The 57,514-nt window shown below is 69.5% G+C and carries 49 protein-coding genes and 1 tRNA gene (1 of these 50 cut by a window edge); 35 read left to right on the top strand and 15 right to left on the bottom strand.

Annotated elements, in window-relative coordinates; all coding sequences use genetic code 11:
* Positions 1-1,088, bottom strand: partial view of a pyruvate dehydrogenase (acetyl-transferring), homodimeric type gene (aceE, locus tag ACIRON_RS29570; protein ID WP_402998597.1) — the 5' portion only. Its footprint begins 1,753 nt before the window's first position; the window shows 1,088 of its 2,841 coding nt (coding positions 1-1,088); its start codon is at positions 1,086-1,088; its stop codon lies beyond the left edge, outside the window.
* An 85-nt stretch (positions 1,089-1,173) separates the two neighbouring features.
* Here aceE and ACIRON_RS29565 point away from each other — a divergent pair, with 85 nt between their 5' ends.
* Positions 1,174-2,067, top strand: coding sequence for a carbohydrate kinase (locus ACIRON_RS29565; RefSeq protein ID WP_402998594.1), 894 nt, complete (start codon positions 1,174-1,176; stop codon positions 2,065-2,067).
* Here the strand turns inward: ACIRON_RS29565 and ACIRON_RS29560 are convergent.
* Positions 2,064-3,023 (bottom strand): NAD(P)/FAD-dependent oxidoreductase, encoded by a 960-nt coding sequence (locus ACIRON_RS29560; protein WP_402998591.1) that lies wholly within the window; start codon positions 3,021-3,023, stop codon positions 2,064-2,066. The genes ACIRON_RS29565 and ACIRON_RS29560 overlap by 4 nt on opposite strands.
* Positions 3,020-4,132, bottom strand: coding sequence for a glutamate-cysteine ligase family protein (locus ACIRON_RS29555; RefSeq protein ID WP_402998589.1), 1,113 nt, complete (start codon positions 4,130-4,132; stop codon positions 3,020-3,022). The genes ACIRON_RS29560 and ACIRON_RS29555 overlap by 4 nt, the downstream gene beginning before the upstream one ends.
* A gap of 67 nt (positions 4,133-4,199) precedes the next feature.
* Between ACIRON_RS29555 and ACIRON_RS29550 the strand changes: the two genes are divergently transcribed.
* Positions 4,200-4,976, top strand: coding sequence for a siderophore-interacting protein (locus tag ACIRON_RS29550; protein ID WP_402998586.1), 777 nt, complete (start codon positions 4,200-4,202; stop codon positions 4,974-4,976).
* Between the two features lie 3 nt (positions 4,977-4,979).
* Here ACIRON_RS29550 and ACIRON_RS29545 read toward each other — a convergent pair whose 3' ends face one another.
* Positions 4,980-6,161 (bottom strand): glycosyl hydrolase, encoded by a 1,182-nt coding sequence (locus ACIRON_RS29545; protein WP_402998584.1) that lies wholly within the window; start codon positions 6,159-6,161, stop codon positions 4,980-4,982.
* A gap of 55 nt (positions 6,162-6,216) precedes the next feature.
* On the opposite strand from ACIRON_RS29545, the gene ACIRON_RS29540 reads away from it, so the two are divergent.
* From ACIRON_RS29540 to ACIRON_RS29500, 9 genes are all read left to right on the top strand, one after another.
* Complete coding sequence (locus tag ACIRON_RS29540) at positions 6,217-9,177, top strand: alpha-mannosidase (RefSeq protein WP_402998582.1); 2,961 nt, start codon at positions 6,217-6,219, stop codon at positions 9,175-9,177.
* A gap of 118 nt (positions 9,178-9,295) precedes the next feature.
* The gene (locus ACIRON_RS29535) at positions 9,296-10,855 is read left to right on the top strand and encodes a TIGR03767 family metallophosphoesterase (RefSeq protein ID WP_402998579.1); all 1,560 of its coding nucleotides are present in this window, start codon (positions 9,296-9,298) and stop codon (positions 10,853-10,855) included.
* Between the two features lie 146 nt (positions 10,856-11,001).
* Positions 11,002-11,418, top strand: coding sequence for a DUF3052 domain-containing protein (locus ACIRON_RS29530; RefSeq protein WP_402998576.1), 417 nt, complete (start codon positions 11,002-11,004; stop codon positions 11,416-11,418).
* Between the two features lie 69 nt (positions 11,419-11,487).
* Entirely contained in the window at positions 11,488-13,152 is a 1,665-nt protein-coding gene (locus ACIRON_RS29525; RefSeq protein ID WP_402998573.1) for an AMP-binding protein, read from the top strand.
* Positions 13,149-13,613 (top strand): peroxiredoxin, encoded by a 465-nt coding sequence (locus tag ACIRON_RS29520; RefSeq protein ID WP_091051975.1) that lies wholly within the window; start codon positions 13,149-13,151, stop codon positions 13,611-13,613. The genes ACIRON_RS29525 and ACIRON_RS29520 overlap by 4 nt, the downstream gene beginning before the upstream one ends.
* 198 nt (positions 13,614-13,811) lie before the next feature.
* Positions 13,812-13,887, top strand: a tRNA-Val gene (locus ACIRON_RS29515).
* Positions 13,888-14,075: 188 nt separating this feature from the next.
* Positions 14,076-14,855 carry an SDR family oxidoreductase gene (locus tag ACIRON_RS29510; protein WP_402998570.1) on the top strand — a complete coding sequence of 260 codons (780 nt, stop codon included), beginning with the start codon at positions 14,076-14,078 and terminating at the stop codon, positions 14,853-14,855.
* A 10-nt stretch (positions 14,856-14,865) separates the two neighbouring features.
* Complete coding sequence (locus ACIRON_RS29505) at positions 14,866-16,359, top strand: flavin-containing monooxygenase (protein WP_402998567.1); 1,494 nt, start codon at positions 14,866-14,868, stop codon at positions 16,357-16,359.
* Positions 16,360-16,442: 83 nt separating this feature from the next.
* On the top strand, positions 16,443-17,402 hold the full coding sequence (locus tag ACIRON_RS29500) for an AraC family transcriptional regulator (RefSeq protein WP_402998564.1): 960 nt from the start codon (positions 16,443-16,445) through the stop codon (positions 17,400-17,402).
* A gap of 43 nt (positions 17,403-17,445) precedes the next feature.
* On the opposite strand, the gene ACIRON_RS29495 is transcribed toward ACIRON_RS29500, so the two are convergent.
* The 4 genes from ACIRON_RS29495 to ACIRON_RS29480 form a co-directional block, all read right to left on the bottom strand.
* Complete coding sequence (locus ACIRON_RS29495) at positions 17,446-18,900, bottom strand: purine-cytosine permease family protein (protein WP_402998562.1); 1,455 nt, start codon at positions 18,898-18,900, stop codon at positions 17,446-17,448.
* A gap of 102 nt (positions 18,901-19,002) precedes the next feature.
* Positions 19,003-21,099, bottom strand: a complete 2,097-nt coding sequence (locus ACIRON_RS29490; protein ID WP_402998561.1) for a hydantoinase/oxoprolinase family protein — start codon at positions 21,097-21,099, stop codon at positions 19,003-19,005.
* A 20-nt stretch (positions 21,100-21,119) separates the two neighbouring features.
* Positions 21,120-22,898 (bottom strand): hydantoinase B/oxoprolinase family protein, encoded by a 1,779-nt coding sequence (locus tag ACIRON_RS29485; protein ID WP_402998559.1) that lies wholly within the window; start codon positions 22,896-22,898, stop codon positions 21,120-21,122.
* Positions 22,888-24,072: a M24 family metallopeptidase gene (locus ACIRON_RS29480; protein WP_402998558.1), complete on the bottom strand. Its 1,185-nt coding sequence runs from the start codon at positions 24,070-24,072 to the stop codon at positions 22,888-22,890. The genes ACIRON_RS29485 and ACIRON_RS29480 overlap by 11 nt, the downstream gene beginning before the upstream one ends.
* A 91-nt stretch (positions 24,073-24,163) precedes the next feature.
* Between ACIRON_RS29480 and ACIRON_RS29475 the strand changes: the two genes are divergently transcribed.
* The 8 genes from ACIRON_RS29475 to ACIRON_RS29440 all read left to right on the top strand — a co-directional run bounded on the left by ACIRON_RS29475 (position 24,164) and on the right by ACIRON_RS29440 (position 31,067).
* Positions 24,164-24,928: an IclR family transcriptional regulator gene (locus ACIRON_RS29475; protein ID WP_402998555.1), complete on the top strand. Its 765-nt coding sequence runs from the start codon at positions 24,164-24,166 to the stop codon at positions 24,926-24,928.
* Positions 24,929-25,163: 235 nt separating this feature from the next.
* Positions 25,164-26,408, top strand: a complete 1,245-nt coding sequence (locus ACIRON_RS29470; protein ID WP_402998553.1) for a Rieske 2Fe-2S domain-containing protein — start codon at positions 25,164-25,166, stop codon at positions 26,406-26,408.
* Entirely contained in the window at positions 26,405-27,004 is a 600-nt protein-coding gene (locus ACIRON_RS29465) for an aromatic-ring-hydroxylating dioxygenase subunit beta (RefSeq protein ID WP_402998550.1), read from the top strand. The genes ACIRON_RS29470 and ACIRON_RS29465 overlap by 4 nt, the downstream gene beginning before the upstream one ends.
* Before the next feature lies 1 nt (position 27,005).
* Positions 27,006-27,278, top strand: a complete 273-nt coding sequence (locus tag ACIRON_RS29460) for a hypothetical protein (protein ID WP_402998547.1) — start codon at positions 27,006-27,008, stop codon at positions 27,276-27,278.
* Positions 27,275-27,943 (top strand): type 1 glutamine amidotransferase, encoded by a 669-nt coding sequence (locus tag ACIRON_RS29455; protein ID WP_402998545.1) that lies wholly within the window; start codon positions 27,275-27,277, stop codon positions 27,941-27,943. The genes ACIRON_RS29460 and ACIRON_RS29455 overlap by 4 nt, the downstream gene beginning before the upstream one ends.
* A 67-nt stretch (positions 27,944-28,010) precedes the next feature.
* Entirely contained in the window at positions 28,011-29,495 is a 1,485-nt protein-coding gene (locus ACIRON_RS29450; RefSeq protein ID WP_402998543.1) for a glutamine synthetase family protein, read from the top strand.
* Positions 29,496-29,520: 25 nt separating this feature from the next.
* The gene (locus tag ACIRON_RS29445) at positions 29,521-29,844 is read left to right on the top strand and encodes a 2Fe-2S iron-sulfur cluster-binding protein (RefSeq protein ID WP_402998541.1); all 324 of its coding nucleotides are present in this window, start codon (positions 29,521-29,523) and stop codon (positions 29,842-29,844) included.
* Entirely contained in the window at positions 29,841-31,067 is a 1,227-nt protein-coding gene (locus ACIRON_RS29440) for an NAD(P)/FAD-dependent oxidoreductase (RefSeq protein ID WP_402998538.1), read from the top strand. The genes ACIRON_RS29445 and ACIRON_RS29440 overlap by 4 nt, the downstream gene beginning before the upstream one ends.
* On the opposite strand, the gene ACIRON_RS29435 is transcribed toward ACIRON_RS29440, so the two are convergent.
* Positions 31,060-32,307 (bottom strand): MFS transporter, encoded by a 1,248-nt coding sequence (locus tag ACIRON_RS29435; protein WP_402998535.1) that lies wholly within the window; start codon positions 32,305-32,307, stop codon positions 31,060-31,062. The two genes, ACIRON_RS29440 and ACIRON_RS29435, sit on opposite strands and share 8 nt — an antisense overlap.
* A gap of 75 nt (positions 32,308-32,382) precedes the next feature.
* Between ACIRON_RS29435 and ACIRON_RS29430 the strand changes: the two genes are divergently transcribed.
* The 3 genes from ACIRON_RS29430 to ACIRON_RS29420 all read left to right on the top strand — a co-directional run bounded on the left by ACIRON_RS29430 (position 32,383) and on the right by ACIRON_RS29420 (position 34,560).
* Entirely contained in the window at positions 32,383-33,315 is a 933-nt protein-coding gene (locus tag ACIRON_RS29430; protein ID WP_402998532.1) for a LysR family transcriptional regulator, read from the top strand.
* Between the two features lie 57 nt (positions 33,316-33,372).
* Positions 33,373-33,618 carry a hypothetical protein gene (locus ACIRON_RS29425; protein WP_402998529.1) on the top strand — a complete coding sequence of 82 codons (246 nt, stop codon included), beginning with the start codon at positions 33,373-33,375 and terminating at the stop codon, positions 33,616-33,618.
* 111 nt (positions 33,619-33,729) lie between these two features.
* Positions 33,730-34,560 carry an endonuclease/exonuclease/phosphatase family protein gene (locus ACIRON_RS29420; protein ID WP_402998527.1) on the top strand — a complete coding sequence of 277 codons (831 nt, stop codon included), beginning with the start codon at positions 33,730-33,732 and terminating at the stop codon, positions 34,558-34,560.
* Between the two features lie 34 nt (positions 34,561-34,594).
* Here ACIRON_RS29420 and ACIRON_RS29415 read toward each other — a convergent pair whose 3' ends face one another.
* Entirely contained in the window at positions 34,595-36,004 is a 1,410-nt protein-coding gene (locus ACIRON_RS29415; protein ID WP_402998525.1) for a GntP family permease, read from the bottom strand.
* Between the two features lie 177 nt (positions 36,005-36,181).
* On the opposite strand from ACIRON_RS29415, the gene ACIRON_RS29410 reads away from it, so the two are divergent.
* The 6 genes from ACIRON_RS29410 (at position 36,182) to ACIRON_RS29385 (ending at position 43,309) form a co-directional block, all read left to right on the top strand.
* Complete coding sequence (locus tag ACIRON_RS29410) at positions 36,182-37,060, top strand: LysR family transcriptional regulator (RefSeq protein WP_402998522.1); 879 nt, start codon at positions 36,182-36,184, stop codon at positions 37,058-37,060.
* A gap of 70 nt (positions 37,061-37,130) precedes the next feature.
* The gene (locus ACIRON_RS29405) at positions 37,131-38,195 is read left to right on the top strand and encodes a tartrate dehydrogenase (RefSeq protein WP_402998520.1); all 1,065 of its coding nucleotides are present in this window, start codon (positions 37,131-37,133) and stop codon (positions 38,193-38,195) included.
* The gene (locus ACIRON_RS29400) at positions 38,195-39,310 is read left to right on the top strand and encodes a glycerate kinase (protein WP_402998517.1); all 1,116 of its coding nucleotides are present in this window, start codon (positions 38,195-38,197) and stop codon (positions 39,308-39,310) included. The genes ACIRON_RS29405 and ACIRON_RS29400 overlap by 1 nt, the downstream gene beginning before the upstream one ends.
* Before the next feature lie 140 nt (positions 39,311-39,450).
* Positions 39,451-41,451, top strand: a complete 2,001-nt coding sequence (locus tag ACIRON_RS29395) for an MMPL family transporter (RefSeq protein ID WP_402998515.1) — start codon at positions 39,451-39,453, stop codon at positions 41,449-41,451.
* A complete protein-coding gene (locus ACIRON_RS29390; RefSeq protein WP_402998514.1) occupies positions 41,448-42,695 on the top strand; it encodes a sensor histidine kinase in 1,248 nt (415 codons plus the stop codon). Before ACIRON_RS29395 ends, ACIRON_RS29390 begins: the two co-directional genes overlap by 4 nt.
* Positions 42,692-43,309 carry a response regulator gene (locus ACIRON_RS29385; protein ID WP_402998512.1) on the top strand — a complete coding sequence of 206 codons (618 nt, stop codon included), beginning with the start codon at positions 42,692-42,694 and terminating at the stop codon, positions 43,307-43,309. The genes ACIRON_RS29390 and ACIRON_RS29385 overlap by 4 nt, the downstream gene beginning before the upstream one ends.
* Before the next feature lies 1 nt (position 43,310).
* Here the strand turns inward: ACIRON_RS29385 and ACIRON_RS29380 are convergent, their stop codons facing one another.
* Both ACIRON_RS29380 and ACIRON_RS29375 read right to left on the bottom strand, forming a co-directional pair.
* Positions 43,311-43,970, bottom strand: coding sequence for a response regulator (locus tag ACIRON_RS29380; protein ID WP_402998510.1), 660 nt, complete (start codon positions 43,968-43,970; stop codon positions 43,311-43,313).
* Complete coding sequence (locus ACIRON_RS29375; protein WP_402998507.1) at positions 43,967-45,193, bottom strand: sensor histidine kinase; 1,227 nt, start codon at positions 45,191-45,193, stop codon at positions 43,967-43,969. Before ACIRON_RS29375 ends, ACIRON_RS29380 begins: the two co-directional genes overlap by 4 nt.
* 144 nt (positions 45,194-45,337) lie before the next feature.
* On the opposite strand from ACIRON_RS29375, the gene ACIRON_RS29370 reads away from it, so the two are divergent.
* Together ACIRON_RS29370 and ACIRON_RS29365 are read left to right on the top strand one after the other, a co-directional pair.
* The gene (locus ACIRON_RS29370; RefSeq protein ID WP_402998504.1) at positions 45,338-46,255 is read left to right on the top strand and encodes a type II CAAX prenyl endopeptidase Rce1 family protein; all 918 of its coding nucleotides are present in this window, start codon (positions 45,338-45,340) and stop codon (positions 46,253-46,255) included.
* Positions 46,256-46,280: 25 nt separating this feature from the next.
* On the top strand, positions 46,281-46,862 hold the full coding sequence (locus ACIRON_RS29365) for a DUF4232 domain-containing protein (RefSeq protein ID WP_402998502.1): 582 nt from the start codon (positions 46,281-46,283) through the stop codon (positions 46,860-46,862).
* A gap of 27 nt (positions 46,863-46,889) precedes the next feature.
* Here ACIRON_RS29365 and ACIRON_RS29360 read toward each other — a convergent pair whose 3' ends face one another.
* Positions 46,890-48,152 (bottom strand): MFS transporter, encoded by a 1,263-nt coding sequence (locus tag ACIRON_RS29360; protein WP_402998499.1) that lies wholly within the window; start codon positions 48,150-48,152, stop codon positions 46,890-46,892.
* 105 nt (positions 48,153-48,257) lie between these two features.
* On the opposite strand from ACIRON_RS29360, the gene ACIRON_RS29355 reads away from it, so the two are divergent.
* Genes ACIRON_RS29355 through ACIRON_RS29335 form a run of 5 tightly spaced genes read left to right on the top strand, consistent with a single transcriptional unit; the run spans position 48,258 to position 55,927 of the window.
* Positions 48,258-49,697, top strand: a complete 1,440-nt coding sequence (locus ACIRON_RS29355) for a pyridoxal phosphate-dependent decarboxylase family protein (protein WP_402998496.1) — start codon at positions 48,258-48,260, stop codon at positions 49,695-49,697.
* Entirely contained in the window at positions 49,694-51,046 is a 1,353-nt protein-coding gene (locus tag ACIRON_RS29350; RefSeq protein ID WP_402998495.1) for a lysine N(6)-hydroxylase/L-ornithine N(5)-oxygenase family protein, read from the top strand. Before ACIRON_RS29355 ends, ACIRON_RS29350 begins: the two co-directional genes overlap by 4 nt.
* Positions 51,043-53,331, top strand: a complete 2,289-nt coding sequence (locus tag ACIRON_RS29345) for a GNAT family N-acetyltransferase (RefSeq protein WP_402998492.1) — start codon at positions 51,043-51,045, stop codon at positions 53,329-53,331. The genes ACIRON_RS29350 and ACIRON_RS29345 overlap by 4 nt, the downstream gene beginning before the upstream one ends.
* Positions 53,328-55,424, top strand: coding sequence for a penicillin acylase family protein (locus tag ACIRON_RS29340; RefSeq protein ID WP_402998490.1), 2,097 nt, complete (start codon positions 53,328-53,330; stop codon positions 55,422-55,424). Before ACIRON_RS29345 ends, ACIRON_RS29340 begins: the two co-directional genes overlap by 4 nt.
* Entirely contained in the window at positions 55,415-55,927 is a 513-nt protein-coding gene (locus tag ACIRON_RS29335) for a GNAT family N-acetyltransferase (RefSeq protein WP_402998487.1), read from the top strand. The genes ACIRON_RS29340 and ACIRON_RS29335 overlap by 10 nt, the downstream gene beginning before the upstream one ends.
* A gap of 1 nt (position 55,928) precedes the next feature.
* On the opposite strand, the gene ACIRON_RS29330 is transcribed toward ACIRON_RS29335, so the two are convergent.
* Together ACIRON_RS29330 and ACIRON_RS29325 are read right to left on the bottom strand one after the other, a co-directional pair.
* Positions 55,929-56,264, bottom strand: a complete 336-nt coding sequence (locus ACIRON_RS29330) for a DUF1048 domain-containing protein (RefSeq protein WP_402998484.1) — start codon at positions 56,262-56,264, stop codon at positions 55,929-55,931.
* A gap of 122 nt (positions 56,265-56,386) precedes the next feature.
* The coding region (locus tag ACIRON_RS29325; protein ID WP_402998482.1) for a DUF222 domain-containing protein at positions 56,387-57,514 on the bottom strand (1,128 nt) is incomplete at its 5' end.

Below are 57,514 nucleotides of genomic sequence, written 5' to 3'. Positions count from 1 at the left end.
AACTGGCCGTCGGGGGTGGAGTTCATCTTGTTGACCAGGGCGCCGTCGACGTCCTTGGCGAGCAGCTGGTCCCACTCGCGGCCCCAGATGACCTTGATGACGTTCCAGCCGGCGCCGCGGAAGTTGGACTCCAGCTCCTGGATGACCTTGCCGTTGCCGGTCACCGGGCCGTCGAGCTGCTGCAGGTTGCAGTTGATCACCCAGACCAGGTTGTCGAGCTCCTCGCGGGCGGCCACGCGGATGGCGCCGAGCGACTCGGGCTCACCCATCTCGCCGTCGCCGAGGAAGGCCCACACCCGCTGGTCGGAGGTGTCCTTGATGCCGCGGTTCTGCAGGTAGCGGTTGAACCGCGCCTGGTAGATCGAGTTGATCCCGGTCAGGCCCATCGAGACCGTCGGGAACTCCCAGAAGTCGGGCATGAGGCGCGGGTGCGGGTAGGAGGAGATGCCCTTGCCGACGCCGTGCTGCACCTCCTGGCGGAAGCGGAAGAGCTGCTCCTCGTTGAGCCGGCCCTCGAGGAAGGCACGCGCGTAGATGCCGGGGGAGGCGTGGCCCTGGATGAAGACCTGGTCGCCGCCGCCCGGGTGGTCCTTGCCGCGGAAGAAGTGGTTGAAGCCGACCTCGTAGAGGCTCGCGGAGGACTGGTAGGTGGCGATGTGGCCGCCCACCTCCAGGCCCTTGCGGTTGGCGGAGGAGACCATGACGGCGGCGTTCCAGCGGATGAAGGCCCGGATGCGTCGCTCGATGTCCTCATCGCCCGGGAACCACGGCTCGCGGTCGGAGGGGATGGTGTTGATGTAGTCCGTGCTGCGCAGCGCGGGGACCCCGACGGACTTCTCTCGGGCTCGTTCCAGCAGACGCAGCATCATGTAGCGGGCTCGCTCGCGTCCGCTCGACTCGAGCATCGCGTCGAACGAGCCGAGCCACTCACTGGTCTCTTCGGGATCGATGTCCGGAAGCTGGGTCGGTAGACCCTCGTGGATTACGGTCGGCTGGGCGGGGGTCGGGCCCTGCGGACCACCAGTCGTCTCGGTGGATTCTTCGGTCACATCCTCAATGGTCGCACGCGGTCCAGGGCGGTCACCCATCCGCGGTGGGTTACTGGGCAGTAGGCGATTTCTGCTGGTCAACCCCTGAAATTCATTGGGTACGCCGAGTTGCTAATCTGCCGCCGTGACCGGTCTGGATCGTGACAATGCCGCTGCTGACGTCTTGGTGGTAGGTGAGGCGCTGGTCGACGTGGTCACGACGCCCGACGGCGTGACCCGGGACCACCCCGGCGGAAGCGGGGCCAACGTCGCCGTGGCGCTCGGCCGGCTCGGTCGACCAGTGCGGTACGCGGCTTCATTCGCTGATGATGCTCGCGGGCGCTCCTTGGCTGCTCACCTGGCTGATTCGGGTGTCGTGATGGCGTGCGACCCGCACGTGCTCGACCGCACCTCGACCGCGCAGGCCACCATCACGGCCGACGGGTCGGCGACGTACGTCTTCGACCTGGAGTGGAGGCTCGGCGAGATCGCGGTGGGGACGCCTCGGTTCGTCCACCTCGGCTCGCTCGCGCCGGTGCTCTCCCCGGGCGCCGAGACGGTCTTCGCGCTGCTCGACGGGCTTTCCGACTCCGTCCGTGTCCTCTACGACATCAACATGCGGCCCACGCTGACCGGAACCGGCCAGGAGGTCGTCTCACGGATCGAGCGGGCGGCGGCGTACGCCGATGTGGTCAAGGCGAGCGACGAGGACCTGGAGACGCTCTACCCCGGCTTCGGGCTCGACAAGGCGGCCGCACGGCTGCTCGAGCTCGGTGCCGGTGCGGTCGCGGTGACCCGCGGCGGCGACGGCGCCAGCTGGTTCACCGCGTCCGAGCGGATCGACGTGGCGGCTCAGCAGGTGACGGTCGTGGACACCATCGGTGCCGGCGACACCTTCTCCGCGGGCCTCGTCGACGCGCTCTGGGACGACTTCGGGCGCGACCGGCGCGAGGTGCTCGCCCACGGCGTCCGGGCGGCGGCGGTCACCGTCTCGCGTGCCGGTGCCAACCCGCCGACCCGGGCCGAGCTCGAGGGCTAAGCCGCGAGGCGCTCGGCGAGCGTACGTCCCAGCCAGGCCGAGGAGCGGACCGAGCTGCCGCATCCGGCCAGGAGCAGGCCGGGCGCGGGCTCGTCGAGGACCAGCTTCTTCTCGGCGATGTCGACGCCCCACAGGATCTGCTCGACCTTGGCGTCGCGAAGCCAGGGGAGTGCGGTCGCGAGGCCACTCTCGAGGAGGGCCTCCCAGTGGTCGACGGGACCGCTGAGGTCGTCGTCCTCGACGATGTCCTCCTGGCCGACCAGCACGCGCAGGTGCCCCTCGACCGACTTCACGAAGGCATAGCCGAAGCCCTCGCCGACCGGCACGATCGTGTGCGGCATCCGCTCCCGCTCGGGAGGGACGGGGAGGTCGAGCACGAAGAGCTGGCGCTTCTCGAGCTCGGCCTCGCTCTGCGGGAAGAGGCGGGCGTTGGCGGCGCCCAGCGCGAACAGGACCCGCTCGGCGCGGATGGTGCCGCGGGTGGTCTCGATCAGGTGGCCCGAGCCGTCAGGACGTACGCCTTCGACGACCGCGCCCGCGATGACCTGTGCCCCGGCGTCGGCGGCTCGCTCGAGCAGGTGGGAGACGAGCCGGGTCGCGGAGATGTTGAGCGCCGGGATGTGCTCGCCGGTGTGGAGCAGGTGGTAGGTGTTCTCGATCGCGGCCAGGTCGACGCCCTCGGCGATCAGGCCCTGCACGAACTCGGCGGTCTCGGTGGTCATCTCCCGCTTGACCGGGTCGGCCCAGGTCCAACGGATGCTGCCGCCCGAGTAGCGGTAGGTGGAGACATGGCCGGGGTCGTCGTCCGGGTCGTCGCTGAGCACCACGATCCGCAGCTCCGGTGACATCCGCGCCAGGAAATAGGCTGTCGCGGCGCCGATCGGGCCGGCTCCGCAGATCGCCACGTCGGCCTCTACGAGAAGTTCAGCGGTCAGGTCGGCGGGGAGATCAGTCAACGAAGTCCTTCCGGGAGGTACATCAGGCCTGTGCGCGAATATGCGTCCAGGAGGCTATCGGCTGGGGTGCGACCCGCGCTCAGCAACCGGTCCAGACAGTCGAGGTGGCCGGCCTCCGGCATGCCGGCCAGCGCCCGGCGAGCGGCCGTGAGCACGTCACCCGCGCCGGCTGAGATCTCGGGGTCGGAGAACGCGTCGGTCGCGGAGCGTTGGTGCAGGTCGCGGCTGGGTCTGTCGGCAAGACCCGGCAGGTCGTCGGCGAGGCAGACGCCCAGTGTCAGTGCCGCCCCGGCGAGCAGCAGGTCGCGGGAGAGGAAGGCGTCGAAGGCCTTGAACTCGATGCGTCCCTCCTCGCGCGGGATCCGTGGCGGGTGGACCATGGTGAGCTCGGCACCCGCGGGCGGCTCGACGAAGCAGCGCGCCGCCACCCGTCGCCAGGTGCGCTCGTAGGTGCGCTTGCTGGGTCCGCGCCACGCCCGGCCGGCGTGGAAGGGCGAGCTGAAGCTGAACGGCACCATGAAGGGGCTGTAGTAGGTGAGCCGGCGGGTCACCTCGACGACCTGTTCCGCGGTCAGCCCGGGGAAGGAGAGGTTGATGTCGGGCCCGTAGCTCAGGTTGGAGACCTCGGCGTGGTCGTACTCACGATGCTCGGCCCGCATCTTCTGCTCCCACTCGTTGAGCGGCGGTTCGAGGACGTACGCCTCACGGACCGGGTTGAAGCCGACGATGCCCAGGCTCAGGCCGAGGGGGGCAAGGCGCTTGGAGAGGTCGTCCTGCAGATCGGTCAGCCGGTCGGCGGCCTCGGTGGTGCTCGAGCAGATCGGGGTGCGGATCTCCACGCCCTTGACCAGCATCGTGGTGAAGGTGCCGTCGGTGCTGAACCGCTCGTCTCCCTCGAGGTACCAGTAGCCGCTCTTGATCCCCAGGTCACCGCGGACGAGTTCCTCGTCGGTGGTGCCGGAGCCGTCGGCAAGGGCGCGTTGGAGGGTGTCGAAGTCGAGGTCCCCGAAGTCATGGAAGATGCCCGTGTCGCGAAACGTGCCCGCGCCTACGTCGGGTGACTCCGTCACCAGGGCATACTCGAACTCGAACCCGGCGGAGTAGAGCACGGCGCAACTCTAGGGCAGCCCGCGGGCCGTCATCCGCATTTCTCGGAAATTAGGTTAGGCTCCCCTCATGTTTCGCGCGGTGAAGCCGGAGTCAAAGCCGGAGACGCGGGTCGTGGTCACCTCGACCCGGCGTCTCAGCGCCGGGATGACCCGCGTCCATCTCCGCGCCGAGGACCTCTCCGCGTTCGAGGGCAGCGTGTGCACCGACCGGTTCGTACGCCTGGAGATCCCGGTCGGCGACGGCACAACCGTGTGTCGCACCTACACGGCGCTGGACCCCTCGGTCGCCGAGGGGACTCTCGCCGTCGACTTCGTGCACCACGGCGACGAGGGCGTCGCCGGCCGGTGGGCTGCCACGGCTGGCCCGGGTGACGTGCTCACCCTGCGCGGGCCGGGCGGGACGTACGCTCCGGACCCGGCCGCCGACTGGCACCTGCTCGTCGGCGACGAGTCCGGCCTGCCCGCGATCAGGGCGGCGCTCGCTGCGCTGCCGGCCGACGCGGTGGGCTACGCGGTGATCGAGGTGCCCTCCGCGGAGCATCTCCAGCAGGTCGAGGCGCCGGCCGGGGTCGAGGTGCGCTGGCTGGAGGCCACCGTCGACCCGCCGTTGGAGTCCGTCGTACGCGAGCTGCCCTGGCTGCTCGGCCGGGTGCACGCCTTCGTGCACGGCGAGGCCGAGGTCACGATGCAGCGGATCCGTCCCTACCTGCTACGTGATCGTGGGGTGCCGCGCGGCGACCTGTCGATCTCCGGCTACTGGCGCCGCGGGAACAACGAGGACAGCTTCCGTACGTGGAAGCGCGGACAGGCTGCCGACCGCCGAGCTGCCTACGCGACCCACTGAGGCTCAGGCCCGTCGCGGGACGATCTCGGTCGGCCCGTCGACGCGGGCGCTGACCCAGGCACGGTGGAAGTCGCTGCCGGGGGCGATCTCGGCGCGGCGCTCGGGCTCGTGGAGCAGGTCGACGGGGCACTCGATCCGCTGACGGGCGACGGGCTCGGCGCGGGGACCGGTGTGCGCCTCGATGGCCTCGGCCAGCGCTGCCGCGACCGGCTTGCGCCGGTGGTCGACGGTGAACAGCCCGAGGTCGTACTCCCGCTCGGGGAAGTCGACCAGCGACCGGTCCAGGTCGTGCGAGCACCACCAGGTGATGCCGAACAGTGCCGGGTTCTGGGCGACGTGGTCGATCGTGCCGGTGACGAACTCGCGCACGCCGTCGGGCCCGATCTCCGGCAGGGGAGCGCCGATCTCCTGGAGCCAGACCGGACGCCCCGGCTCCGTGGCGTACGCAGCGGCCAGCTCGACCAGGTAGTCGGCGTGCGTGAGCGTGGCCGGGCCCAGGGGCGCGTCGATGGCGCCGACGCCGTTGAAGACCCAGGAGTGGACGGTGGACAGGTCGCCGAGCGTGGTGACGTCGGCGGGGCCGAAGGGGTGGTCGGGCGCGTAGAAGGCGTCGTCGAAGAGCGAGTGGAGGCAGAGCAGTCCGGGAGCGGCCCTGCGGGCGGCCTCGAGCAGCTCCTGGGCCCAGGAGCGGGACTCGGCGATGGTGGTCGGGTTGGACGGCCACAGGTTGTTGACCTCGTTGCCGAGGGTCAGCGCGAAGACGTTGTCCCGGGAGGCGACGGCGCCGGCGAGGGTGTCGACGTACGTCCGCAGACCCGCGCGCACCTCCGGGTGACTGAACAGCGAGCGCTGGTGGTGGGTGAGGACCCACGAGGGCAGGAAGTCGAAGCTCGACAGATGACCTTGGACCAGGTCGACGCAGACGTCGAGACCGCGGGCGGCCGCCAGGTCGATGGTGGTCAGCACGTCGTCGACCGCCGAGGACCGGATCAGCGAGCGGTTGGGCTGGATCCACGGCCAGACCGGGAAGATGCGTACGTGGTCGAGACCGAGGCCGGCGAGGTCGTCGAAGTCGCGAGCGATCTGGTCGCCGTCGAAGTCGAGCCAGGAGTAGAACCAGCCGGATGAGGGCACGTGGTTGGCGCCGAAGCGCAACGGGGCGGTCGACGTCGGGGTTTTCGGCACCCGGGCAATATAAGTGACGCCCGAAGCGGACGAGCCAGAAGCGAGGACAGCACTGATGCACGACGACATTCACCTCACCGAAGGCCGGGTGAGCCGGGTCCTCAAGGAGCGCCTGTGGCCGGCGGTCCACACCACCGCGGCGCCCGTGAACCTCGAGTGGCACGAGCTGCCAGGGGAGCCGGTCGCCGTCGCGGACGGGCTGGCACTGACGTACGAGCCCGTCGAGGTCGGCACCGAGTGGGGTCCGGCCTGGGGGACGACCTGGTTCCGGATCACCGGGACCGTGCCCGCGGCATGGTCGGGAAAGCGGGTCGAGCTGGTCTGCGACCTCGGCTTCGACGTCAGCCGGACCGGGTTCCAGTGCGAGGCGCTGGCCTACACGGCCGCCGGAGAGCCGATCAAGAGCCTCAACCCGCGCAACCAGTGGGTGCTGGTGGCGCCGGAGGCCGTCGGGGGTGAGGAGATCGAGCTCTTCCTGGAGGCCGCGGCCAACCCGCTTCTCCTCGAGCACCACCCGTTCCTGCCGACGCAGGAGGGTGACATCCAGACCTCGTCGAAGCGGAAGCTCTACACGACACGTCGCATCGAGCTCGCCGTCTTCGAGCAGGAGGTCTTCGAGCTCTGCCTCGATCTGGAGACGCTCCACGAGCTGCAGGTCGAGCTGCCGGCAGGGCCGCGGAAGTCGCGGATCCTGCAGGCGATGGACGACGCTCTGGACCGGGTCGACCTGCAGCGGGTCGCGGAGACGGCGGCTGCCGCCCGCTCGGTGTTGAGCGGGGTGCTGGAGCCGGTCGCCCACGAGTCCGCGCATCAGATCGCCGCGATCGGCCATGCCCACATCGACTCCGCCTGGCTGTGGCCGGTGCGCGAGACGATCCGCAAGGTCGCCCGCACCGCCTCCTCGATGACCGAGCTGATCGAGGAGGACTCCGACTTCCGCTACGGGATGTCCTCGGCCCAGCAGTACGCCTGGCTCAAGGAGCACCGGCCCGAGGTCTACGCGCGCGTGCAGGCCGCCGTCGCCGAGGGTCGCTTCATCCCGCTGGGCGGCATGTGGGTCGAGTCCGACACCACGATGCCGTCAGGGGAGTCGCTGGTGCGGCAGTTCCTCTACGGACAGCGGTTCTTCGAGGCCGAGTTCGGGATGCGTTGCCGCGGGGTGTGGCTGCCGGACTCGTTCGGCTACTCGCCGGCGCTGCCGCAGCTGATGAAGCGGGCGGGTTTCGAATGGTTCTTCACCCAGAAGATCTCCTGGAACCAGGTCAACAAGTTCCCGCACCACACTTTCGAGTGGGAAGGGATCGACGGATCCCGCATCCTGAGCCACTTCCCACCGATGGACACCTACAGCTCCCAGCTCTCCGGCGCGGAGGTCGCCAAGGCCTCGCGGCAGTTCCAGGAGAACCGGGTCGCCACCAGCTCGATCGCGCCCGTCGGCTGGGGCGACGGTGGCGGCGGCACCACCCGCGAGATGGCGGGCAAGGCCCGCCGTCTGGCTTCTCTCGAAGGCTCGGCCCAGGTCTCCTGGCGCCACCCGGACGACTTCTTCGCCGAGGCCCGCGCCGAGCTTCGCAACCCGCCGGTCTGGGTCGGTGAGCTCTACCTCGAGCTCCATCGCGCCACCCTCACCTCGCAGCACCTCACCAAGCAGGGCAACCGGCGCTGCGAGCACCTGCTGGTCGAGGCCGAGCTGTGGTCCGCGACCGCCGCGGTCCGTGGACTTCTCGACTACCCCTACGACGAGCTGGACGCCTTGTGGCAGCAGGTGCTGCTGCAGCAGTTCCACGACATCCTGCCCGGTACGTCGATCGCGTGGGTCCACCGCGAGGCGGTCGCCCACTATGCGCGGGTCGCCGCGGCAGCCGAGGACCTCATCGAGCGAGCGCTCACGGCTCTCGCCGGCGAAGGCACGCTCGCGCTGAGCGCCGACGGGCGCTCGGGTGCGGTGGTGGCGGCACCGCCCATCGGGGGCGTCTCCGTGGTCGAGGAGGGTGGGACGTACGTCTTGGGCAACGAGCTCGTCCGGGTCACGGTCTCGGCCGAGGGACTGATCACCTCGGCGCTCGACCTGGCGACCGGTCGCGACGCGATCCCGGCCGGGGCGGAGGCCAACCTGCTGCAGCTCCACCAGGACTTCCCGAACATGTGGGACGCCTGGGACGTCGACCGGTTCTACCGCAACCGCGCCACCGACCTGCGTGAGGTCTCCTCGATCTCGGTGACGCCCGACGGGCTGGTCATCGAGCGACCGATCTCCGCCGACTCCTCGACCGTGCAGACCCTGTCGCTGGCTCCGGGGTCGAGGGTGCTGGAGATCGCCCAGCGCACCGAGTGGAACGAGACCGAGAAGTTCCTCAAGGTCACCTTCCCGCTCGACGTACGCGCCGAACAGACGCTCGCCGAGACCCAGTTCGGCTACCACCGCCGACCGACCCACACCAACACCTCCTGGGAGGCGGCGAAGTTCGAGACCTCGATGCACCGCTGGGTGCTGGCCGAGGAGCCCGGGTTCGGGGTCGCGCTGGTCAACGACTCGACGTACGGCTTCGACGTCACCCGGCCGACGGCCCTCACGACCGAGGTGCGGCTCTCGCTCCTGCGCGCGCCGCGGTTCCCCGATCCGGAGACCGACCAGGGCGTGCAGACCCACCGCTACGGCCTGGTCTTCGGCGCTTCGGTCACGTCCGCGACCGAAGCGGGGGCCGCGCTCAACACGCCTCCTCGTGAGGTCGTGGGCGCCCAGGCTGTCGAGCCGCTGGTGACCGTCTCCGGGGAGGGGCTCGTGGTCTCCAGCGTGAAGCTCGCCGCCGACCGCTCCGGCGACCTGGTCGTGCGGGTCTATGAGTCCACCGGCGCGCGTAGGCAGGGGGAGCTGCGCGTCGAAGGACGGTACGGACGGGTCAGTGAGGTCTCGCTGCTCGAGGATCCTCTTGCCGAGGTGAGCGCCGAGGGAGGGGCGGTCGCGCTCGGTCTCGGCGCGTTCGAGGTTCGTACGCTGCGGTTCCATCGCAGCTGACGTACGACGCGCTTCTGATCGGGATCGATCAGCACCAGGGCCACCGCGATGTGCTGCTGGGGAGTATCGTTCGCGCACGGACCGCGGCGGCCGGTCCTGAGGAGAAGAGGCGGCGTAGATGGGTGTCACGAGCGAGAGCGGGCGGATCGTCGCAGGTGGCCGGAAGGGCACCTACGTACGTCTGGCCGAGGGCCCGCAGGAGCGCCACATCTCGCGCACCGAGCTGGCTCGCAAGCCCGAGGAGCTGGGCGAGCCGGTGCTGACCGTCGCGCACCTGTCCGACATGCACATCTGCGACCACCAGTCGCCGGCGCGGGTCGAGGTCCTGGACCGGCTCATGGACCCCGACAGCACGACCCGTGAGCTGATCGACGAGATCGGGACGTACCGGGCCCAGGAGCTGCTGACCGCGCAGGTCGGCGCGGCGATGGTCGAGGCGGTCAACGAGATCACCGAGGGTCCGATCGGCGGTGGTCCGCTCGACCTGGCGATCGCGACCGGCGACAACACCGACAACGGGCAGTACAACGAGCTCGACTGGTATCTGACGCTGCTCGACGGCGGTCGCCTGACCCCCGACTCCGGCGACATGCTGCACTACGAAGGCGTCGCCACGCTGCCGGACAAGCGCTTCTGGCACCCCCAGGGCGAGACGCACGACATGCGCCGGGGCGACCACGGCTTCCCGCTCGTCCCGGGGCTGCTGAAGGCCGTGCGCCGCGCGATCGACTCACCCGGGCTGGAGGTGCCCTGGCTGGCCGTCAACGGCAACCACGACGGGCTGCTGCAGGGCACCGTGCCGGGCACCTCGGCCATCGGCGAGATCGCGGTCGGCGATCTGAAGGCGATCGCCATGCCCGAGCACTGGACCGACGAGGCCAAGGCGAAGCTCATCGCCGGGCTGATCTCGGGTGACCCGGTGGCGCTCGGGATGCTGGCCGAGCTGGAGCCGTACGAGGTGACGCCCGACCGGCGTCGCCGGCAGACCACGCTGCAGGAGTTCGTCGACTCCCACGTGCACGACGAGGCGCAGCCGCCGGGCCACGGCTTCAAGGCGGGCGGGAAGCCCTACTACCGTTACGACGTCAACGACGAGGTCACCTTCGTCGTCCTCGACACGGTCAACCCGGCCGGCGGCTTCCAGGGCTCGATCGACGCCGAGCAGCTCGAATGGCTCGACGCCGTGCTCGCCTCCACCGACTACGACGAACGGCTCGCGGTGATCGCCAGCCACCACGACGTCGCCTCGCTGGTCAACGACATGAGCGGCGTCGGCGGCACGCGGCGGGTGCTCAGCGACGAGGTCGAGCAGACCGTCTCACGCCATGAGAGCGCCGTGCTCTGGCTCAACGGACACACGCATCGTACGTCGGTGAAGCCTCGCGGCTCGTGGTGGGAGGTCACCGCTCCGTCCCTGGTCGACTGGCCGCAGCAGGGCCGGATCGTCGAGCTCATCTCCGACGGGGACGTGCTCACCATCGCCACCACGATGCTCGACCACGCCGGTCCCGCCCGCTGGAGCGGCTCGATCGAGGAGGTGGGCCACCTCGCCTCGCTCTCCCGTGAGCTGTCCGCCAACGACTGGCAGGGACCGCAGGTGCGCCTCGCCGAACACCCGGCGGCAGGAACGGCGCAGGATCGCAACGTACTGCTCCATCTGCTCGATCCGAGGGCCTGAAAAGCCTCCTGAAAGGCCTCCGACACGCCGGTATCTAGCGAATGACAGGCGGTTGGGGTTGCGTGGACCAGCGTTCTCCGCTGGACTACCACCAATCGAAGTCCACGCAAGCGGCGTGGATACCAAGCACCTTGGAGGAAAGACACGTGAGCTCGACCGCAGCCACAGGGCCTGCGGACCGGCTGGGCCTCAAGTCCGGCATGGTCATCCAGGAACTGGGCTGGGACAACGACACTGATGACGAGCTTCGGGTCGCCATCGAAGACTCCCTCGACGCGGACCTGGTCGACGGTGACTACGGCAACGTCGTCGACGCCGTGCTGCTGTGGTGGCGCGACGACGACGACGGCGACCTCGTCGACAGCCTCGTCGACGCGCTGACCGACCTCGTCGGCGGCGGCGTCATCTGGCTGCTGACGCCGAAGGTGGGCCGCCCTGGTGCGGTCGACCCGGCCGACATCGCCGAGGCCGCGCCGATCGCCGGACTGTCCCAGACCACCACCGCATCTGTGAGCAAGGACTGGGCCGCGACGCGTCTGCTGGCGCCGAAGACGCCTGTCTGATGTCAGCGATTCTCGGGGTCCCTGGACACCCGCAGGAGTCCTCGCGTGAGGCTGGCTAGACTCCCAACGGTGTTCTCGACTACGGCTGCCAAGGCGCGCACCGCTGGATCCGCGGCGATGATCCTGGCCGGTTCCGGCATCATCCGGCCGGTCAATCCGCTCGGGCTCGCGCGGACCGGAGTGACCCTGGCGCGCTGGGGCACCGGGCCGGCCGGAGGGTTCATCGGCCTCGCCCACCGCTACCCGCGGCGCACCGCGGTCATCGACGAGCTCGGGTCGTTGACGTACGCCGAGCTCGACCGCCGCTCCAACGCGATCGCCCGGGCCCTGGCGGCTCGGGGGGTCGGTGAGGGTGACGGGGTCGCGATCATGTGCCGCAACCACCGCGGGTTCGTCGACGCGACCCTGGCGGTCGCGAAGCTGGGCGCCGATGCGCTCTACCTCAACACCGCCTTCGCCGGTCCGCAGCTCGTCGGGGTGCTGGAGCGGGACCAGCCTGCCCTGATCATCCATGACGAGGAGTTCACCGGGCTGCTGTCCGGGGCGACCTCTGCGCCACGGCTGGTTGCCTGGGTGGACTCGGCGGACTCGGGGGAGACCCTGGAGTCGCTGGTCTCCGGTGACGCCCGGCCGGTGGTGCCGCCGAAGCGGCACGGTCGGATCGTGATCCTGACCTCGGGCACGACGGGGGCGCCGAAGTCGGCGCCGCGCCCCGAGGCCGGGTTCGACGCCGCGGTCGCGCTGATGTCGCGGATGCCGATGAAGGACGGCTGGCGCTGCTTCGTCGCCGCCCCGCTCTTCCACACCTGGGGGCTCGCCCACCTGCTCTTCGCCGAGCTGCTCGGCACCACCATGATCCTGCGTCGCCGGTTCGACCCTGAGGACGCCGTGGCGACCCTCGCGGAGACCGAGGCCGACTCGTTCGTGGTCATCCCGGTCATGATGCAGCGGATCCTGTCACTGCCGGAGGAGACGCTGGCTGCGTACGACCTGGAGGGGATCGCCTCCCGGCTCAAGGCCGTCGCGTCCTCCGGCTCGGCGCTTCCCGGCGATCTCGCGCTGGAGTGGATGAACCGGTTCGGCGACAGCCTCTACAACGTCTACGGCTCGACCGAGGTCTCCTACGCCTCGATCGCCGACCCCGTCGACCTGCGGGAGGCACCCACCTCCGCGGGCAAGGTGCCGTGGGGGACCCGGATGCGGATCCTCGACGGCGACGGCGTACCGCTGCCTGATGGTGAGGCCGGCCGGATCTTCGTCGGCAACGGGCTCCTTTTCGAGGGCTACACCAGCGGCGGCGGCAAGGAGGTCGTCGACGGTCTGATGGCGACCGGTGATGTCGGGCGGTTCGGGCCCGACGGGCGGCTCTACGTCGAGGGTCGCGACGACGACATGATCGTCTCCGGTGGCGAGAACGTCTTCCCGCAGGAGGTCGAGGACTGCCTCATCCGCCACCCGCTCGTCGCCGACGCTGCCTGCGTCGGGGTCGACGACGCCGACTTCGGCAAGCGGCTGCGCGGGTTCGTGGTGCTGGTTCCTGGCGCCGAGGCCGACGTCGATGCGGCGTTGAAGGACTGGGTCAAGGAGAATCTGGCTCGGTTCAAGGTGCCGCGCGAGATCGTCGTGACCGATGCTCTGCCGCGCAACGCGACCGGCAAGGTGCTCCGGCGCGAGCTGGCCACCTGGGACATCGAGGCGGCAGGATCGAACGGCGAGAGGGTGGCAGAGCAGTGAGTGGACTTGAGATCGGTGGTCCGGCTCCGGACTTCACGCTGCGCGACCAGTTCGGTGCCGACGTCACCCTCTCGGACTTCCACGGCAAGAAGGCGGTGGCGATCTTCTTCTTCCCGTTCGCCTTCTCCGGCGTGTGCACCGGTGAGATGAGCGGTCTGCGCGACCGGCTCGACGAGTTCGTCACCTTCGACACCGAGGTCCTGGCGATCTCGTGCGACCCGGTGTACGCCATGCGGCAGTTCGCCGACACCGACCGGCTCAACTTCTCGGTGCTCTCCGACTTCTGGCCGCACGGCGAGGTCGCTCAGGCCTACGACGTCTTCAACGACCGCACCGGCGCCCCGCGACGGTCCTCCTACATCATCGACAAGTCGGGCGTGGTGCGGTGGGCCGTGCACAACGACAACGCCGACGGCCGCGACCTCGACGAGCACCTCCGCCAGCTCCACGCGGCGGTGTGAGCAAAGTAGTTTACCGGTCATCAAAGTTCCGTTAACAGGCTGGTTACATCGCTTTTCTGATGCCCGGGGTGGGATCTACTCTTGAGGTGTTGAGCCGCTGATGACCCGAGACGTCAGCGGCTCAACTTCCATTTCAGGGCTAGTACGTCGGCCCGGTTCGTCGGGCCCGCCCCTGATCGCGTACTCTTGGGGCGCTTTGGACGCATAGCTCAGTTGGTAGAGCGCCTCCCTTACAAGGAGGATGTCGGGGGTTCGAGTCCCTCTGCGTCCACCACTGTTGGATCTCCTGAACCACGGGATCGAGAGTCGATCCGGATCGACTCGCCGGGCTATCGGCGATGCCTGAGCCACTCAGCTCACCGGATCTGCGGGATCCGGACAGACCCTGCGGGCATTGGCTAGCCGCCGTGTGACGTGCATCTCTAACGTCGTTTCCTCAGACGCGACTTGGAGGTAGGAACTATGGGAGTACTCGACGGACGCACAGCCGTCGTCACTGGTGGCTCGACGCTCATCGGGCACGGTGTCGTGGCTGCTCTGACGGAGGCAGGAGCCCATGTGGTCGTCGCCGACATCGACGACTCCGGTGCGTCCGTGCTCACCGGCCCGAATGTGACGTACCGACGTACTGACGTCACCGATGATGCGCAGCTGGCAGACCTGATGCACGCGACAGCGGATCAGCGTGGTGGCATCGACATCGTGGTCAACCTCGCCAGCGTCTACCTCGACGACGGGCCGGCGACCTCCCGTGCTGACTGGATGACCGCTCTGAACGTCAATGTCGTCTCCATGGTGGCGGTCGTGCAGGCGGCGCTGCCGTGGCTCAAGGCGAGCGGCCATGCCTCGATCATCAACTTCGGTTCGGTGTCGGCCAAGGTCGCGCAGCCGGGACGGTGGACCTATCCGGCGAGCAAGGCGGCGGTCATGCAGCTCACCCGGAGCATGGCGATGGACCTTGCCCCGGACCGGGTCCGGGTCAACTCCGTCAGCCCTGGCTGGACCTGGTCCAAGATCATGGACGATCTCTCGGGCGGAGATCGAGCCAAGACTGATGCCGTGGCCGCTCCGTTCCACCTGACCGGCCGTGCTGCTGATCCCGCCGAGGTCGGCGAGGTCGTCGCATTCCTGGCCTCGGATGCGGCCTCTGCGGTCACCGGCGCGGACTGGGCCGTGGACGGCGGTTACTCGGCGATGGGCCCCGAGCAGGCCGTGCCCGCGATCCCCCAGCTGATGGACTGAGGAGCAACCGATGAAGATCGCCATTGTCGGCGCAGGGTTCGCAGGACTCGCCTCAGCCAAGGTGTTGCGCCAGCTCGGCCACGACGTGACCGTGTTTGACAAGACGCCTGATGTCGGTGGGGTCTGGAGCAGTACGCGACGCTACCCGGGCCTGCGAACGCAGAACAACAAGCAGACGTACTGCTTCTCCGACCACCCGATGCCGCGCCGCTTCCCGCAGTGGCTGGAAGGCGCGCAGGTCCAGGAGTACCTCGAGTCGTACGTCGAACGTTTCGACCTGGCCTCCTGCCTGCGCCTCAACACCGAGGTCACCGAGGCCGCCCCGCTCGTCGGCGGCCAGGGCTGGCTGGTCCGCACGCCGACGGGCGCTGAGCAGTACGACCACCTGGTGGTCGCCAACGGCATCTTCTGCGAGCCTGCCTTCCCGGAGTTCGCCGGAGTCGATGAGCTCGACGCGGCCGGTGGCCGGATCCTCGCGACCAGCGACCTGGCCAGCCTCGAGGAGGTCCGCGGAAAGAACGTGGTCATGGTCGGTTACGGCAAGTCCTCCTGCGACGTCGCGGTCGAGGTCAGCAAGGTCGCGGCGAGCACCACGGTCGTCGCGCGTGGCCTTCTGTGGAAGGTGCCGCGCAAGCTCAAGGGCGTGCTGAACTACAAGTACCTGCTGCTCACCAGGCTCGGCGAGGCGCTCTTCCCGTACCAGACCCTGAAGGGCTTCGAGAAGGTCCTTCACGCCAACGATTCGGCGATCGCCTCAGGCATGCTCGGCAGCGTCGAGAAGGTCGTGACCTCACAGCTCGCCCTCGAGGACCTCGGCCTGGTTCCCAGCGCTCCGTTCTCCAGCATCGCCAAGGCCTCGGTCTCGCTGGCCAGCGAGGGCTTCTACGAGGCCGTCGCCGAAGGCACCATCGGCGTCCGTCGCGACACGGTGGTCTCCCGCTTCCTCGAGAAGGACGGACAGCCGCACGCCGAGCTTTCCGACGGCCAGGTGGTTCGCGCCGACCTGGTCATCTGCGGCACCGGCTTCCGCCAGGACGTGCCGTTCCTGCCGGCCGAGGTCCAGGCGCGCCTGCAGGACGAGCGCGGCAACTTCGAGCTCTATCGCCAGATCCTCCCGCTCGACGTACCCAATCTGACGTTCGCCGGATACAACTCCTCGTTCTTCTCGCCGCTGTCCGCGGAGATGGCGGCGGTGTGGATCGGGTCGTATCTGGCGGGTCAGCACACGCTCCCCGACGTCGAGACGATGCGCTCCGTGGTCCGGGACCGAGTCGAATGGATGGAGGCACGTACCGACGGCCACTCGGCGCGAGGGACCAATGTGGTCCCATTCTCCATGCACAACATCGACGAGGTGCTGAGCGACGTCGGGATCGATGCCAGCCCTGCGGCCAAGGCGTTGCACTGGCTGGCTCCGGTCAGCCCACGGGCGTATCGGAAGGTGACCCCGAGGCTGGTCAAGCGCGTCGGCGCCCGGGCAACGCGTCGCACAGATTCCGCGTGACGGAAATTCGCGCCACAGCAGGGTGAGAATGGGTCCCGCCGATCTAGTGTCGGCGGGACCCTTCCCATCCGAGGAGCATCCGCATGAGCTCCGATCTGCTCAGCAACCATCCGGTGATCGCCACCCGCGAGCTCGATGACGCTCGTGAGCAGGTGGCCGCGCGCTACTGCCCGCACGAGCTCGCGCTGTGTCGCCGCGATGGGCGTCTCGATCTGGTCCACAATGCCGCCCCTGTCGGCCAGGACGTCGTTCTGAACTACATGCGGTACGGCGCGGATGTCCGCATCACGCCGGGCCGCTTCCACGACTTCTACCTCGTCCAGGTTCCGCTGCGGGGGCGCGCCCGGGTACGCACCGGCGGCGGCGAGGTCCTTGTCGACCGAGAGACCGCGTTCGTCGGTTCACCGGAGGACCCGGTCGACATGACGTGGAGCGCGGACTGCGAGAAGGTCGTCGTCTACATCCGCCGGGCCGCGGTCGAGGCGCTCGGCGATCCGTCAAACGGTGCTTGCCTCACCTTCGACCCGAGGATGCCGCTGGGTGGGGCAGCCGCGCGCGACTGGATGCGACTGCTCCAGGTCGGTCTCGAGCAGGTCGAGCGATCCAGCGATCTGCTGCGCTCACCGCTGGTCGCATCGAGCTACGAGCAGACGCTGATCGCGGCGCTCCTGGCGGTCCAGCCCAACAATGCGACCGAACCGGCCGGGGGCACCACCAACGTGCCTCGGACCGTGCGTGCGGCCCAGGCGCTGATCGAGGACGCGCCGGAACGCGACTGGCGGGTCGCCGATCTCGCCGCCATGGTCGGGGTCCCGGCACGCACCCTGCACGAGGCCTTCCGGCGCGAGCTCGGCACGACTCCTCTCGCCGAGATACGCCGTACGCGGCTCGAGCGAGCCCGTCGGGATCTTGTGGTCGCGGATCCGCTCTCCATCACTGTCAGCGTGGTCGCAGCCCGCTGGGGCTTCTTCCATCTCGGTCGATTCGCCGGCGAGTATCGTTCGCGGTTCGGGGAACTGCCGTCACAGACGTTGGCGCGCTGACCTCCCGGCGGGAGATCAGCGCGCCAGGTGCGAGCTCAGGGGCCTACTCGACGAGCTCCAGCGCTCCCGCGGCCGCCACCATCGTCGTACCCCGTCCCTCCGGGAGCACGCTGGCGCGCAGCGCCATGTACGCCACCGGACACAGCACGAGAGCCACGAGGAAGCCGAGGTTCGTCCGCCCGGAGTCCTGGAGCCAGTAGGCCAGCGCGGAAGAACCGAGCATGGCGATGATGCCGGCCCAGTTGAACTGCTCGACGGTGTCGAACCGCACCGACCGACCGCGGCGTACGACGAAGAAGTCGGCGATCATCAAGGCGCACAGAGCCGTGGTGAGGATCCCGAGGAGGCCGAGGAAGGAGTTGATCCGGTCGAGGATGTCACCCCAGATCGCGAGCAGCGCGACCACGTTGCCCAGCACCACCCAGAAGAGGCGGCCGGGGCTGCGCCCGAAGGCCGCGTCGGAGAGGTTGCTGAGCGCGAGCGAGCCGGAGTAGGTGTTCAGGACCTGTGCCTTGGCCTGGGCTGCGTACATGACCAGGAAGCCGAGGAAGCCGGAGAGCACGATGAAGTAGGCGCCCGGATTGGCCGCGGACATGAAGGCGATCTTGTCCGCCACCGTGGCACCTGCCTGACTGGCCGCCTGGGCAGCGTTGGCCGGGTCGGCGAGGTAGTCGGCGACGACCAGGTTGCCGGCCTGGAACACGACCGTCCCGATGGCCACGACCACCACATTGACCACGATCGCGCCGCCGATCGCGAGGATCCGGACGTCTCGCGACGTGCGTGCGTAGCGGCTGAAGTCCGCGCCGACGAGAGCGAGCGCGCCGGTGATACCGGCGATGATGGAGAGAGCCGCTGTGATCTGCTCCCATTCGACATGTGGCGGGCTGTAGGCCCAGACATCGGCGAGAGTGATCCCCGACCTGTGCAGCGCGACGACGGTCACTACGACGAAGAGGACTCCGCAGACCACGGTGAGCAGCAGCGACACTTTCTGCACCAGGCCGAGCCCGAAGGTCGTCAGGACGATCCACGCAAGGGTCAGCACGGCGTAGATGCCGATCTTGTTGGCGGCCGACGGCTCCCAGCCGAACATGAAGATCGTGCCGTAGTACAGCAGCGCGTTCTCCAGGGCGAGAAAGCCCAGGATCATGAAGGCGAACACGAGCGAGGCGACGGCGGAACCACGGGAGCCGAGGCCGTAGAACCGTGAGGTCACGGTCGACGAGGTGCCTGCGACCTGGCAGATCCGGCCGACCGCCCAGCCGAGCGCCGAACCGAAGACGGCCGCGACCAGAGCTACGACCATTCCCCACTTGGTGCCGGCGGTGAACGTCACGGCGGCACCGACGCCGAGCACGACGAGGGTCGACCCCACGCCGGCGGTGTTGGCGAAGAGCGCCCAGCCGCTCTTGCGTTGATCGGCAGGGACGGACTGAAGAGCGTTGTCCTCGATGACGGCCCGGAGACCGGACCGTCCTGAACTGTTTTCCGGCATGACGGAACTCCTGACGGGTTGGGTGGATCCCGGTCCGGCGCGACGGGCGCCGGACCGGGTGCTGATGGCCCGAGAAGTTGTCTGCCTCCGAGGGTGTTTGCCTCAGAGGTTGAGCTGAGCCTCGATCTCAGCGGCGCGATCGCGCAGGTACATCACGAACGAGCCACTGCGGTCGACGACGCAGTCGTACTGGTCGAGCACGACGATCGTGGTCGTGCCGAGCTCGATCACGGCAGGCCCGCTGAGGCGTGTGTCCGGGCCCATCGCCGAACCCTGGTGGACATCGACCTCGACCATCGCCTTCTGCGCCGGTGACCAGATCTCGCGCCGAGCGGGTCGCTCCGGCTTGTCGACCGCGACCTCGGAGCTCAGATCGATCCGCTCGTCCGACGTCCGGCCGACCGCGGAGAGGCGGATGTTGAGTACGTCGATCGGCATCTCCTCGCTGTGGTAACCGAAGAGGAGCTCGTGCTCGGCATGGAAGGCCCCCGAGATCGTGGTGACGTCGGGGTTGTCCAGCATCGCCGCGTCGAGCGGGATGTTGAGCTCGTACCACTGCCCCTTGTAGCGAAGGTCGAGCGACGGCTCGAAGGTGATGGAGGTGTCGCCGACGCCCTCCCCGTGCAGAGTGCTGCGGCCCTCCTCGGCCATCGACTTCCAGGTCTGGACCAGGCCGGCGAGGTCGAGGGCGTCGAGTCGGTCGTTGGCGCTCTGCACATAGTCGTGCTTGAAGTCGCACACGAGCATGCCGGCCGCGCAGAAGATCGAGGAGTCGCGTGGCGTGATGAGCACCGGGATGTCCAGCTCGCCCGCGATGGCCGCGGCGTGGACAGGTCCGGCGCCACCGGCGACCACGATCGGGAAGTCGCGCGGGTCGAGCCCGCGGCGCACCGTGATGTCGCGTACGCCCGAGGCCATCGAGACGTTGACCATCTCGTAGATGCCGGCGGCCGCCTCGAGCACCGTGAGGCCCAGCGGCTCGGCGACGTCTCGGCGGATCGCCTCTTCGGCCGCTGCCTTGTCCAACGACATCTGGCCGTTGAGGAAGCTGTCGGGATCGAGATAGCCGAGCACGACATCAGCGTCCGTCGTCGTCGCCCGGTCGCCACCGCGGCCGTAGCAGGCCGGGCCCGGCACGGCGCCGGCGCTCTGCGGGCCGACGCTGAGCAGGCCACCCTCGTCGACCGAGGCGATCGATCCGCCACCGGCGCCGATCGTGTGGATGTCGACCGACGGCAGGGCCAACGACCAGCGGTCGATACTGCCGTCGGTCATGACCAGCGGCTTGCCGTCCTTGACCGCCGCGGCGTCGAAGCTGGTGCCACCCATGTCGACGGTCAGACACGAGTCCCAGCCGTGCTCCGCGGTGACCAGGAGACCGGCGGTCGGTCCCGAGGCGGGGCCGGAGAGCAGCGACAGGGCCGCCCGTCGAGCCAGCTCGGCGGGTGTCGCGACGCCGCCGTTGGACTGCATCATCAGCAGCAGTCCGCCGAAACGGATCTTCTCGAGCAGACCGGTGAGGGTCGAGAGGTAGGACGAGATGATCGGACCGGCGTACGAGTTGAGTACGGCCGCGCTCGAGCGCTCGTAGTAGCGAGCCTGTCCCAGCAGCTCGGCGGACTCGGTGAGGTAGACGTCGGGAAGCAGCTCGCCGAGGAGCTCGGCCGCGCGGTTCTCGTGCTCGGCGTTGGCATGCGAGTGCATGAACGAGATCGCCACCGCCTGCACGTCCTGCTCGCGCAGCACCTCGGCCGCAGCCCGGACACCGTCCTCGTCGAGCGGGGTGACCTCGGCACCCTGATAGTCGATACGGCCCTCGATGGGGAGGCGCAGGTGACGGGGCGCCAACGGCTCGGGCATCGCCAGCAGGTTGTCGTAGCCGTCCTCGCGGGTGCCGTGACGCATCGGGAGCACGTCGCGGAAGCCGTCGGTGACCAGCATCGCGGTCTTCGGGCCGCGGCGGGTCAGCAAGGCGTTCGTGGTGACGGTCGTGCCGTGCACGATCATGCCGACCCGATCGACGAACTCCTCGACCGTGGTGCCCTCGATGTCGGCGAGCTCGCGCAGGCCGTTGAGGACCGCCTGCGGCGGGTCGGAGGGGACCGAGCTGGTCTTGTGGATACGTCGGCTGCCATTGGGGTAGATCACGAGGAAGTCGGTGAACGTCCCGCCGACATCGATTCCGATACGGATGCTCATGAGTGGGTCCTTCGGGTTCGTCAGGCGCGGAGCGCCGCGGTCTGGGCTTCGTCGACGGTCTGGCCGTCAGCGGTGAGTACGACGCCGTAGTCGGCACGAGCCTTCTCGGCGGAGAGCAGGCCGTCACGGACCTCCGCGAGCACCTTCGCAGCGGGGCGGTTGTGCGGGTCGCCGTAGCCGGCGCCGCCGCCGGCGTTGGAGATGATGCGCGTGCCGACCGGCTGCTCGATGATCTCCTTGGAGCCCCAGTCCTGGGCACGTCCGTCGGGGAACTCGACCCGGAGCTCGTTGAGGGCCGAGTCGTGTCCGCCGAACAGGCCGCGGGCGGGGAAGGCACCCTCGTGGGCCATGTTGTCGGCCAGGGTGACGCCGATCTGGCCTTCTCCATAGGTGCGCCAGGCCGCCCGGGTTCCGTAGCCGCCGCGGAACTCGCCGGAGCCGGCGGAATCCGGGAGGTACTCGACGTACTCCAGGAAGTGGGGCGTGGTGATCTCGAGCATCTCGGGGTCCGGATAACGCATCTGACCTGCGGTGCCGGTGAAGCCGAGGGCGTCCCAGCCGTCCTGGCCCTGGACGCCGCCCGGACCCGTACGCTGGAAGACGGTGAACGCGGCGAACGGCTCGCCGGTGCGAGGGTCGATGCCGTTGGTCGCGGTGCACATGTACTTGTTCCAGCCGGCGCAGACCCGGTCCGGAAGAGCGTCGGCCAGCGCGAGCATGATCGCCTCGACGACCTCGTCGCACAACTGGTTGCCGTAGATCGTGGCGGCGGGGAACTCGGGGTCGACGATGGATCCCTTGCGGAACTTGGTGGCGGTCGGCGCGAACAGGCCCTGGTTGGTGGGGATCCGGATGCCGCCGCTGGCCATCAGCATCAGGAACGCGATGCGGACCGCGCCCTTGGCCGCGGCGGGAGGCATGTTGCAGATGCCGGGGGACTGGTCGTCGGAGCCGGAGAAGTCGAAGGTGATGTCGCTGCCCGCGATCTCGATGTCGACGGCGATCCTGTACTTCTTCCTCGGGTCGACGCCGTCGGAGGTCATGAAGCTCTCGCCGTGGTACTTCCCGTCGGGCCAGCGGCCGACCTCGGCCTCCACCTGACGCCGCGAGCTGTCCAGGATGTAGCTCCAGTGGGCCTCGTAGCTGTCGAGCCCGTAGCGGTCGACGACCTCGACCACGCGACGGGCCCCGACGGTGCAGCAGCCGACCATGGCGCGTACGTCCTCCATAACGAAGGCGAAGCGGATGTTGGCCGAGAGGAGGTCCCAGACGTCCTTGCGGGGGACACCCCGGTCGACGAGCTTGACCGGAGGGATCCGCAAGGCTTCCTGCCAGATGTCGCGCGCATTCGGGTTGTAGCCGCCGGCGGTCATGCCGCCGATGTCGGCGAGGTGCCCCTTCGCAGCGGTCCACCCGATGAGCCGACCCTCGGCGAAGATCGGCATGAAGATGCCGGTGTCGGCGTTCTGGTTGCCACCGTGGTAGACGTCGTTGTGGATGATGACGTCGCCCTCGTGGATGTCGTCGCCGAAGTACTCGATGATGTACTCCAGCGACGGGTGCGCGCCGAAGGCGATGATCGCAGCGAACTCCGCCTGGGCGAGGGTGTTGCCGTTGCGGTCGAAGATGACCGTCACCAGGTCACCGATCTCGTTGAAGATCGGCGAACGTGACGACCGCATCAGCATGGTCGCCATCTCCTTCGTGATCGAGTCGACCCTGCGCTGAAGGACCGACGCGGTGATCGGGTCGATCTCGACCGACTGGGTGGGCGTGGTGCCCGGCTGCTCACTGCTCATGGATGCTGACTCCTCCTCGGGAGACGAGGTGAAGGCCGGTGGGGTGCGCGGACAGCTTCCGGCTACCACCTGCCTCCACGATGAAAGTGTCGGACATGTAACCGCTTCCGCGGCCCTCCTGGTCCTGCACCATCGGATGGAGCGTGATGACCATGCTCTCCTCGATGGTGCTGGCGGCCGACTGGTTCGGGTCCTCGACGACATCGAGCCCGATCATCGGGTCCTCGATGACGTCGAGCCCGAGGGAGTGCCCCGACCAGTAGGAGGTCGAGGCGCCATGACTCTCGACACCGTCGAGAACCTTGCGCTGGATGTCACCGGGCAAGGACCCCGCTGACATGGCGGCGGCGCCGCCATCGATGCCGGCTCTCACCGCGGCAGCCATCCGCGAGCTGACCTCGTCGGGGGAGGCGAAGGTGACCATGCGGGAGAACTCGGTCCAGTAGCCGCGGGGGCCGATCATCTCGAACGAGAACGTGTGGACGTCGTGTGGAGCCAGAACTCGGTCCCGCGGGCTGTCGAAGGTCGACTGGGAGTGCTCGTTGGTCTCGTCCGTGTGCATCGACAAGAAGATCGGATCCTCCCCACCGAGCAGGTGGCCGACGCGGTGCATCTCGGCCGCGATCTCGCGCTCGGTGATTCCCGGTCGTACGACCTCGAGCAGGCGGTCGAAGCACTGGTCGAGGATGAAGGCCGACTCCTCTGCACCTTCGAGCTCGTAGCGGCTCTTGACCGCGCGTACGGACTCGAACTCCTTGGTGAAGTCGACGAACTCGCACTGCGGGAAGGCCTCGGTGAGAGCCAGATACTCGTTGACCTTGAGCACCTGGCCGAGCCCGACGACACCGACCTTCGTGAGGCGGTCGGCCTCCTTGAGGACATCGACGAGGCCGCCGGCGGTCGTCTGGGGGAACCGGTAGTCGCTGACCCAGCCCGAAGGCGGCTTCCGGGCGCTGACCAGGCTGCCCGACAGCACGAGCACGGGTTCGCGGTCGCGGATCATGACGGCGTTGCCGTACTTGTGACACAGGTTGTAGTCGGACACGTAGCGCAGGGCGCCCTTGTGGCCGCGGTAGTCATTGGCCGCGAAGACGAGAGCATCGAGATCGTGGTCGGCCATCACCTGGCCGAGCGCGGCCCAACGCCGATCTCTCTCGTCGGTGGACTGGGACATGGGGACCTCCTGAAGCGGGTCTTTGTCGAGGTGCCGTGACCATAGTCACGCCGGAAGAGGGCCGAGAACGTCCGGCGTTATCCTTTCCGTTGTGGCGAATTCCACACCTCCGATCGAGTCGCTTCATCGCGGACTGGTGTTGCTCAAGGAGCTCCGTGACGGCCGGATCCTCGGGGTCAAGGAAGCCGCGGAGCTGCTCGGCGTCGCTCCGTCGACCGCACACCGTCTTCTGACCGCGCTCTGCTACGACGGCTTCGCCATGCAGGACCGCGACCGCCAGTACCGTCTCGGGCCCGAGATGAGGCCGGAGCAGGTGCGGGGTCGCGACGTCGGCGAGTTCCGCACGCTGATCCATCCCGTGATCGATCGGCTGAGTCGTACGGTCGGCGAGACCGTGCATGTCTGGGTGCGCCAGGGGCCGCTGCTGCGCTGGGTGGACGGCGTCGCAGGTCCGACCCCCTCGCACGTCGAGACCGACCGTTGGGACCGCATCCCGGCGTACGCGTCGGCGGCGGGGAAGGCTCTGCTCTCCGAGCTCAACGGCAAACAGCTCGAGGAGGTGTTCGCCGACGGTCTGCCGCCGGCTCGCGCCTCCCGGATCACGAGCCTCAACTCCCTGAAGCGGCACCTCAACGCCGTCCGGAACCGCGGCTACGCCCTCAGCATCGAGGAGTCCGCCCAGGGCGTCGACGGCGTGGCCGTCTGCTCGAAGGATGCCCTCGGTCGGCCGATCTTCGCCATCTCGCTCGCGATCCCCAGCAGCCGGTTCGAGCGCGGCAAGGTGCCCGACTATGTCGCCGCCCTGCACGACGCGGTCGAGCAGACCGAGGAAGCTCTGGGCAACCCCGCTCGATGATGTGTGTGGAATTTCCCTGAGAGGAATTCCCCACGAAGAGCGTGGATCGTCGATGCCCGCCGTCAATAGCGTGCCCACACCTCCAGCGTGACCGGCGACACAGCCGCAAGCCTCCGCCGGAGCCTATCGACCCGACGATCCGAGGGGCGCGAACATGACCATCCAAGAACAACGACCTGCACCACCGACAAGCGATCCGACAGATCGTTGGACCGACTTGGTCCATGAAGATCGAGTGCACCGCATCCTCTACACCGAGGCAGACGTCTTCGCCGAGGAGATGGTGAAGGTCTTCGGGGGCGAGTCGTGGGTCTTCCTGGCCCACGAGTCCCAGCTGCCTGAGCCGAACTCGTTCGTCTCGGTCCGGATGGGACTGCGTCCCGTGCTGGTGACCCGGGACCGACGTGGCGTCCTGCACGGAGTCTTCAACCGCTGCGCCCACCGGGCAGCCACCGTGTGCCGTGAGGAGTCCGGCACCGCGAAGGCCTTCCAGTGCCCCTACCACGGGTGGACCTTCCGCAACACGGGCGAGCTCGTCGGTGTTCCGTGGCCGCAGGGCTACGGCGAGATGGACAAGTCCGAGCTCGGCCTCACCCGGGTCACCCGCGTCGAGAGCTACCGCGGGTTCGTCTTCGGCACCATGAACTCGTCCGCGCCTTCGGTCGAGGAGTGGCTCGGCCACGCTCGTCCGTGGCTCGACTACTGGATCGACCGGGCCCCCGGCGGTGAGGTCATGTGCGGGTCGGCCGCCTACCGAATGGGGTTCCGGGGCAACTGGAAGCTCGCCTACGACAACGCCGGCGACGGCTACCACCCATCCTTCTCCCATCGCTCGCTGCTCGAGATGGCGTCGCGGATGGGTGAGTCGAAGGACATGTCCTACTTCGGGAGGACCCCGGACGACGGTCCGATGCTGTCCTACTCGCTCGGCAACGGTCACAGTGTCATCGACCAGCGCCCCGCGCACGGCGAGGAGGCCGGCAACTTCTGGGAGAACCAGCGCCCTCAGCCGGGTCGGGAGTCCTTCGAGCAGCGGATCCGTGAGCAGCACGGCGAGGACGCCGAGCGGCTCCTGGACCTGGCGATCGGTGCCCAGATCAACCTCAGCATCTTCCCGAACCTGCTGATCATCGGCAACCAGATCCAGGTCATCGAGCCCCTTGCGGTGGACCGCACCCAGCTGACCTGGCACGCGACCCGCATCGGTGGCGTACCCGAAGAGGTCAACACCCTGCGCATGCGTACGCAGGAGGACTTCCCGGCCTTCGGCGAGCCCGACGACCAGGCGAACTTCGAGGAGGCCCAGCGTGGTCTCGCGGCCTCCGAGGCCGAGTGGATCTTCATGAACCGGGGCCTGGACGTCTCCGGCTGGCAGTCGATCGGTGAGGACGGCGTGATCGTGACAGCAGTCACCGACGAGCTCCACATGCGCAGCTACTACGAGGAATGGCTGCGCCGGATGCGGGAGGAGATCCGATGAAGCTCTCCTCCGTGCCGAGCCAGTTCTCGGACACCTCCTCGTTCTCCTTCCACGTCGACGAGGAGTGGTACGCCGAGCTCGACTCGTTCCGCGACCTGTTCGGCATCGACTGGCCCACCCCGCCGCTCGAGGACTGGCACACTGCTCAGTCCTTCCTGGCCCGCGAGGCCCGGATGATTGACGAGGGCCGGTTCAACGACTGGCTCGACGTCTTCGCGGGCGACGGTCTCTACTGGGTTCCGGTCACCGCCGGTGGCGGAAACCCCCGCACCGAGGTGAGCCACGCCTTCGACGACCACCGGCGGCTCACCGACCGCGTCTACTGGCTGCGGACCGGGCTGGCCTACAGCCAGCTTCCCGCCTCGCGTACCCGTCGACTCATCACCAACGTGGAGACGATCCTCGACGACGAGGGCCGGCGCCTGGTGCGCTCGAACTTCGTGGTGCACGAGTTCCGGGCAGGCGTCGCCAAGACGTACGCGGGGTGGTACGGCCACGTCCTGGTGCCGCACGGGTCCGAGTGGCGTATCCGCCTCAAGATGGTGAACCTGCTCGACTCCGAGCAGTACCACGAGAACCTGACGCTGGTGTTCTGAGATGTCCACCGACGACACCGAGCGGATGGCGCGCGAGCTCGTCGTGCTGCGTGCCCGGGTGGCCCAGTTCGAACGCGACCTGGCCTCCGTCCAGCCGCTGATCCAGCGCGCCCGCGACCTCACCCCTTGGGACTTCACGCCCTACGGAGTCCGCCCCGACGGGGACTACGTCGCCGTCGATCGCACCAAGATGGAGGAGCTCCTTGCGGCCCTCGCCGCCATCGACCACTGGGTTCCGTGGCGGACTCCGATCGAACCGAGGCCGCAACCATGAGCATCGCGGTCATCAGCCATCACCCGGAGCCACAGATCGCGGTGCTCCGGGCCGGTGCCGAGGCGGCCGGGCGTGAGCTCACCCACTACGCCGGCAACCTCGGACAGCTGCCGGAGCGCGACGCCCACGAAGCCTGGGTCGTGCTCGGTGGCGCCAAGAGCGCCTACGCGGACCAGGCCGACTTCCACGACGAGATCAAGGCCTTGCGGGGCGCGGTCGAGAGCGACGTACCCGTGCTGGCGATCTGTCTCGGATCCCAACTGCTCTCGGTCGCCCTAGGAGGTCGAGCCTGCCCTGGTGAGAGCGGGCTGGAGGCCGGCCTGATCGAGGTCGAGGCTCACGCCGTCGACGATGCCAGGGTGCCGTCCGGCACGTACTTCTCCTTCCACTCCGACACGATGGAGCCGCCGACCGAGGCGACCATCCTGGCCAGGACCGATCGCTATCTGCAGGCATGGAGCTACGGAAGTGCGCTCGCCGTGCAGTTCCACCCCGAGCTCGATGTGGCCGGCTTCGAGGCCGTCCTCGATGCCGAGGAGGCGAAGCTCGAGCGCTTCGGAATCGACGTGGCCTCGCTGCGCGCGGACGTATCACGGCCGATGCCGACGCCGACCGCCGGCGAATGCCTGGTCGGCACCTGGCTGCGCGGCCTGCCGACGCCCTGAAAACCCACACCCGCACGTACCTCTCCTCGGTGGACGCCCACCCGAGGAGCAATCAACAGGAGGACACATGTCCACGAAGTTCATCGACCAGTACGGCCTGTACACGGCCGACCAGTCCGCGGCCGCAGCTGCCTCGCTCGACGCCATCGAACGCAACGGCATCGAGATCGTGCGCCTCGTCTGGCCCGACCAGCACGGTCTCCTGCGTGGCAAGGCGCTGACCAAGGACTCCTACCGCGCAGCGCTCGCCTCCGGCAGCGACATCACCATGGCGCCCTTCTTCTTCGATCCGGCCAACGCCATCGTCTTCAACCCGTTCACCCCCGACGGTGGCTTCACCATCGACGGCCTCGGCGGCAGCCCGAACGTGAAGATGGTCCCCGACCCCGGCACCTTCACGGTGCTCCCGTGGCTCGAGAAGACGGCTCTCGTCTTCTGCGACCTCTACATGAGCGACGGCCGTCCGTTCCCGCTCGCGCCTCGCTCGATCCTCAAGAAGATGCTCTCGGAGCTGGCCGACGCCGGCATGAAGCTCATCGCCGGGGTGGAGATGGAGTGGTATCTCACCAAGATGCTCGAGCAGAACCTCGACGGCGTCTCTCTCGGCGCTCCTGGTTCTCCGGCCGACCCGCCGGTGGTGGCCCCGGTCGCCCGCGGCTACAACTATCTGCTGGTCGAGCACCTCGACGAGATCGATCCCGTCCTCGCCCCGATCCGCGACGCGCTGCTGTCCATGGGACTTCCGCTCCGCTCGTTCGACGACGAATGGGCCCCGAGCCAGGTGGAGACCACGTTCGACGTGCTCGAAGGTCTTGCCGCCGCCGACTCCGCCGCCCTGTTCCGTACGACGACCAAGCAGGTCGCGCGCCGCAACGGCCACCATGCCTCCTTCATGTGCACCCCGGCCATCGCCGGGTTCTACGCCAACGGTTGGCACCTGCACACCTCGATCGTCGACAACGACGGCACCAACCTCATGGTCCCGGGCGAGGGGGAGTCGCTCTCGGAGCTCGGTCGCCACTACGTCGGCGGCACCCTGGCTCACGGTGTGGCCGCCTCGGTCTTCACCACCCCGACCGTCAACGGCTACCGCCGTCGTCGGCCCTACTCGCTCGCACCGGACCGCCTCACCTGGGGCCAGGACAACCGGGCGGCGATGATGCGAGTCATCAGCGCGCCCGGCGACGCCGCCTCCCACGTGGAGAACCGCGTCGGCGACTCGGCAGCCAACCCCTACCTCTACCTCGCCGCGCAGGCCGCCGCGGGTCTCGACGGCATCGTCAACCGCGTCGAGCCCGGTCCGATCAGCACCGACCCCTACGCGGCCGACGTACTGCAGTTGCCCACCTCGCTCGCCGAGGCCGTCGACGCGCTCGAGTCCGACACCTTCTACCGCAAGGTGTTCGGCGAAGGCTTCGTCGACTACATGGTCACCATGAAGCGCAGCGAGGTCGACCGCCACCAGGCGTGGGTCGAGGCCAACCCCGACGAGTCGACGTACGTGAACGGTGTGACCGACTGGGAGCACCGCGAGTACTTCGACCTGTTCTGAGCTGACGCACGTAAGGAGCCCCGCCATGCCCACCATCGAGTTCACCAGCCCGGACGGAAGCCGCCGCACGGTCGAGGCGCGCGACGGCGCGTCGGTGATGGAGACCGCCGTCAAGCTAGGCGTGCCCGGAATCGTAGGCGAGTGTGGCGGGGGTCTGTCCTGTGCAACCTGCCACGTCTTCATCGACGAGGACCAGATCGACCTCACCGGCCGTGCCGACGACTTCGAGGAGGAGATGCTCGAGGACGCCGTCACTCCGGCAACCGAGCTCAGCCGCCTCTCCTGCCAGATCCGGATGACCGACGCCCTTGACGGACTACGCGTCACCATCGCCAAGGAGCAGCAGTGAGCGGCTGCATCGCCATCATCGGTGCGGGCCAGGCGGGCCTGCAGCTCGCGCTCTCCCTGCGAACCCTCGGCTACGGGGGCCGCGTGGTCCTCCTCGGCGACGAGCCCGGCCTTCCCTACCAGCGCCCGCCGCTGTCCAAGGGCTTCCTCGCCGGTCAGGAGACGCTCGAGGATCTCGAGCTGCGTGATCCGTCGATCTTCGAGGAGGAACGGATCGAGCTGATCGCTGGGAAGCGGGTCGATGCGGTCAAGGTCGGCGACGAGAGGGGCGAGCTGACCCTCGACGACGGTGCGACCCTGGCTTTCGACACCCTGGCGCTGGCCACCGGGTCCACCGCACGGCGTCTGCCGATCCCCGGGGCAGATCTGGACGGCGTACTGACGCTGCGAGACGTCGCCGACGCCGAGCGCCTGTGCGCGGAGCTGGAGGCGGCCCGCGACGTCGTGGTCATCGGTGGTGGGTTCATCGGCCTCGAGATCGCCGCCACCGCTCGCGCCCAGGGTAAGACGGTGACCGTGATCGAGGCCGCCGCCCGGATCCTGGCGCGCGTCGTCGCGGAGCCTGTCTCAGCGCACGTCTCCGACTGGCACCGTGCCCAGGGAACGACGGTGCTGATCAACGCCGGAGTCACCGAGCTGACCGGCACCGACCGGGTCACCGGAGTCGTCCTCGCCGACGGCACTTCGATCGATGCCGACGTGGTTGTCACCGGCGTCGGCGCCGCACCTTCCGTGGCGCTGGCGCAGTCCCTCGATCTGCCCGTCGAGCGGGGCATCGTCACCGACGAGTCCGGCCGTACGTCGCATCCGCGGGTCTTCGCCGTCGGCGACTGCACCGTGCAGCCCCATCCGACCGTGCCTGGCCGGCTCATCGGCATCGAGTCGGTCAACAACGCCGTCGAGCAGGCCACTGCCGCGGCTTCGGCCATCCTGGGTCATGAGCCGGCTCCTCGCGGAGTGCCGTGGTTCTGGTCCAACCAGGGTGAGCTCAAGCTGCAGATGGCCGGCATCTCCGACGGTCATGACCACCACGTCGTTCGTGGGGACGGTTCGGACGGTCGCCTGAGCGTCCTCTACTACCGCGGGGACCGTCTCATCGCCGCCGATGTCGTCAACAACCCCCGCGACTTCAACGCGGTTCGCAACGCATTGGCGAAGGGAGCGACCATTGACCCGGAGGCCGCGACCGATGTCGAGGTCGCTCTGAAGTCGCTGGTCAGATGAGTCTCTGAGGCGAGATCGAGGCGTCCTTCGAGGTCGCGGGCGACCACCTCTTCGCCTCAACGGTCGGGGACTGCGGCAGGAGCGTGCGGGCGGCGGCGTACGCGATCAGGACGATCGCGATGACCATGCTCGCGGTGCCGGTCCAGCCGGCAGCGAAGGCGAGGCCGCCGAGCCAGCCGAAGAGGCTGGAGCCTGCGTAGTAGAAGAGCGTGTAGAGCGAGGTGGCCTGCGCGATCCCGCTGGTCGCCATCGGGCCCACCCAGCCCGACGCGATCGAGTGGGCGGCGAAGTAGGCCGTCGCGAACAGCAGCAGCCCGATCAGGACCGTCGGCAGCCGGTCGGGGATCGTCAGTGCGGCTCCGGCGGCCATGGTCAGGGACGAGACCAGGAGTACGCGTCGGCGGCCGAAGCGGGCCGCGAACGTCGCCGCCAGCCGGGCCGACACCGCGCCGGAGAGTCCGGCCAGGAAGATCACCGCGGTCAGGGCCGGCGGCAGGTCGAACGGCTCGAGCTCGAGCCGGTAGCCGAGGTAGTTGAAGACCGCCACCTGCGCGCCCATCAGGAAGAACGCCTGCGCGTAGAGCGCCAGCTGGCCGGGGTTGGTGAGGTTGGCGACCATCCCGGCCCGCACGCCGGCCGGGGGTGGAGCCGTCGCGGGGCTGGGGCGCTCGGGCGGGAGCGCGGTGACCGCGACGGCGGCGCCGAGCGCGCTGAGGCCCCCGGCCACGAGAGCCGCCACGCGCCAGTCGCTCACGTCGGCGACCGGCGCGGCGATCAGGCGTCCGACGAGGCCACCGAGGACCGTGCCGGAGATGTACGTCGCGCCCGCGGCCATCGCGTCGCGTCGGCCGACCTGCTCGCTGAGGTAGGCGAGTGCGAGCGCCGGGGTACCGCCCAGGGCGATGCCCTGGGCGACGCGAAGGAGGATGAGCACGGGGAACGAGGTCACGAACGGGAGCGCCAGTCCGATCGCGGCCGCGGTGACGATGGCGATCGTCATCGACCGGGCCCGGCCGATCCGGTCGGCGACCCACGACCAGCCGAGTGCGGCGACGGCGAGCCCGATCGTCGCGCCGGAGACGGTCAGGGCGGCCTGGGAGGCGTCGACCGCGAAGTCGCGGCTGAGTGCCGGGATCAGTGCCTGCGGGTAGTAGAGCTGCACGAACGTCGTCATCCCGATCGCGACGAGCGCGATCAGCACGCGTCGATGGCCGGGGTCGGTGGGTTCCTGTTCGCTCACCCGATTCACGCTAAGGAGCCGGTGATCATGCGTCCAATGCATGGGAGTCGCGTGAAGAATGCTGATTCGCATACGATGTCGGCTGTGGATGCCACCGCAAGGAATGTCCTGCCGATGCTCCCGGCCCTCGCCGCCCTGGCCGAGACGGGACAGACGCTCGCCGCCGCCGACCTGCTGCAGATGCCGCAGCCCACGGTGAGTCGCATGCTCGCCCGGCTCGGGCGGGAGCTCGGCGTGGACGTGGTCGAACGACACGGGCGAGGTCTGCGGCTCACCAGGGCGGGGGAGGCGCTGGCTCCGCACGCAGCCGCCGCGGTCGCGGCGGCCACGGCGGGCATCGAAGCCGTCCAGGCCCAGGAGTCCGGCACCCGCGGGCGGATCGCTCTCGCGTTCCAGAGCACGCTCGGCGAGCGGGTCGTGCCGGCGCTGGTCAAGGCGTTCCTCCAGCAGCATCCGGGTGCGTCCGTCGACCTGCTCCAGACCTCGCGTCCGCGATGCCTGGCCGCCCTCGCCGACGGCACCGCCGAGGTCGCGCTGATCTCGCCGCTCGAGGCCGGCTCCGGCCTGCGCCAGTGGCGGCTGCACACCGAGCCGCTGGTCCTGGTCGTACCGACCGGCCACCGGCTGGCCACCCGTGCCCGGGTGAGCTTCGAGGAGGCCGCCGAGGAGACGTTCATCTGCATGAAGCGCGGTTATGGGATGCGTACGCTGCTCGACGAGCTCGCCCTGGCCAGCGGCGTCACGCCGACCGTCGGGTTCGAGGGCGACGACCTCGCCACGCTGCGGGGGCTGGTCTCGGCCGGTCTCGGCGTCAGCCTGGCTCCCCGCGACCCGCACGGCGCCACCGGCTGCGTCGAGGTGCCGTTGACGAACCCTGAGGCGGTGCGGCACATCGGCGCCTGCTGGCTCGACCGCCGTCCGTCGACTCTCGCGGCCGCCTTCCAGGACCTTCTCCGGCGACGTGGTCGACGGCTCACCGAGATCGGTCTGCGTCCCTTGGCCGGGTGAGCGTACGCGTCGAAGAAACCGGTGCGGGGCCCGAACCCGGAGTGCCATCATGGCGGCATGGACGGTTCACGCAGGGAGACTCGGAGGGCTTCGGCGCCGCGTGCGTACTTCGATGGAACCATCGAGGTGCTCCATCACGACAGGGAGCTTCCTGAGGCCTCGGTCAGCTTCTCCGGCGGGCCGGACCGTGTCCACACTGACGACAACCAGGACGAGACCGAGTTCAACCCGGTCCGCCGCGTCGGCTTCACCGCCCCGATCCTGGTCCGCGAGCCGCTCGTCTGGGAGGGCGACCAGGCCTGAGCACTCGGAGGTGCTCGATGTTCCGGCGCCGTTCGTCTCGCTGCCGCGGGGAGGACCGGTGGCGGCTCTAGGTTGAGGGGCTCCCGTCTACCGGAGAGCGAGTCATCCCCCATGTCGTACCGCCTGTTGCCAGCGCTTCTCGTCCTGATCTCCACGTTCTTCGTGATGCCCACGGCCGCCACCGCCCACGGAGGGCATGGCGGCGCGCGGGTCGTCGACGTGATGACGTTCAACATCCACCATGCCCAGGGCACCGACGGTGTGCTCGACCTGCAACGGGTCGCCGACGTCATCGAGGCCAGCGGCGCGGACGTCGTCGGGCTCCAGGAGGTCGACCGCCACTACTCGGCACGCAGCGGCTGGGTCGACCAGCCGGCCGTGCTCGCGGCTCTGTTGGGCTGGCACGCGGCGTACGGTGCGAACCTCGACTCCCCGCCGCCCGCTGGTCAGACCGAGCGCAGCCAGTACGGCACCGCCGTCCTCTCCCGCTACCCGATCGTGGCCTCGGAGAACACCCATCTCTACAACGCCGGCAAGGAGCAGCGCGGCCTGCTCCGGGCGACCATCGACGTACGTGGTCAGCGACTGGACTTCTTTACGACCCACCTGGAGCACACCTCGCAGGACATCCGGCTCCACCAGACCGCCGAGATCGTCGACCTGGTCGGTGAGAAGGATCCGGCGATCGTGGTCGGTGACGTCAACGCCTACCCCGACGCGCCCGAGATCGCGACCCTGACCGCGGCGTTCGACGACGCCTGGGAGGTCGCCGGCCATGGGAGCGGCTACACCTATCCCGCCGAGGGCCCGCACGGCCGCATCGACAACCTGTATGTCACCGATCGCGTCCGCCCGGTGACCGCCGAGGTCGTCACGGCCGACCCCGTCGCCTCCGACCACCTCCCGGTCGTCAGCCGGGTCGTGATCGCGCCGCGTCGGTAGGGACCCGCGGAGGGACGCGGACCACGCGGGCGGTCTACACGAATAGGGCCAGCAGCAGGATGATGGGCAAGGAGATGAGCGACGCGAGCGTCATCGGGACGCTGTGGGTCTTGACGGTGCCGCGGGTCGTGAAGCCGAGCAGCGACTGGAACATCCAGAAGAAGTTGCTGCTCACGTGCGGGACGAACAGGGCGCCGGAGCCGGCCGCGAGAGCGATGAGCGCGACCGGTGTGTCGAGGCTCCCGGCGATCGGGGCCAGGATGCCGGCCGCCGTGATGCCGGCGACGGAGATGGATCCGAGCGCTAGGTGGAGGATGGCTGCGACGAGCCAGACCAGCAGCAGGGGCGGCAGGAAACCGGCCGAGAACGCCTCTCCGAGAACCTCGCCCATCCCGGAACCTTCGATCACGAAGCCGAGAGACCCGCTGATCCCGGACAGCACCAGGATCGGACCGCACTGGGTGAGGGCGGTGCCGATGGCGCTGCTGATCTCGCCGCGCTCGCGGACCCGGCAAGCCAGTGCGTAGGCCAGGGTGGCGCCCAGGAACAGCGCGACGATGGGGTCGGTGAGGAGCACGACGGCAGGGGCGTCGATGTTCGCGGCCTGGGCCGCGGCGCCACCTGCGATGAGCAGCAGGGCGACCAGGACGGGGCTGATGGAGGCTGGCAGGGACAGTTGGCGCACCGGTGCTGGTGAGACCTCGATCTGGGTGGCCACCCGGGTCCCGGCACCGCCGGTCTCCGGGGCTGGCGAGATCGGGTCGTCGGTCTCAGGCTCGGTGCCCTCGACATCATCGGGTAGTTCATCGAGCTCGGGGTCCCACTTCATGAACCGGAGCAGGACCGAGAACACCAGCATCGTGAGAATCGCGGTGGGAAGGCCGACGATCAGACCGAGGACGAACATCTGGCCGAGGGGTACGTCGAGGATGCCCGCGATAGCGAGGGCGGCGACTCCCGGCGCGACGAACACGAGCCCGACCTCGATACCTGCGGTGAGCGAACCGCCCATGAGGGCGCGACCACGTGGCCCGAGCTTGGGGCCGATCCGACGAGCGAGCGGAGAGGAGAGGACCAGCAGGACGTCGGAGTAGATCGAGGTGAACAAGGTGCTCAGGGCGACCGCGAACACGTACGGCATGCTTCGTTCGCCGAACACTCTGAGCATCGCCTCGACGATGCGCTCCATGGTGTTGGTGACCGTCAGCAGCGCGCCGATGATCACTCCGAACGTGACCAGGATGCCGATGTCGGCCATCACGTCGGCGAAGCCTCCGGATATCGCCTCGATCGTGCCTTCGGCGCCGACCGGAGTGGTCAGGCCCAGATAGAGGGTGCCGAACAGCAGCGCGAACACCGGTGGGAACTTCAACCAGACGATGGCGAGGACGATGCCGATGATGGCGACCGCGGTGTTGGTGATGAGGAGTACGTCATGCGACACGATGTGCGCTCCTGGTGGTCGGCGACCCTGCGGTCACCCGGCGTATGAGACCAGACCATCGTGACGAACGTCACCCCCATCGTGTCCAAGACTCATTTGCAGCCTGATCGATAGGCTGGCGCTATCGTTTCCGCGTTGCGGCAGGTCAGCGGACATGTTGAATTGAAAGTGAGTGCCATGGACGTACGCCAGTTGCGCTACTTCCTCGCCATCGTCGACGAGGGCAGCGTGCACCGCGCCGCCGAGGAGTTGTTCGTCGCTCAGCCGTCGGTGACGCAGACGATCCGCAGGCTCGAGGCGGAGCTCGGCACCGAGCTGTTCATCCGGCGTGGCCGCGGCCTCACGCTCAGCCCGTCCGGCACTGCCCTCGTCGCTCCCGCCCGGGAGGTCGTACGGTCCCTGGACGTGGCCCGCGAGACGGTCGCTGCCGTGGACGGCCTTCGGGGCGGCATGCTGCGCATCGCCTCGATGCCATCGCAGGTCGTCAGCCCGCTGACCGGGTTGTTGGCGACGTTCGTCGGTCTCTACCCTGGCGTTTCGGTCGCGGTCGGTGCCGCGGCCCGTCCCGACGATGTCCGGGAGGCGCTGCGTCGTGGCACGGCCGAGATCGGTGTCGTCGCTACGGCTGGACCCACCGAGATGCTCGCCGATCTCGACAGGCTGCCGCTCGAACGCCAGTCGTTCGTGCTGGTGGCCCGTGCGGATGCCGACCTTCCGTCCGGGGAAGGAGACATCAAGGTCAGCGAGCTGAGCGGTCTCTCGCTGGTCGCCGGTCAGCCCGGCACCGGGATGCGCCGCGTCGCGGACGGCATCGTTGCGGCCACGGACTGCCACATCGTGGTCGAGATCGAGCACCGGGAAGGGTTGCTCCCGCTCGTGCTCGAGGGCGTCGGCGTGGCTGTGGTCGCGGACTCTTGGCGCCCGCTCGCCGATGCCGTCGGCCTGCGAGTGCGGAGGCTGGCGGTCGAGGACCAGCTCGACGTCGCGCTGGTCTGGCAGCCCCAACGGCTCAGCCCTGCCGCGGCAGCGTTCGTGGCGTCCGCCGAAGACCGATAGCCGTATCCTATCGATCGGGCTGCAAACTGGTCTTGGACGCCATTGAAGGCGTCGTTGTTCGATAGGTCGCATGACGACCAGCTATCGCATCGCTCTCATTCCCGGTGACGGTATCGGCACCGAGGTCCTGCCCCCGGCGTGTGCCGTCCTCGACGCCGTCGGCAAGCGCCACGGCCTGACGTTCGCCTACGACTCCTTCGACTGGTCGTGCCAGCGCTACCTCGACCAGGGCGCGATGATGCCCGCGGACGGACTCGACCGGATCCGCAACCACGACGCCATCCTCCTCGGCGCCGTCGGCTGGCCCGGCGTACCGGACCATGTCTCGCTGTGGGGGCTCCTCATCCCGATCCGGCGTCAGTTCCGGCAGTACGTGAACCTTCGCCCCATCAAGGTTCTCGAGGGCGTGCCCAGCCCGGTCGCGAAGGCGACCAGCGATGTCAGCTTCGTCGTGGTGCGTGAGAACGTCGAGGGCGAGTACTCCGAGATCGGAGGCCGGCTCAATCGTGGCTTCCCGGAGGAGATGGCCGTCCAGGAAGCCGTGTTCACCCGAGCCGGGACCGAGCGCATCCTGCACTACGCCTTCGAGACCGCCAAGGGCCGGACGGGCCGCCTCGTCTCCGCGACCAAATCCAACGGGATCGTCCACACGATGCCGTTCTGGGACGAGATCGCCAAGGAGGTCGGGGACCGTTACCCCGAGGTCAGCTGGCGTCAGGAGCACATCGATGCGCTGGCCGCGAAGGTCATTCTCGACCCCGGTCGGTTCGACGTCATCGTCGGCTCGAACCTGTTCGGCGACATCCTCTCCGACCTGGCCGCCGCGGTCGCAGGCAGCATCGGAATCGCGCCGGCCGCGAACCTCAATCCCGAGCGAGAGTTCCCGTCGATGTTCGAGCCCGTTCACGGATCCGCACCCGACATCGCAGGTCAGGGAGTCGCCAACCCGATCGGTGCCATCTGGTCGGCATCGATGATGCTCGACCACCTCGGTCACCCCGAGGCCGGAGCCGAGGTCCTGGACGCCTTCGCGACAGTCTTGGCCACCACCGACGCCCGTACTCCCGACCTGGGTGGGACGGCCAGCACCAAGGAGTTCACCGAGCTCGTGCTCGGCAACATCGCGAGCCGTTGATGCGCGTCCTGGTCGCCCCGGACAAGTTCAAGGGAACGCTGACCGCTCTCGAGGTCGCCGACACCATCTGCGGCGGCCTCGAGGACGGGGGCCTCACCGCGACGGCGCTACCGCTGGCGGACGGCGGTGACGGCAGCGTCGACGCGGCCCTCGCCGCCGGGTTCGACCGTGTCCCCGTCCGGGTCAGGGGCGCCGCCGGCGAGCTCGTCGATGCGGCCTACGCCTACAACGGCCATACCGCTGTCGTGGAGGTCGCGAACACCTGTGGCCTGGCCACACTTCCGCCTGGGCGGCTGCACCCGATGACAGCGTCGAGCTACGGCTTCGGGCAGGCGGTCGGCGCCGCGGTCTCAGGTGGGGCGAGGCGTGTGGTGCTTGCGCTCGGCGGATCGGCGAGCACCGACGGGGGCACCGGGATGCTCGCTGCACTCGGTGTGCGCTTGTGCGGCTCCGGCGACCGGGCGATCGAGGCAGGGGGAGCCGAGCTGGGCCGGATCGCTCGCCTGGACACCGAACGGATGATCGACCTGGACGGCGTCGAGCTCGTCGTCGCCACCGACGTCGACAATCCGTTGCTCGGACCACGCGGCGCCGCCGCGGAGTTCGGGCCGCAGAAGGGCGCCGCACCGGACGACGTGCGGAGACTGGACCAGGGACTCTCGTCGCTGGCGCGCGTGATGTCGGCCGCAACCATGGCCTCGGAGCCAGGAGCCGGTGCCGCCGGAGGACTGGGCTTCGCCTGCCTCTGGCTCGGTGCCACCCGGATTTCCGGGGCCGACTTCTTCCTCGATCTGCTCGATTTCGACCGACATGTCGAGGCTCACGACATCGTGATCACCGGAGAAGGACGGCTCGACCGACAGAGCCTCGACGGCAAGCTGATCAGCGCGGTCGTACGACGCGCGGGCGGCCGCCCGGTGCACCTGCTCGTCGGCGACTGCGCGCTTCGGACCGAGGACGCAGCGGTTCTCGGTGTCGCCGGCGTCGACGCGATCACCGGCCACACCGTCAGAGACACCCGCGAGGACGCCGACCTGTCGCGCACCCTCCTGCGGGAGCTGGCCGGCGTGCTCGGAGGCCGACTCGCGATCGAGCCACATCAGCCATTTGGCTGATCCCTGGTTCAGCCTTGCTCGCGATGTTCCGCGGCGTCGTGGCTGGTGGAGTTGGTGGCATGGCAGATTCTCTGGTTCGTACGCGGTCGGGTGCTCGTCCGCATCTCTCAGACAGATTGACCTCACGGCGGGGAGCGTGGGTGGCGCTCGGGCTCGCGGTGGTCGTGATGGGGGTGCTCTTCGGGGTCTTCGCCGGCGCGGAGGCCCCGGCGCAGACCGGGCAGGCGCCGGCGGGGGCGGAGTCGACGCGGGTGAGCGAGCTGCTGGAGGAGTTCCCCGGTGCGGATCGACAGTCCGTGCTCGTCGTCGCCTCCCGCGAGGACGACGCTGCACTCTCCCAGGGTGATCTCGACGGCCTCGAGCAGCTCGGCGTGCAGGTCGGTGCTCAGGCCGCGCCGGGCTCCGCCGGTCCGATGCTCAGTGAGGACGGCGAGGCCGCGGCTCTCTCCGTGCCGGTCACGGTCGGCGCCGACAACGCCGAGAACTTGGAGGTGATCAAGACCCTGCGGGCCGATGTCGCGGCGCAGGCCCCCGACGGGCTGGTGCTGCAGGTGACGGGTGGGCCGGCGTTCGGGGCCGATGCGGCCGCTGCCTTCGACGGTGCCGACGTCACGCTGCTGCTGGTGACGATCCTGATCGTGGCGCTGCTGCTGATCATCACCTACCGCTCGCCGGTGCTGTGGCTGATCCCGCTGGTCGTGGTCGCCCTCGCCGACGCGCTCGCCGGGCGGGTCACCGCGGCGGCGGGAGACCTGTGGGACTTCGGGTTCGACGCCGGGATCGTCAGCGTGCTCGTGTTCGGCGCGGGGACGAACTACGCGCTCCTGCTGATCTCGCGCTACCGGGAGGAGCTGCAGCGGACCGATGATGACCGTCTGGCGCTGAGCACCGCCTGGCGGAAGACGGTGCTCGCGATCCTCGCCTCCAACCTGACGGTGGTGCTCGCCCTGCTGACGCTGGTCCTCGCCACGATCCCGATGACCCGTGGGCTGGGAGTCCCCGCGGCGATCGGCCTGCTCATCGCCCTCGTCGCCGTGCTGTTCGTGCTGCCGCCGGCCCTGGCGGTGTTCGGCCGGCGACTGTTCTGGCCGTTCATCCCTCGTCCGGGTGAGTCGCGTGGCCAGGGAGGGCTCTGGCGCGCGGTCGCGTCGCGGGTCCTGAAGCGTCCGGTGGCGAGCCTGCTGGGCGGGCTCGCGCTCATCGCGGTGACGGCCTCCGGCCTCTTCGGTACGTCGGTCGGGCTCGACCAGGTCGAGAAGTTCCGGGTGCAGTCCGAGTCGGCTGCCGGTCTCGAGACGCTCTCGGGGCACTTCCCGCCGGGTGAGGCCCAGCCGACCTACATCGTCGCCGACAGTGCGGCCGCCGCCGAGGTGACCGCGGCCGCCGGTGACGTGGAGGGCGTCGTACGCGCTCAGCCGGCCGGAGTCACCGACGACGGGTCCTTGACGAAGATCATGGTGACCAGCGACTACTCGCCGGGCACCGACCGGAGCCTCGACCAGATCACCGACCTGCGGGAGGCGGTCCACCCGATCGCGGGCGCGGATGCCCTCGTCGGCGGCGCGGTCGCGACCGACCTGGACGCCGCCACGGGCAGCGAGGACGACCTGCTGCTGGTCGCGCCGCTGGTGCTCGCGGTGAGCTTCCTCGTGCTCCTCGTCCTGCTGCGCTCACTGATCGCGCCCGGCCTGCTGCTCCTGGTGAACCTCGCCAGCGCGGTCGCCGCGATCGGTGCCGGAGCCTGGCTGAGCCGCGTCCTGTTCGACCAGCAGGCGCTCGACCAGCAGGTGCCGATCCTGGCGTTCCTGTTCCTGGTCGCCCTGGGGATCGACTACACGATCTTCCTCGTCCACCGGGCGCGTGCGGACGCGGCGCGGCTCGGGACCCGGGCCGGCGTGGTCGAGGCGGTCGCCCACACCGGTGGCGTGATCACCAGCGCGGGCATCGTCCTCGCCGGGGTCTTCGCCGCTCTCGGTGTGCTGCCGCTGGTCACTCTCGGGCAGCTCGGCCTGATCGTCGGTGTGGGCGTGCTCGTGGACACGCTCGTGGTGCGTACGGTGATCGTGCCGGCGATCTTCAGCCTGGTCGGCGACCGGATCTGGTGGCCGGGAACGTTGCAGGGTAGAGAATCGAGGCCATGAGCGTCGTACACGCGCCGTTGCGGCGGCCCGGCTCGGGATCGATCCCGGCCGGGCCGACCGTGCGGGCGATGGAGATCGGTCAGCACGTCATCGCCGTCGTGCTGACCGCGATCGGCGTCAGCCGGGCGGTCGGCGACGGGGTGGCGGCTCCCGCCGCGATCGTCTCCGGGCTCGCGATCCTGCTCTGGCACACCGCCGGCACGATCCTGCCGTCCAGGACGCGCTCGCACAGCCTCCCGGTGTGGTGGCTGCTCGGCTTCGCGGTGATCTGGGTCGCCGCGGTCGCCGTCTCGGACGAGTTCGTCTGGCTCGCGTTCCTGCTGTGGCTGCTCGCCGGGCACCTGCTGCCGCTGCGCTGGGGCCTGGTCTTCTCGGCGGCGATCCTCGTGGTGGTGGTCGTCGCCCCGATCCTGCACCGTGGCACGACCAGCTACGCGGACGTCTTCGGACCGCTCATCGGCGGCATCTTCGCGTTCGGCATCTCCCGTGGTTACCTGCAGCTCCTCCACGACGCCGCCGAGCGAGAACGTCTGGTCACCTCGTTGAAGAGCGCCCAGCAGGAGATGGCCGAGCTGCAGGACGAGCTCCTGCTCGCCCAGCGCCACTCCGGAGCGGTCGCCGAACGCACCCGGATCTCGCGAGACATCCACGACACCATCGCGCAGGCGCTCTCCTCGATCCGGCTCCTCACCCACGCCGGAGGCAACCGCACCACGGACCCGGAGTCGTCGCGCACCTTCGCGCAGGTCGAGGCCCTGGCGGGTGACAGCCTCGCGGACGTACGCCGGATCGTCGAGGCTCTGGCACCGGCCGAGCTCGAGGACGCCGCCCTCGCCGCGGCGCTTCGGCGCATGCTCGACCGCACGACCGACGAGGCCGGGCTGCACGTCGAGCTCCATGTCGACGACACGCTCCCGCTGCTGCGCACCGAGGTCGAGGTCGCGCTGCTCCGTACCGCCCAGTCGGCCCTCTCCAACGTACGTCTGCACGCCGGGGCTTCCCGGGTCGTGGTCACTCTGATCGATGACGGTGACTCGGTGCGCTTGGACATCAGCGACGATGGCACCGGGTTCGACGTCGTCGCCTGGGAGCAGGACGCCGATGCCGGCTCCTCCAGCTACGGCCTGCGTTTCATGCGGGCTCGCCTCCGCGAGCTCGGTGGCGGTCTCGACGTGGAGAGCACGCCCGGTGAGGGTACCGCGGTCTCCGCGCATCTCCCGATCCACATCGAGGGGTCGCGATGACCACGGTGCTCCTGGTCGACGACTACCCGGTCGTACGCAGCGGCCTGCGCGCCGTGATCGAAGCCGGCGAAGCCCTGACGGTCGTCGGGGAGGCCGCCACCGGCGAGGAGGCGATCGTCCTCGCCGGTCACCTCCACCCCGACGTCGTGCTGTGCGACCTGCGCCTCGGGAGCGGGATCGACGGCATCCGGACCACGGTCGCGCTCCGCGCCCTCGATCCGGCGCCGGCCGTGCTGATCCTGACCACCTTCGACCGTGATGCCGAGGTGCTCGGTGCGATCGAGGCGGGTGCCGCCGGCTACCTCCTCAAGGACGTCGACCCCGAGGTCATCGTCCAGGGGATCCACCGGGCTGCCGCCGGCGATATGGTCCTAGCCCCGGACCTGGCCACCCGGGTGCTCAAGGGCATGCGCAGCCCGCTGCCGCGGCTCACCGATCGCGAGGTCGAGGTGCTGCGGCACCTCGCCAGGGGCGCGACCAACAAGGAGATCGCACGCACCCTCTTCGTCACCGAGGCCACCGTGAAGAGCCACCTCGCGCACATCTTCACCAAGCTCGACGTCGACAGCCGCTCCCGCGCCATCCACGTCGCACAGGAGACCGGCCTGATCTGACTCAGCGCTCGACGAGACCCGACTGGTAGGCCCACACGGCGGCCTGGAGGCGGGACTTGACGCCGAGCTTGGGCATCATCCGGGCCAGGTGGGACTTGACCGTGGAGATCTCCAGGACGAGCGCCTGGGCGATCTCCTCGTTGGACATGCCTTCGGCGAGGTGGAGGAGGATGTCGAGCTCGCGGGTGGTGAGGACCTCGCTGGCGCGGGCCGCGGTCACGGGCTGCGTACGCCTGCGGGTGACGACCTCGCGGAGGACACGGCGGGTCAACGAGGTGTCGAGGGTGCCGTGGCCGGCGGCGACGGAGCGGACCGCGGCGACGATGGCATCGGGGTCGGCGTCCTTGAGGAGAAAGCCGGAGGCGCCGGCCTCGAGGGCACCGAAGACGTAGTCGTCGATGTCGAAGGTGGTCAGGACGAGCACCGGGATTGGGTCTGCGACGTCGGGCCCGCAGAGCTCGCGGGTGGCGCTGATGCCGTCGCGGCCGGGCATGCGGATGTCCATGCAGACCACGTCCGGCCGCAGCGCGAGCGCCTGCTCGACCGCCTCCGCACCGTCCTCGGCCACCGCGACGACCTCGATGTCTGGCTCGGTGCCCAGCAGCGTGCGCAGCCCGGCACGGACCAGCGGCTGGTCGTCGGCGACCACGACCCGGATCATGCCGTGATCCTCAGCCGGGTCTGCCAGCCGCCCTCGGCGGTCGGTCCGGCCTCGAGGATCGAGTCGGTCAGGTCCGCGCGCTCCTGCATGCCGACCAGGCCCAGGCCACGCCGTGCTGGTCTCCCGCCTGAGGGGACGGGTGTGGCCGGTGGCCCGTTGCGGACCGTGACCACCACCTCGGCCGGGTCCTGGGTGTCCAGCACCACCACGCAGCCGGCGCCCGGCGCGTGCCGGGCGGCGTTGGCGAGGCACTCCTGCACCGTGCGATAGGCGGAGAGCTGGGCGAGCGGCCCGACGCTCTCGATGGCGGCGCCGGTCCCGAGCGTCGAGAGCTCCACCTCGAGTCCCGCGCGCCGTGCTTCCTCGACGAGCGAGGCCAGCTGGGACAGCCGCTCCTGCCCGCCCGCGTCCTCGGCCTGCCCGGGGCTCCGCAGGAGCGTGACCAGGCCACGCAGCTCGCGCAGCATCGCGGTGCTCTGGGTGCGGACGTGGCGTACGGACTCCTTCGCTCCGGCCGGGTCGGTGTCGATCTGCCGCTCGACCGCGCCGGTCATCACCGCGATCCCGGTCAGGTGGTGGGCGGCGATGTCGTGGAGCTCGCGCGCCATCGCCGTACGCTCCTCCGCGATCGCCGCGGCGATCTGGGCGGACTGCTCGCGCTCGACGGCGAGTGCGAGGTCGGTCCGGGCTGCCTGCGCGTCGCGGCGCGCTCGCACGGTGGCGGCGAGCAGCGCCGGCAGGACGATCACGCCCGCACCCTGGACGAGGCCGGCGAGGATCGCGGTGCCGGCTGGCAGACCGATGCTCGTCTGGCTCAGGGACGTACCGACCGCGACCAGCAGCCCGGCACCTGCCAGCGCCCCGGCCAGGGCGCGGACCCGGTCGGGGAGCGGCGTCGAGGTCACCGCCGACCACACCGCGACCAGCACAGCCGCCGAGGAGAGGCTGGTGGCGTCGCCCGCCCCGCTGAGTGCCACGACGACCGGCGCGGCGGCCACCACGAGCAGCACCGGCAACGGTCGCGAGCCCCGCTCGAGGAGCACCACCGCCTGCGCGGTCAGCACCACCAGCGCGACCCACCAGCCACCGCTGCCGAGCGCCGGGCTCCCGGCGACCGAGGGGTCGACGGAGTCGAGGCTCGGCGCGGCCACCAGCAGGGAGGTGGTGATCAGCCAGACCACCACGGGGGTGATGAGCCGCGGCATCATCCTCAGATCGTTCACGCCATCATCCTTTCCGAGGCCGGTCCCGGTCACCAGCATCTTTCGATGCAAGTACGAAGGTTCGCTCTTTTGCCCGGCGCGACCGGACCGGTCCCGTTCCTAGGTTCAGGTCACGAACTCGACCTCCTCGGAAAGGGAACGACCATGACCACCCAGCCAGCGACCCAGCCAGCGACCCAGCCAGCGGCCCGGCCGGCGACCGAGCCGGACCAGGGCCTACGAGCCTTCGTACGCCGCCACCAGCTCTCCACCTTCTTCGTCCTCGCCCTCGCAGCGAGCTGGCTGGCCTGGACACCGTACGTCCTGTCCAACAGCGGCCTCGGCGTCTGGGACCTCACCTTCCCCGGCGGCATGATCGGCGGCCAGCTCCTCGGGATGCTCCCCGGCGCCTACCTCGGCCCGATCGGCAGCGCCGCCCTGGTCACCGGGATCGTCGGCGGCCGGGCCGGCCTACGGGCCTGGGTCGTCGGGATGTGGCGCTGGCGGGCGAGCTGGCGCTGGTACGCCGGGATCCTGATCGGCGTGCCAGCCGCGATCATCGTCGCGACCCAGGCCGTCGGTGGGCAGATGGCGGCGCCGTCGCAGGCGTGGCTGTTCGTGCTGGTGGCGTACGTCCCCGGGCTCGTCCTGCAGATGATCACCACCGGTCTCGCCGAGGAGCCGGGCTGGCGCGACTTCGCCCTGCCCCGGCTGCAGCGGAAGGTCGGCCCGCTCGGCTCCGCCTTCGTGCTCGGCCCTATCTGGGCGCTGTGGCACATGCCGCTGTTTCTGACCGACTGGGCCGGCTGGCCGGACGTGAGCTGGTACGCGCCGCTCGTCTTCTCGGCCTTCTGCGTCACCTTCGGGATCGTGATGACCTGGGTCTTCAACCGCACCGGGCAGAGCCTGCCGCTGGCGATGCTCCTGCACACCAGCGTCAACAACTACGCCTCGGTGGCCTCCACCGAGCTGTTCCCGGGCGTCGATGCCGACCTGTTCCAGCTCGCGGTGCTGCTCGCCGCGGGGATCGGCGCGGCGATCGTCATCGTCGCCACGCGGGGGCGGCTGGGGTACGAGAAGTAAAGGCTTCGGCGTGTATAGAGAGTCCATGCGTATCAGCACCCGGCGCCGTGTCGCGCCGCTCGTCCTCGCCACCGCTGCCCTCGCGCTCGCCGCGTCGGCCTGCTCCTCCGAGACCACCGACGACGGGGGCGAGCAGACCAGCCCGAGCCCGTCGGTGGAGCCGACCACCGAGCCCAGCGAGGAGTCGACCGAGGCGTCCGGCGATGTCTGCGCCACCGGCGACCTGTCCTTCACGGTCTCCGAGGAGTCCCAGGCGGGCGGCTACTACCTGGTCACCGCGAGCGCGAAGCCCGGCGTGACCTGCACCCTCGAGGGCGCGACGATCGAGGCCGGCTTCGGCTCGGACCTCTCCGGCGACGTGAAGCCGAGCGAGCAGGCGGTCAGCGAGCCGATCACGATGACCGGCTCGACCAAGGCGTACGCCGGGGTGAACCCGCACAGCGGGCCGCAGGAGGGCGGCGTGCAGTTCGAGGAGATCATCGTCTCCGCGAACGAGGGCGATATGGATCCGGTGTCCCTGAAGCTGCCGAGCACCGCGGAGGTCGACCAGCCGATCGGCACCAACTGGCACACCGACGCGGCGAAGGCGGTCCCGTTCTCCAGCTGATCCGTCAGATCCGTCAGATCCGGCTGATCAGATCCGTTCGGCGACCGGCGCCTCGGAGGCCTCCGCCTCCGGGGCGCCGTCCTCTGCCGCGGTGAGCAGGTAGCGGAGCCGGGTCAGCACGAGGCCCGCGGTGAGGGTGCCGCCGATCACGACGACCGCCCACAGGTGGCCGAGGCCGCTGCCGATGAGGGAGCCGGCCAGCGCGGGGCCGAGGATCTGGCCGAGGGTCAGGGTGAGACCGAGAGACGCGTTGTAGCGGCCCCGCAGGTGGTCGGGGGCGATGGTGTTCGCCAGACCGGTCACGATCGGAGCCCACAGCGTCTCGCCGAGGCCGAAGATCGCGAGGCCGATCACGACGGCGGCGATCGCGCCGGCGACGGGCATCAGGTCGGCGGCCGCGAGCACGGTCCAGGCCAGCGACCAGGTCAGCACGGCGCAGGCCAGCGCGGTCGTACGCCGCCACCCGGAGGTGAGCCGCAGCAGGATCACCTGCCCACAGACGATCACCGCGGCGTTGGCGGCGAAGGCCCAGCCGAGCGCGGTCGCCGGCACCCCGGCCACGTCGACGGCGTAGGCGGTCGCGCCGGCCTCGAGCTGTCCGTAGCCGAAGGTCACCGCGAGCACGCCGCAGCCGACCAGAGCGACCGCTCGCCGGTCGCGCAGCACCTCGCCCCAGGAACCGGCGCTCGCGTCGTCCGTGCCCGCGTCGCCGTCGGTGGCGCGGGCCGGGGAGCGGACCAGGAACGCCAGCACCGCGGCGTAGGCCAGATAGGCGACGGCGTCGCACAGGTAGAGCACCTGGAAGGTCTCCGGCCGCGCCACGTCGATGAGGAAGGCGCTGACCAGGCCACCCACGCCGATGCCCGCGTTCAGCCCCAGGAAGGCGAAGCCGTAGGCCCGCTCGCGGTCCGCGGCCGGCACCATCCCGGCCAGCAGGGTCGTCGTGCCGGGCCACAGGGGAGAGGCGCCCACGACCACGCCGGCCAGCACCGCCATCGTCGGCACGGTCCCGTCGACGAACCCGAGCGATCCGATCGAGGCGGACTCCACGAGGAGCGCGGCCAGCAGGACCGGGCGTGGTCCGAAGCGGTCGAGAAGCGCTCCGACCCCGGGGGCGGCAGCCAGTCCGACGAGCCCCATCCAGGCGAACATCCAGCCCGCGGTCGAGGACCCGAGGTCCTGCACCTGGGCCATGTAGACGTAGAGGAACGGGAGGGTCAGGCCGTTGCCGAGGGAGGCGAAGGCAAAGCCCACGAGCACGCGGGTGGCCTGGCTGGGGGAGTGCGGCACGGGTGTGATCGTCCTCTCTCTGGACCGCCCTGTCTGGCGGGGAGGCGTTTAGGGTAGCCTCACTTAGGTTCGCCTAACCTAATCCCCCCGTGTCGAAGGAGACCAGTGAGCGCACCGCACTTGGAGCATCTGTTCCATCCCGACAATGCTCGTGAGTACACCAGCGGCATCACCGAAGCAATCAGACTGCTCGTCGACCAGCTCGCCACGCTCGAGGGTCCCACCACCGGGATCTCGCCAGAGAAGGCCGCCGAACCTGTCGCCGAGGTCGATCTGGACAGCCCCCTCGTCGACAGCGCCGCCGCGCTGGCCGAGGTCAGCAGGCTGTGGCTCAAGGACGCGGTCTGGTTCCACGACCCTTCCTACGCCGCCCACCTGAACTGCCCGGTCGTGATCCCCTCCCTCGTGGGCGAGCTGCTGATCGCGGCCGTCAACACCTCGATGGACACCTTCGACCAGTCCGTCGGCGGTACGTTCATGGAACGTCGTCTCATCGACTGGACCGCTGCCCGCGCCGGCTACCCGGAGGCGACCCGCGACGGCATCTTCACCAGCGGCGGCAGCCAGTCGAACCTGCAGGCGCTGCTCCTGGCCCGTGGTGAGGCGGAGCGTCGTGGCGTACCGCTGGACCGGCTGCGCTTCCTGACCTCCGCCGACAGCCACTTCTCCATCGCCAAGTCGGCCCGCCTGCTCGGCATGGGCGACGCGGCCGCGATCGCGGTCCCGACCGACGCCGAGCACCGGATGGACGTCGTCGCGCTACGCGAGGCGCTCGACGAGTGCGTCGTCGACGGGCTCGTACCGGCAGCGGTCGTGGCCACCGCCGGCACCACCGACTTCGGCGTCATCGACCCCCTCCACGCCATCGCCGACGCCTGCGCGGACTTCAACGTCTGGTTCCACGTCGACGCGGCCTACGGCGGTGGGCTGCTCGCCTCGCCGAAGTACCGCCACCTGCTCGACGGCATCGAGCGGTCGAACTCGATCACCATCGACTACCACAAGACCTGGTTCCAGCCGGTCTCCTCCAGCGCCCTGCTGGTCCGCGACCTGGCGACCATGCAGCACGCCTCCTGGTACGCCGACTACCTCAACCCACGGGAGTCGGAGAACCCCAACCAGGTCGACAAGTCCCTGCAGACCACCCGCCGCTTCGACGCGCTCAAGCTGTGGCTGACGCTGCGCACGATGGGGCCTGACCAGATCGGCGCCTATCTCGAGACGGTGATCGATCTGGCGCGCGAGGTCTACGACATCCTCAGCGTGCAGCCCGACATCGAGGTCATCACGCCCTCGCAGCTCTCCACCGTCGTCTTCCGCTACGTCGACGGGCACCTGGACGAAGACGCTCTCGGCGACCTCAACCGTCGCATCCGAGCCGAGATGTGGAGCGGCGGCCGCGGCGTCGTCGCCGCGACCAAGGTCGACGGCCGGCAGTTCCTCAAGCTCACCCTGCTCAACCCCAAGGCCTCCGTGCAGGACGTACTCGAGATCATCGAGCAGGTCCGTGCGCTGGGCCGCGCCGTTCCGGAGGTCGCCCGATGACCGCGCCCGCAACTGTGTTCACCGACTCATCGTCCACCGGCTCCTCGACCGACGTCCACGACCTGATCGGCATCGGGCTCGGCCCGTTCAACCTCGGGCTGGCCGCACTCGCCGACCCGATCGACGAGCTCGACTGCCTCTTCCTCGAGGGCCGCGACCGGTTCGACTGGCACCCCGGGATGATGCTCGACGAGGCCACCCTGCAGGTGCCGTTCCTCGCGGACCTGGTGACGATGGCCGACCCGACCTCGCGGTTCAGCTTCCTGAACTTCCTCAAGCAGACCGGCCGGATCTACCCGTTCTACATCCGCGAGAACTTCCTGCCCCACCGGCGCGAGTACAACCAGTACTGCCAGTGGGTCGCCGAACGGCTCGACTCGGTGCGCTTCGGGCAGCACGTCACCTCCGTCGAGCACGACGGGAAGACGTACGTCGTCACCACCGCCTCCGGCGAGAGACATCGGACCAGGCGGCTGGTGCTCGGGACCGGGACGAGTCCGCGCGTGCCCGAGTGCGCCGCCGCTGCCGTCGAAGCGGAGGGGCCGGCGCTGCACAGCGCCGAATACCTGGCCCGCAAGGACGAGCTCGTCACCCGGCGCAGCATCACCGTCGTCGGCAGCGGCCAGTCGGCCGCCGAGGTCTACCTCGACCTGCTGACCGCCCAGCCCGACCACGACTACCAGCTGGCCTGGCTGACCCGCAGCCCGCGGTTCTTCTCGATGGAGTACACCAAGCTCACCCTCGAGCTGACCTCCCCGGAGTACTCCGCCTACTTCCAGGCGCTGCCGAGCGAGAAGCGCGACCGGCTGCTGAAGGCGCAGCAGAGCCTCTACAAGGGCATCTCGGGCGACACCATCGACGCGATCCACGAGGCGCTCTACACCCGGTCGATCGGCGCGCCCGCCGAGACCACGCTGCTCAGCAACACCGAGGTGCGCGGCGTGACCCGCACCGAGGACGGCTACCACCTCGCGCTGCACCACGTGGAGCAGGAGGAGGACTACGAGATGGCGACCGAGGCGCTCGTCCTCGCCACCGGATACCGCGCTGGCATCCCGGCCTTCCTGGAGCCCGTCCGCGACCGGCTCCGCCTGGACGAGCAGGGGCGCTACACCGCCAGCTCGACCTTCTCGGTCGACACCGCCGACCGTGAGATCTGGGTGCAGAACGGCGAGGAGCACACCCACGGCTTCGTCGCCCCCGACCTCGGCATGGGTGCGTACCGCAGCTCGGTCATCCTCGCCGCCATCCTCGGCCGGGAGCCGTACCCGGTCGAGAAGCGGGTCGCCTTCCAGGAGTTCGGCGTGCCTGACCGTTTCAAGATCCAGCCCACGGAGGAGAACCGATGAGGATCACGATCGAACCGCTCGAGATCGAGGCCCACCTCGCCACCGTCCACGCCTGGGTGACGCACCCGCGCTCGGCGTACTGGATGATGCTGGACGCCGCGCTGGAGGATGTCGCCGCGGAGTACGCGCGCATCGCCGCTCACCCGCACCACGACGCCTGGCTCGGCCGGGTCGACGGGGTGCCGGCGTTCCTGGTCGAGACCTACGACCCCGCCCGCAGCGAGCTCGCCGGCATCACGCACGTGCCCGACCTGGCGGCCGGAGACCTGGGCATGCACGTCCTGGTCGCGCCGCCAACCGGTGATCCCGTCGGCGATCCTGTCTCCGGCTACACGACCCGGGTCTTCCGCGCGGTCATGCGGCACTGCTTCTCGGACCCCGGCGTGCAGCGTGTGGTCGTCGAGCCGGACGTACGCAACGAGGCGATCCGTCGCAAGAACACCGAGGCGGGCTTCGTCGAGCTGCGCGAGATCAGCATCGGGGAGAAGACCGCGATGCTCTCGGTCTGCACCCGGGAGATGTACGCAGCCGCTCACCTGCGACCGGAGAACCTGGCCATCGCGCACCGGCACCTGGTCGCCAAGGCGATCGCGGAGTTCAGCCACGAGCGGATGCTCGCGCCCGTGGCCACCGACGCGGGCTGGGAGCTGCAGGGGCCGTCCTCGACCTACACCTTCACCGCACGCCGCTTCCAGCTCGACCACTGGGTGGTGGACGCGGACTCGATCGTGCGGCGGAGCGAAGGTGTGGAGGCGGAGGTCGACGCGCAGGCCTTCGTCGCCGAGTTCGCCCCCGACCTCGGGATCCCGGACACGCTGCTGCCGACCTACCTGGAAGAGCTGGCGGCCACGATCGCCTCGGCCTGCTGGAAGCTCGAGCACCAGACCCTGACGGCAGCCGACCTGGTCGACGCCGACCACCAGAGCGTCGAGGGCGCGATGAGCGAGGGCCACCCGGCCTTCGTCGCCAACAACGGCCGGATCGGCTTCGACATCGACGACCACGCCCGCTGGGCGCCGGAGACGAGCAACGACCTGAGCCTGGTGTGGGTCGCGGTCTCCCGGGACCAGTCCCATCTGGCCCTGGGCCGCGGCGAGGACGAGGACCGTCTCTATGCCGCCGAGCTCGGCGAGGCGACGCTGGCCCGGTTCGCGGCGAAGCTGCGCGGCCTCGGGCTCGACCCGGACGGGTTCCGCTACCTGCCGGTCCACCCGTGGCAGTGGCGCCACAAGCTGGCGGTCACCTTCGCCACCGACGTCGCCGCGCGCCGGATCGTGCTGGTCGGCGAGGCCGAGGACGTCCACCGCCCGCAGCAGTCGATCCGGACGTACTTCAACACGAGCCGGCCCGAGCGGCACTACGTCAAGACCGCGCTGTCGATCCAGAACATGGGCTTCATGCGGGGGCTCTCGCCGGCCTACATGGCGGCCACCCCGGCCATCAACGACTGGGTCGCCGACGTGGTGGAGGGCGACGCGGAGCTCAAGGAGCGTGGTTTCGGGGTGCTGCGCGAGCTCGCCTCGATCGGCTGGACCGGAGACGTCTTCCACTCCCTGCCGAGCCCGTCGCCCTACCGGAAGATGATCGCCGCGCTGTGGCGGGAGTCGCCGGTGCCGCGCCTGGCCGAGGGGGAGCGGTGCGCGACGATGGCGGCGCTGCTCCACCGCGACGCCGCCGGTGCCTCGTACGCGGCCGAGCTGGTCCGCGCCTCCGGGCTGCCCGCTCGGGAGTGGGTGCGCAGCTACCTCGACGCCTACCTGCGCCCGCTGGTGCACTGCCTGCTGGCCTACGACCTGGTGTTCATGCCGCACGGCGAGAACCTGGTGATGGTGCTGCGCGACCACGTCCCGGTGCGGATGTTCATGAAGGACATCGGCGAGGAGGTGGCGGTGATGGGTGATCTGCCGCTGCCCGAGGAGGTCTCCCGGATCCGCGGCTCCTTCCCTGACGACGTCAAGGCGCTCGCGGTCCACACCGACATCTTCGACGGGGTGCTGCGCTACGTCGCCGCGATCCTGGATGATGAGGGGGTGCTGCCGGAGACCGAGTTCTGGGCCGAGACGCGGGCCTGCATCGTCGACCACGCCGCCGACCACCCGGAGCTCGCCGATGCGGTCGCGCGCTACGACTTCCTCCGCCCGCGCTTCCGTCACTCGTGCCTGAACCGGCTCCAGCTGCGCAACACCCTGCAGATGGTCGACATCACCGACCAGGCCGAGTCGCTCATCTTCGCCGGCACGCTGGCCAACCCCGTCGCGGAACCGGCCGCCGATCCGGTCGCATGAACCTTCTTCGCGACGAGTGGGGCATCCCGCATGTGCGGGGTGCCTCGCTGACCGAGGTGGCCCGGCTGCAGGGCCGGGCCACCGCTCGGGACCGGGCCTGGCAGCTCGAGATCGAGCGGCTGCGGGGCGAGGGCCGCACCGCTGAGCTGCTCGGCCCTGCCGGGCTGGAGTGGGACGTCTTCGCCCGCCGCGCCCGGCTGGCCGCGGTGGCGCGGGCGGCCTACGAGCGGCTCGACGAGGAGACGCAGGGGTTCCTGGCTGCGTACGTCGACGGGGTCCGCGCCGGTCTCGCGGAGACCTCCTGCCCTGAGCTCGACGGGCCTGACGGGCTCGGTCCCGCGCCGGGGACCTGGCAGCCGTGGACGCCGCTGGCGGTCTTCTGGGTGCAGCAGATCCTGTTCGGGTCGTTCCCCTCGAAGCTCTTCGGCGCCCGGGCGGCGCGGGTGCTCGGGCCCGAGGCCGAGCTGTTCCGCACCGATGGCCTCTCCGGTGGTTCCAACGCGTACGCCGTCGGCGGCGGCCGCACCGTCTCCGGTCTGCCGCTGGTGGCGGGTGACCCGCACCGGGTCTTCGAGGCGCCCAATGTCTATCTCCAGGTGCGGCTGGCATGCACCGACCCCGACGACGCCTTCGATGTCGTCGGGATGACCTTCCCCGGCGTACCCGGCGTGCAGCACTTCGCGCACGCCGGTCAGGTCGCGTGGGGCATCACCAATGCGATGGCCGACTATCAGGATCTCGTACGCGTCGACCTGGCCCGCTCCGCCGGCTCGGTCCGCTCGTCGAACGGCGAGGTGCGGCGGAGCGTCGAGACGGTCCTCGTCCGAGACCAGGAGCCGGTCGAGGTCGAGATCCTCGAGACCGACCGCGGACCGGTGGTCCTCGGCGGTCCCGACGAAGGCTGGGGGAAGGTGCTGCGCTCGCCCGGGCATGAGCTCGGGGACCTCGGCTTCGGGGCGCTGCTCCCGCTGCTGCGCTCCCGCTCGGTCGCCGATGTCGAAGCCGCGGTGGCGCACTGGGTCGAGCCCGTCAACAACTGGGTGATCGCCGACGTGGCGGGTGATGTCGTCCACACGGTCGGTGGCCGGGTGCCGCGACGCGACGAGGCAGGGGAGTGGACCGGCTGGGTCGCTCCGCTGCCGCGGCGTACGGCGTCGACGCATGGTTCTGTCGTGACCGCCAACGACCGCTGCATGCCAGAGTTCGACGTGCTCGCCTCCGGCTTCGCGCCGCCGTTCCGAGCTCAGCGGATCGGGCGTCTGCTCGATGAGGCCGGCTCTCTCGACGCGGAGCGGGCGATGGCGGTGCTCGCCGACACCACCCAGACCGCGGGCGGGCCCTTGCTCGCGTTGCTCCCGGTCGATCTTCGTCCGCCGGCGCTGGTCGACTGGGACGGCGCGATGGACGGCTCCCCGGGTGCTGCCTGGTTTGCCGCGCTGCGGGCCGAGGTGGTCGACCGGATCTGCGCGGCACCGGCGCTCGCGCCGCTGCTCGAGCCATCGGAGCACGGGCCTCTCTACGAGCCCTGGTTCAGCCTGCCGTCGCGGGTCGCGGCCTGCTTGCATGTCATCCTGTCGGCGAAGCGGCCCTTCGGCCTGGACCCGATCGTCCTCGTCGAAGAGGCTGCCCGGGCCGTCTACCTGGCCGAGTCGGCACACACCGACGCGGAAACGCCGACCCAGCTCGTCATGACGAGCCGACTCGGCAAGGACAGCGGTCAGGACGAGCCGACTCGGCGGGGGCATCTGACGAACTGGCCGGAGAGGCACCGGTTCTGGCCGTTGCACGCGTTGGAGCAGTTCGAGCTGCCGCACGTCCGGACCGCTCCTGCCACGCCCTTGCCCGGCGACACCGACACGGTCCGTTGCAACGCCTGGATCCCTGGAACCACCGTGACCGTCCGGGGCTCGGTGGCGCGCTACGCCTGGGATCTGGCCGACCGCGACGACAGCCGTTGGGTCGTACCCCTCGGTGTCAGCGGGTCCCCGGACAGCCCCCACCACACCGATCAGCACGACGCCTGGGCCAGGGGAGGCGCGGTCCGCGTCGTCACCGACTGGTCCCTGCTCACCGAGGAGAAGACATGCCCCTGACAGACCCAGCCCTGACCGTTCGTGACCTGGAGCCGTCGGCCGACATCGACCTGTTGTGCGGCTGGCTGCAGGACGATCGAGCCCGGTTCTGGGGCATGGTCGAGAAGCCGCGTGAAGAGATCGAGGAGATCTACACCTGGCTCCAGGAGCAGCCCCATCTGGCGGCGTACATCGTCGAGATCGACGGCGACCCGGTCGCGCTCTTCCAGACCTGGGACCCCGAGGTCGACGATCTCGGCACCTTCTACGAGCGGCTCCCCGGCGACCTCGGCGTCCACCTCTTCCTGGCCGACACCCCCGCCCGCAAGGGCCAGACGGAGACCGTCCTCGGATTCTTCCTGGAGCAGGTCGTGGCCAAGCCCGGCGTCCGCCGTGTCGTTGTCGAGCCGGATGCCACCAACGAGGCCTCCCTCGCCCGTCTCGACGCCTACGGCTTCCGCCGGGGCCCGGTCGTCCAGCTCCCGCACAAGGTCGCCCAGTACGCCTTCCTCGATCTGCCCTGACTCACGACAGCTTCTGGGCGACCTCGTTGAGGCTCGCGCGGAGCTTGGCGCGGTAGGCGTCGTGCTGCTCGGGCAGTCGGGCGTCGCAGAACGCGGCCAGGTCGGGTCCGGTGACCTCGATGACGCTGCGTCCGGCGGCGGCTTCGGTCTCGAACAGATCGAGTACCTCGCGCAGGACCTCGACGATGTCCATGCCGTCACCGGCGGTGAAGCGCCACATGTAGCTCTTCATCTCGCCATAGACGGTGCGGTAGTCCGCGGGGAGCTCGGCGGCGCGGGCTTCCATGCGCTTCCAGTCCTTCTTGTCACCCACGAGGCGGCTGAGGAGGTTGTTCATGGTGGTGCTCCTTCTATTGGTGTTTGTTCGGTTCCCTGGTGGGGCCGATGGAAGAAGCGTGCAGGCCTGACGCAGCGTCAAGGTCAAGCACCGATCCGAAAAGAGTTCCCAGAGCCTGGGTGTTAGGCCGCCAAACGGTGATCGAGGAGTACCTCGCGCAGACGGAGTTCTCCCTGGGACAGGGGTGGAGGGTCCGGTGTCCAGGTGTCGGGCGGTGGGCTCGTATAGGTGTGCCCGGTGGGCGTGATGGTGATGATGCTGCCGTCGGGTCCTGGTCTGGCTTGCCAGCCGAGGGCTTCCTTGGCTTGGTTGCATCTTTCGCACAACCCCTGCAGATTCCGGGAGCTGGTTTCGCCGCCGTCGGCATGGCGTTGGATGTGGTCGATGTTGCGGATCGGGGCATCACAGCCATTGGTGCGACAAACCCCGCCGTCGCGGGTGGTGATGAACTCGGCCAGCCCGTCGGGTGCCTTCCGCGAGCGGGACTCCATGGCGACCAGACGGCCGGCGGGGTCGGTGAACAACCTGCGGACGAAGACCTCGGCGTCGTTGAGTGCGTCGCGGGCCCAGGCGGCGGGGACGGGGCCGTAGCCCTCCACGAAGGCGGGCTGGTCCGCGTCGCCAGCGAGGGAGTCGGCGGTCATCACGATCTTGACCTCGACCGTCGGCCTCACCCCGGCGGCCTCGCGGCCGGTGACCCGCCCGACCAGGGTGTCGGCCATGACCTGACCCCGGGTCCGCTCATCACCCGCCGCATGGGCAGCCTTGGCGGCCTGATCGAGGGCTGCGAAGACCGCGACCCCGTCCTTGACCGGGAGCAGCGCACCGAGCCAGGTCATGGTGTCCGGTGCCGGCCGCAGGCTGACCCGGCGGTCCTTGACGGCATTGGCCGCCCGGGCCACGACGGAGGCCTGGTCGAGACTGATCGCGAGCTTCTTCGCAGCGTTCTCGAGCTGCCGCAGCCCCATCACCACCACCTGCGGCGCCTCACCGTCGGGCCCGAGGGCGCAGAGCCGATGGTCGATGATCCGGCGGTCCTCGACCGAGAGGCAGGCGGTCTCGCGGGCGAGGATGGTGGCCTGCCATTGGGAGAACAGCCCGGCCTTCATGAGCGCGAAGGTGTGCGGCATCTCGGCGATCAGGATCTTCGCCAGCCCGAGCATCTTGGCGCCCTTCTCGGGTGAGACCCGTCGCGCCAACGCGACTTGGGAGGCGACCCCTTCACCCTGTTTGCGGACAGGAACCCCGGC

It is taken from the genome of Nocardioides sp. NPDC101246 (assembly GCF_044767415.1).
Classification (GTDB): Bacteria; Actinomycetota; Actinomycetes; order Propionibacteriales; family Nocardioidaceae; genus Nocardioides.
Note: the sequence above shows the minus strand (reverse complement) of the source record. Positions and strands in the feature narration are given on the sequence as shown.

What these genes read in the sequence shown, in the direction of transcription:
- ACIRON_RS29550 (WP_402998586.1), top strand. Translation starts at nt 4,200, where the DNA reads ATGTTTCGCGCGGTGAAGCCGGAGTCAAAGCCGGAGACGCGGGTCGTG.
- ACIRON_RS29540 (WP_402998582.1), top strand. Translation starts at nt 6,217, where the DNA reads ATGCACGACGACATTCACCTCACCGAAGGCCGGGTGAGCCGGGTCCTC.
- ACIRON_RS29535 (WP_402998579.1), top strand. Translation starts at nt 9,296, where the DNA reads ATGGGTGTCACGAGCGAGAGCGGGCGGATCGTCGCAGGTGGCCGGAAG.
- ACIRON_RS29510 (WP_402998570.1), top strand. Translation starts at nt 14,076, where the DNA reads ATGGGAGTACTCGACGGACGCACAGCCGTCGTCACTGGTGGCTCGACG.
- ACIRON_RS29505 (WP_402998567.1), top strand. Translation starts at nt 14,866, where the DNA reads ATGAAGATCGCCATTGTCGGCGCAGGGTTCGCAGGACTCGCCTCAGCC.
- ACIRON_RS29500 (WP_402998564.1), top strand. Translation starts at nt 16,443, where the DNA reads ATGAGCTCCGATCTGCTCAGCAACCATCCGGTGATCGCCACCCGCGAG.
- ACIRON_RS29495 (WP_402998562.1), bottom strand. Translation starts at nt 18,900, where the DNA reads ATGCCGGAAAACAGTTCAGGACGGTCCGGTCTCCGGGCCGTCATCGAG.
- ACIRON_RS29490 (WP_402998561.1), bottom strand. Translation starts at nt 21,099, where the DNA reads ATGAGCATCCGTATCGGAATCGATGTCGGCGGGACGTTCACCGACTTC.
- ACIRON_RS29485 (WP_402998559.1), bottom strand. Translation starts at nt 22,898, where the DNA reads ATGAGCAGTGAGCAGCCGGGCACCACGCCCACCCAGTCGGTCGAGATC.
- ACIRON_RS29480 (WP_402998558.1), bottom strand. Translation starts at nt 24,072, where the DNA reads ATGTCCCAGTCCACCGACGAGAGAGATCGGCGTTGGGCCGCGCTCGGC.
- ACIRON_RS29465 (WP_402998550.1), top strand. Translation starts at nt 26,405, where the DNA reads ATGAAGCTCTCCTCCGTGCCGAGCCAGTTCTCGGACACCTCCTCGTTC.
- ACIRON_RS29460 (WP_402998547.1), top strand. Translation starts at nt 27,006, where the DNA reads ATGTCCACCGACGACACCGAGCGGATGGCGCGCGAGCTCGTCGTGCTG.
- ACIRON_RS29455 (WP_402998545.1), top strand. Translation starts at nt 27,275, where the DNA reads ATGAGCATCGCGGTCATCAGCCATCACCCGGAGCCACAGATCGCGGTG.
- ACIRON_RS29450 (WP_402998543.1), top strand. Translation starts at nt 28,011, where the DNA reads ATGTCCACGAAGTTCATCGACCAGTACGGCCTGTACACGGCCGACCAG.
- ACIRON_RS29445 (WP_402998541.1), top strand. Translation starts at nt 29,521, where the DNA reads ATGCCCACCATCGAGTTCACCAGCCCGGACGGAAGCCGCCGCACGGTC.
- ACIRON_RS29430 (WP_402998532.1), top strand. Translation starts at nt 32,383, where the DNA reads ATGTCGGCTGTGGATGCCACCGCAAGGAATGTCCTGCCGATGCTCCCG.
- ACIRON_RS29425 (WP_402998529.1), top strand. Translation starts at nt 33,373, where the DNA reads ATGGACGGTTCACGCAGGGAGACTCGGAGGGCTTCGGCGCCGCGTGCG.
- ACIRON_RS29420 (WP_402998527.1), top strand. Translation starts at nt 33,730, where the DNA reads ATGTCGTACCGCCTGTTGCCAGCGCTTCTCGTCCTGATCTCCACGTTC.
- ACIRON_RS29410 (WP_402998522.1), top strand. Translation starts at nt 36,182, where the DNA reads ATGGACGTACGCCAGTTGCGCTACTTCCTCGCCATCGTCGACGAGGGC.
- ACIRON_RS29405 (WP_402998520.1), top strand. Translation starts at nt 37,131, where the DNA reads ATGACGACCAGCTATCGCATCGCTCTCATTCCCGGTGACGGTATCGGC.
- ACIRON_RS29400 (WP_402998517.1), top strand. Translation starts at nt 38,195, where the DNA reads ATGCGCGTCCTGGTCGCCCCGGACAAGTTCAAGGGAACGCTGACCGCT.
- ACIRON_RS29390 (WP_402998514.1), top strand. Translation starts at nt 41,448, where the DNA reads ATGAGCGTCGTACACGCGCCGTTGCGGCGGCCCGGCTCGGGATCGATC.
- ACIRON_RS29385 (WP_402998512.1), top strand. Translation starts at nt 42,692, where the DNA reads ATGACCACGGTGCTCCTGGTCGACGACTACCCGGTCGTACGCAGCGGC.
- ACIRON_RS29380 (WP_402998510.1), bottom strand. Translation starts at nt 43,970, where the DNA reads ATGATCCGGGTCGTGGTCGCCGACGACCAGCCGCTGGTCCGTGCCGGG.
- ACIRON_RS29370 (WP_402998504.1), top strand. Translation starts at nt 45,338, where the DNA reads ATGACCACCCAGCCAGCGACCCAGCCAGCGACCCAGCCAGCGGCCCGG.
- ACIRON_RS29365 (WP_402998502.1), top strand. Translation starts at nt 46,281, where the DNA reads ATGCGTATCAGCACCCGGCGCCGTGTCGCGCCGCTCGTCCTCGCCACC.
- ACIRON_RS29350 (WP_402998495.1), top strand. Translation starts at nt 49,694, where the DNA reads ATGACCGCGCCCGCAACTGTGTTCACCGACTCATCGTCCACCGGCTCC.
- ACIRON_RS29345 (WP_402998492.1), top strand. Translation starts at nt 51,043, where the DNA reads ATGAGGATCACGATCGAACCGCTCGAGATCGAGGCCCACCTCGCCACC.
- ACIRON_RS29340 (WP_402998490.1), top strand. Translation starts at nt 53,328, where the DNA reads ATGAACCTTCTTCGCGACGAGTGGGGCATCCCGCATGTGCGGGGTGCC.
- ACIRON_RS29335 (WP_402998487.1), top strand. Translation starts at nt 55,415, where the DNA reads ATGCCCCTGACAGACCCAGCCCTGACCGTTCGTGACCTGGAGCCGTCG.
- ACIRON_RS29330 (WP_402998484.1), bottom strand. Translation starts at nt 56,264, where the DNA reads ATGAACAACCTCCTCAGCCGCCTCGTGGGTGACAAGAAGGACTGGAAG.